At 55.5% G+C, this 57,671-nt stretch carries 49 protein-coding genes (1 of these 49 running past the window's edge); 21 read left to right on the top strand and 28 right to left on the bottom strand.

The genetic code is table 11. The annotated features are described in order from the left end of the window. Positions 1–179, top strand: the 3' portion of a protein-coding gene (locus GRI89_RS14490) for a TauD/TfdA dioxygenase family protein (protein ID WP_159797189.1). 742 nt of this gene lie to the left of the window's left edge; the window shows 179 of its 921 coding nt (coding positions 743–921); its start codon lies beyond the left edge, outside the window; it ends in the stop codon at positions 177–179. A gap of 3 nt (positions 180–182) precedes the next feature. On the opposite strand, the gene GRI89_RS14485 is transcribed toward GRI89_RS14490, so the two are convergent. Next, positions 183–860, bottom strand: coding sequence for a uracil-DNA glycosylase (locus GRI89_RS14485; protein ID WP_159797186.1), 678 nt, complete (start codon positions 858–860; stop codon positions 183–185). Between the two features lie 80 nt (positions 861–940). Here GRI89_RS14485 and GRI89_RS14480 point away from each other — a divergent pair, with 80 nt between their 5' ends. The 4 genes from GRI89_RS14480 to GRI89_RS14465 all read left to right on the top strand — a co-directional run bounded on the left by GRI89_RS14480 (position 941) and on the right by GRI89_RS14465 (position 4,488). Beyond that, entirely contained in the window at positions 941–1,558 is a 618-nt protein-coding gene (locus GRI89_RS14480) for a ribonuclease D (RefSeq protein WP_159797183.1), read from the top strand. A gap of 24 nt (positions 1,559–1,582) precedes the next feature. Continuing rightward, a complete protein-coding gene (locus tag GRI89_RS14475; RefSeq protein ID WP_159797180.1) occupies positions 1,583–2,230 on the top strand; it encodes an LPS export ABC transporter periplasmic protein LptC in 648 nt (215 codons plus the stop codon). Positions 2,231–2,271: 41 nt separating this feature from the next. Further along, positions 2,272–2,814, top strand: coding sequence for an LptA/OstA family protein (locus GRI89_RS14470; protein ID WP_159797177.1), 543 nt, complete (start codon positions 2,272–2,274; stop codon positions 2,812–2,814). 180 nt (positions 2,815–2,994) lie between these two features. Further along, on the top strand, positions 2,995–4,488 hold the full coding sequence (locus GRI89_RS14465) for a glycoside hydrolase (protein WP_159797174.1): 1,494 nt from the start codon (positions 2,995–2,997) through the stop codon (positions 4,486–4,488). A gap of 7 nt (positions 4,489–4,495) precedes the next feature. On the opposite strand, the gene GRI89_RS14460 is transcribed toward GRI89_RS14465, so the two are convergent. Genes GRI89_RS14460 through GRI89_RS14405 form a run of 12 tightly spaced genes read right to left on the bottom strand, consistent with a single transcriptional unit; the run spans position 4,496 to position 18,485 of the window. Beyond that, positions 4,496–5,956, bottom strand: coding sequence for an oligosaccharide flippase family protein (locus GRI89_RS14460; RefSeq protein ID WP_159797169.1), 1,461 nt, complete (start codon positions 5,954–5,956; stop codon positions 4,496–4,498). Positions 5,957–5,968: 12 nt separating this feature from the next. After that, positions 5,969–7,573 (bottom strand): GMC oxidoreductase, encoded by a 1,605-nt coding sequence (locus GRI89_RS14455; RefSeq protein ID WP_159797166.1) that lies wholly within the window; start codon positions 7,571–7,573, stop codon positions 5,969–5,971. A gap of 30 nt (positions 7,574–7,603) precedes the next feature. Next, positions 7,604–8,320, bottom strand: a complete 717-nt coding sequence (locus GRI89_RS14450; RefSeq protein ID WP_159797163.1) for a methyltransferase domain-containing protein — start codon at positions 8,318–8,320, stop codon at positions 7,604–7,606. A 17-nt stretch (positions 8,321–8,337) separates the two neighbouring features. Continuing rightward, positions 8,338–9,624 (bottom strand): glycosyltransferase family 4 protein, encoded by a 1,287-nt coding sequence (locus GRI89_RS14445; RefSeq protein WP_159797160.1) that lies wholly within the window; start codon positions 9,622–9,624, stop codon positions 8,338–8,340. Then, complete coding sequence (locus tag GRI89_RS14440; RefSeq protein ID WP_235913412.1) at positions 9,617–11,014, bottom strand: Rieske 2Fe-2S domain-containing protein; 1,398 nt, start codon at positions 11,012–11,014, stop codon at positions 9,617–9,619. The genes GRI89_RS14445 and GRI89_RS14440 overlap by 8 nt, the downstream gene beginning before the upstream one ends. Continuing rightward, the gene (locus GRI89_RS14435; RefSeq protein WP_159797154.1) at positions 10,998–12,500 is read right to left on the bottom strand and encodes a glycosyltransferase family 39 protein; all 1,503 of its coding nucleotides are present in this window, start codon (positions 12,498–12,500) and stop codon (positions 10,998–11,000) included. Before GRI89_RS14435 ends, GRI89_RS14440 begins: the two co-directional genes overlap by 17 nt. After that, on the bottom strand, positions 12,478–13,482 hold the full coding sequence (locus GRI89_RS14430) for a polysaccharide pyruvyl transferase family protein (RefSeq protein WP_159797151.1): 1,005 nt from the start codon (positions 13,480–13,482) through the stop codon (positions 12,478–12,480). Before GRI89_RS14430 ends, GRI89_RS14435 begins: the two co-directional genes overlap by 23 nt. Then, entirely contained in the window at positions 13,479–14,219 is a 741-nt protein-coding gene (locus GRI89_RS14425) for a methyltransferase domain-containing protein (RefSeq protein WP_159797147.1), read from the bottom strand. The genes GRI89_RS14430 and GRI89_RS14425 overlap by 4 nt, the downstream gene beginning before the upstream one ends. Continuing rightward, positions 14,216–14,974: a polysaccharide deacetylase family protein gene (locus tag GRI89_RS14420; RefSeq protein ID WP_159797144.1), complete on the bottom strand. Its 759-nt coding sequence runs from the start codon at positions 14,972–14,974 to the stop codon at positions 14,216–14,218. Before GRI89_RS14420 ends, GRI89_RS14425 begins: the two co-directional genes overlap by 4 nt. Position 14,975: 1 nt before the next feature. Beyond that, the gene (locus GRI89_RS14415; RefSeq protein WP_159797141.1) at positions 14,976–16,406 is read right to left on the bottom strand and encodes a protoporphyrinogen/coproporphyrinogen oxidase; all 1,431 of its coding nucleotides are present in this window, start codon (positions 16,404–16,406) and stop codon (positions 14,976–14,978) included. Continuing rightward, on the bottom strand, positions 16,403–17,368 hold the full coding sequence (locus GRI89_RS14410; RefSeq protein WP_268891782.1) for a lysylphosphatidylglycerol synthase transmembrane domain-containing protein: 966 nt from the start codon (positions 17,366–17,368) through the stop codon (positions 16,403–16,405). The genes GRI89_RS14415 and GRI89_RS14410 overlap by 4 nt, the downstream gene beginning before the upstream one ends. 19 nt (positions 17,369–17,387) lie before the next feature. Beyond that, positions 17,388–18,485: a glycosyltransferase family 2 protein gene (locus GRI89_RS14405; protein ID WP_159797135.1), complete on the bottom strand. Its 1,098-nt coding sequence runs from the start codon at positions 18,483–18,485 to the stop codon at positions 17,388–17,390. 352 nt (positions 18,486–18,837) lie between these two features. Here GRI89_RS14405 and GRI89_RS14400 point away from each other — a divergent pair, with 352 nt between their 5' ends. The 3 genes from GRI89_RS14400 (at position 18,838) to GRI89_RS14390 (ending at position 24,195) form a co-directional block, all read left to right on the top strand. Continuing rightward, the gene (locus GRI89_RS14400; protein ID WP_159797132.1) at positions 18,838–21,276 is read left to right on the top strand and encodes an NAD-dependent epimerase/dehydratase family protein; all 2,439 of its coding nucleotides are present in this window, start codon (positions 18,838–18,840) and stop codon (positions 21,274–21,276) included. Between the two features lie 28 nt (positions 21,277–21,304). Beyond that, entirely contained in the window at positions 21,305–22,303 is a 999-nt protein-coding gene (locus GRI89_RS14395; protein ID WP_159797129.1) for a glycosyltransferase, read from the top strand. Between the two features lie 371 nt (positions 22,304–22,674). Then, positions 22,675–24,195 (top strand): hypothetical protein, encoded by a 1,521-nt coding sequence (locus tag GRI89_RS14390; protein ID WP_159797127.1) that lies wholly within the window; start codon positions 22,675–22,677, stop codon positions 24,193–24,195. 615 nt (positions 24,196–24,810) lie between these two features. Here the strand turns inward: GRI89_RS14390 and GRI89_RS14385 are convergent. Then, positions 24,811–25,383: an FxDxF family PEP-CTERM protein gene (locus GRI89_RS14385; protein WP_159797124.1), complete on the bottom strand. Its 573-nt coding sequence runs from the start codon at positions 25,381–25,383 to the stop codon at positions 24,811–24,813. Positions 25,384–25,975: 592 nt separating this feature from the next. Here GRI89_RS14385 and GRI89_RS18300 point away from each other — a divergent pair. From GRI89_RS18300 to GRI89_RS14375, 3 genes are all read left to right on the top strand, one after another. After that, complete coding sequence (locus GRI89_RS18300; RefSeq protein ID WP_328598277.1) at positions 25,976–26,242, top strand: XrtV sorting system accessory protein; 267 nt, start codon at positions 25,976–25,978, stop codon at positions 26,240–26,242. Between the two features lie 322 nt (positions 26,243–26,564). Beyond that, on the top strand, positions 26,565–27,869 hold the full coding sequence (locus GRI89_RS18070; protein ID WP_235913410.1) for a sugar transferase: 1,305 nt from the start codon (positions 26,565–26,567) through the stop codon (positions 27,867–27,869). Between the two features lie 403 nt (positions 27,870–28,272). After that, on the top strand, positions 28,273–29,298 hold the full coding sequence (locus GRI89_RS14375; protein ID WP_159797121.1) for a sulfotransferase domain-containing protein: 1,026 nt from the start codon (positions 28,273–28,275) through the stop codon (positions 29,296–29,298). A 181-nt stretch (positions 29,299–29,479) separates the two neighbouring features. Here GRI89_RS14375 and GRI89_RS14370 read toward each other — a convergent pair whose 3' ends face one another. Continuing rightward, positions 29,480–31,369, bottom strand: coding sequence for a hypothetical protein (locus GRI89_RS14370; protein WP_159797118.1), 1,890 nt, complete (start codon positions 31,367–31,369; stop codon positions 29,480–29,482). A gap of 105 nt (positions 31,370–31,474) precedes the next feature. Here GRI89_RS14370 and GRI89_RS14365 point away from each other — a divergent pair, with 105 nt between their 5' ends. From GRI89_RS14365 to GRI89_RS14355, 3 genes are read left to right on the top strand one after another with little or no spacing between them, the layout of a single operon-like run. After that, complete coding sequence (locus GRI89_RS14365; RefSeq protein WP_159797115.1) at positions 31,475–32,191, top strand: HAD family hydrolase; 717 nt, start codon at positions 31,475–31,477, stop codon at positions 32,189–32,191. Further along, positions 32,184–33,110: a phosphotransferase gene (locus GRI89_RS14360; RefSeq protein ID WP_159797112.1), complete on the top strand. Its 927-nt coding sequence runs from the start codon at positions 32,184–32,186 to the stop codon at positions 33,108–33,110. Before GRI89_RS14365 ends, GRI89_RS14360 begins: the two co-directional genes overlap by 8 nt. Then, positions 33,107–34,162, top strand: coding sequence for a glycosyltransferase family protein (locus GRI89_RS14355; RefSeq protein WP_159797109.1), 1,056 nt, complete (start codon positions 33,107–33,109; stop codon positions 34,160–34,162). The genes GRI89_RS14360 and GRI89_RS14355 overlap by 4 nt, the downstream gene beginning before the upstream one ends. Before the next feature lie 119 nt (positions 34,163–34,281). On the opposite strand, the gene GRI89_RS14350 is transcribed toward GRI89_RS14355, so the two are convergent. Beyond that, on the bottom strand, positions 34,282–35,133 hold the full coding sequence (locus tag GRI89_RS14350) for a glycosyltransferase (RefSeq protein ID WP_159797106.1): 852 nt from the start codon (positions 35,131–35,133) through the stop codon (positions 34,282–34,284). A gap of 515 nt (positions 35,134–35,648) precedes the next feature. Further along, entirely contained in the window at positions 35,649–37,013 is a 1,365-nt protein-coding gene (locus tag GRI89_RS14345; RefSeq protein WP_159797103.1) for an O-antigen ligase family protein, read from the bottom strand. Between the two features lie 1,040 nt (positions 37,014–38,053). Between GRI89_RS14345 and GRI89_RS14340 the strand changes: the two genes are divergently transcribed. The 3 genes from GRI89_RS14340 to GRI89_RS14330 all read left to right on the top strand — a co-directional run bounded on the left by GRI89_RS14340 (position 38,054) and on the right by GRI89_RS14330 (position 42,151). Next, the gene (locus GRI89_RS14340) at positions 38,054–39,526 is read left to right on the top strand and encodes an oligosaccharide flippase family protein (RefSeq protein WP_159797100.1); all 1,473 of its coding nucleotides are present in this window, start codon (positions 38,054–38,056) and stop codon (positions 39,524–39,526) included. Then, the gene (locus tag GRI89_RS14335) at positions 39,519–40,487 is read left to right on the top strand and encodes a glycosyltransferase family 2 protein (protein WP_159797097.1); all 969 of its coding nucleotides are present in this window, start codon (positions 39,519–39,521) and stop codon (positions 40,485–40,487) included. The genes GRI89_RS14340 and GRI89_RS14335 overlap by 8 nt, the downstream gene beginning before the upstream one ends. A gap of 506 nt (positions 40,488–40,993) precedes the next feature. Next, positions 40,994–42,151, top strand: a complete 1,158-nt coding sequence (locus GRI89_RS14330) for a DUF1996 domain-containing protein (protein ID WP_328598276.1) — start codon at positions 40,994–40,996, stop codon at positions 42,149–42,151. Between the two features lie 128 nt (positions 42,152–42,279). Here the strand turns inward: GRI89_RS14330 and GRI89_RS14325 are convergent, their stop codons facing one another. The 4 genes from GRI89_RS14325 to GRI89_RS14310 are packed head-to-tail and all read right to left on the bottom strand — an operon-like array spanning position 42,280 to position 46,375. Continuing rightward, a complete protein-coding gene (locus GRI89_RS14325) occupies positions 42,280–43,059 on the bottom strand; it encodes a CpsD/CapB family tyrosine-protein kinase (protein ID WP_159797091.1) in 780 nt (259 codons plus the stop codon). A gap of 12 nt (positions 43,060–43,071) precedes the next feature. Next, a complete protein-coding gene (locus GRI89_RS14320) occupies positions 43,072–44,517 on the bottom strand; it encodes a GumC family protein (RefSeq protein ID WP_159797088.1) in 1,446 nt (481 codons plus the stop codon). Then, on the bottom strand, positions 44,514–45,752 hold the full coding sequence (locus GRI89_RS14315; protein ID WP_159797085.1) for a hypothetical protein: 1,239 nt from the start codon (positions 45,750–45,752) through the stop codon (positions 44,514–44,516). Before GRI89_RS14315 ends, GRI89_RS14320 begins: the two co-directional genes overlap by 4 nt. Continuing rightward, on the bottom strand, positions 45,749–46,375 hold the full coding sequence (locus GRI89_RS14310; protein ID WP_328598275.1) for a polysaccharide biosynthesis/export family protein: 627 nt from the start codon (positions 46,373–46,375) through the stop codon (positions 45,749–45,751). Before GRI89_RS14310 ends, GRI89_RS14315 begins: the two co-directional genes overlap by 4 nt. 54 nt (positions 46,376–46,429) lie before the next feature. On the opposite strand from GRI89_RS14310, the gene GRI89_RS14305 reads away from it, so the two are divergent. Both GRI89_RS14305 and GRI89_RS18400 read left to right on the top strand, forming a co-directional pair. Next, on the top strand, positions 46,430–48,016 hold the full coding sequence (locus tag GRI89_RS14305) for a tetratricopeptide repeat protein (protein WP_159797082.1): 1,587 nt from the start codon (positions 46,430–46,432) through the stop codon (positions 48,014–48,016). Then, positions 48,013–48,816, top strand: coding sequence for a WecB/TagA/CpsF family glycosyltransferase (locus GRI89_RS18400; RefSeq protein ID WP_407924981.1), 804 nt, complete (start codon positions 48,013–48,015; stop codon positions 48,814–48,816). The genes GRI89_RS14305 and GRI89_RS18400 overlap by 4 nt, the downstream gene beginning before the upstream one ends. Before the next feature lie 161 nt (positions 48,817–48,977). Here GRI89_RS18400 and GRI89_RS14295 read toward each other — a convergent pair whose 3' ends face one another. Further along, positions 48,978–49,940 (bottom strand): glycosyltransferase family 2 protein, encoded by a 963-nt coding sequence (locus GRI89_RS14295; RefSeq protein ID WP_235913427.1) that lies wholly within the window; start codon positions 49,938–49,940, stop codon positions 48,978–48,980. A gap of 133 nt (positions 49,941–50,073) precedes the next feature. Between GRI89_RS14295 and GRI89_RS14290 the strand changes: the two genes are divergently transcribed. Next, on the top strand, positions 50,074–51,030 hold the full coding sequence (locus GRI89_RS14290; protein ID WP_159797073.1) for a UDP-glucuronic acid decarboxylase family protein: 957 nt from the start codon (positions 50,074–50,076) through the stop codon (positions 51,028–51,030). Here the strand turns inward: GRI89_RS14290 and GRI89_RS18190 are convergent. Genes GRI89_RS18190 through xrtV form a run of 4 tightly spaced genes read right to left on the bottom strand, consistent with a single transcriptional unit; the run spans position 51,027 to position 54,724 of the window. Beyond that, positions 51,027–52,256 carry a glycosyltransferase family 4 protein gene (locus tag GRI89_RS18190; protein WP_328598274.1) on the bottom strand — a complete coding sequence of 410 codons (1,230 nt, stop codon included), beginning with the start codon at positions 52,254–52,256 and terminating at the stop codon, positions 51,027–51,029. The genes GRI89_RS14290 and GRI89_RS18190 overlap by 4 nt on opposite strands. An 8-nt stretch (positions 52,257–52,264) precedes the next feature. Then, entirely contained in the window at positions 52,265–53,119 is an 855-nt protein-coding gene (locus GRI89_RS14280) for a SurA N-terminal domain-containing protein (protein WP_159797070.1), read from the bottom strand. Positions 53,120–53,130: 11 nt separating this feature from the next. Next, on the bottom strand, positions 53,131–53,829 hold the full coding sequence (gene epsI / locus GRI89_RS14275) for an exosortase-associated protein EpsI, V-type (protein ID WP_235913407.1): 699 nt from the start codon (positions 53,827–53,829) through the stop codon (positions 53,131–53,133). Continuing rightward, positions 53,822–54,724, bottom strand: coding sequence for an exosortase V (gene xrtV, locus GRI89_RS14270; protein WP_159797064.1), 903 nt, complete (start codon positions 54,722–54,724; stop codon positions 53,822–53,824). The genes epsI and xrtV overlap by 8 nt, the downstream gene beginning before the upstream one ends. A gap of 367 nt (positions 54,725–55,091) precedes the next feature. Here xrtV and GRI89_RS18295 point away from each other — a divergent pair, with 367 nt between their 5' ends. After that, positions 55,092–55,952, top strand: coding sequence for a cell wall hydrolase (locus tag GRI89_RS18295; protein WP_328598273.1), 861 nt, complete (start codon positions 55,092–55,094; stop codon positions 55,950–55,952). A gap of 89 nt (positions 55,953–56,041) precedes the next feature. On the opposite strand, the gene virB11 is transcribed toward GRI89_RS18295, so the two are convergent. Then, positions 56,042–57,025 (bottom strand): P-type DNA transfer ATPase VirB11, encoded by a 984-nt coding sequence (gene virB11, locus GRI89_RS14260; protein ID WP_159797061.1) that lies wholly within the window; start codon positions 57,023–57,025, stop codon positions 56,042–56,044. A gap of 8 nt (positions 57,026–57,033) precedes the next feature. Further along, positions 57,034–57,671: TrbI/VirB10 family protein (locus GRI89_RS14255; RefSeq protein WP_201290904.1), on the bottom strand; the 638-nt coding region annotated here is incomplete at its 5' end.

The raw sequence follows: 57,671 nt of genomic DNA, 5'->3' as shown, positions 1-57,671 counted from the left end.
TATACCGGCACCAATGGCGGCGGTGGGACCTGGTGATCTGGGACAACCGCTCCACCATGCACGCCGCCACGCCGCTGCTCTCCGACGAGTATCGCCGCGACATGCGCCGCACGACGATCAACGAGAGCGGGCCGGAAACCAGCGCCTACGAATGGATGGGTCTCGGCGAAGCGGCCTGACGCCTACCAGTCGATCGCGCCGCGACCGTTGGCTTCGAGGAAGGCGTTGGCCTGGCTGAAAGGCTTCGACCCGAAGAAGCCCGAATGCGCCGAGAGCGGGCTCGGGTGCGCGCTGGTCAGCACCAGATGCCGTCCGCCCGCAGCGAGGTCGGGCAGTTTCTGCGCCTTCTTGCGCGCGTGGTTGCCCCACAGGATGAACACGCTCGGCACCTCGCGCGCGGCAACGGCGGCTACCGCCGCATCGGTAATCGCGTCCCAGCCGCGCCCGGCATGGCTGCCGGCCTGCCCGGCCTCGACGGTCAGCGAGTTGTTGAGCAGCAGCACGCCCTGCCGCGCCCAGTGTTCGAGATTGCCGTCGGGCCTCGGCGCGATGCCGAGGTCGCTGTTCAGTTCCTTGTAGATGTTGACCAGCGACGGCGGGATCCGCACGCCGTCGGGGACCGAAAACGACAACCCATGCGCCTGACCCGGCCCGTGGTACGGATCCTGCCCAAGGATGACGACCTTGACCTTTTCGAGCGGAGTCAGCTCGAGCGCCCGCAGGCGCATCCCGCGGGGCGGGTAGATAGTCTTGCCGGCCGCCTCCTGCTCCCGCAGCCAGCCGCCGAGCCGCCGGCTCTCGGGCAGGGCCAGCACCGGGTCGAGTGCGCCGCGCCAGGAATCTGGGACTGTATCCGCCATGCACCGGCCATAGCCTGCCCGGCGCGCCCGCTCCACGCGGTGCTTTCCCTCTTTCCCCAATCCGCCTAAGGCTTTCGCTTATGGCCGTATATTTCCACGAAGAAGACCTGCCCGAAGGCGTGCTCGCCGCAGGTCCCGTCGCCGTCGATACCGAAACCATGGGCCTCGTCACAACGCGTGACCGGCTTTGCGTGCTGCAGATCAGCGACGGCAAGGGCGACGAGCATCTCGTACGCTTCGGCGTGGGCAGCGCCTACGATGCGCCGAACCTCAAGGCGGTGCTGGCCGATCCGGCCCGGCTCAAGCTTTACCACTTCGCGCGCTTCGACCTTGCCGCCATCGAGTACTATCTCGGCGTGGTCGCGGCGCCGGTGTTCTGCACCAAGATCGCCAGCAAGCTGGTCCGCACCTACACCGACCGGCACGGCCTCAAGAACCTGATCGAGGAACTGCTCGGCGAGAGCATCTCCAAGCAGCAGCAGTCGAGCGACTGGGGCGCAGCGGAGTTGAGCGAGGCGCAGCGCGAATATGCCGCGTCCGATGTCCGCCACCTGCACCGCCTGCGCGAAGCCCTTGTCCCCCGGCTTGAGCGCGAGGGACGGATGGCACTGGCCCAGGCCTGCTTCGACTTCCTGCCCGCCCGCGCGCGGCTCGATGTCGCCGGCTGGGCCGACAAAGACATCTTCAGCCACGAATAGGCACCCGTTGCCGGCTAACGAGCGATGACAGTCGAAGCAGACCTGATGAGAGATCGCCGCCGCGCCATTGCGGCGCCCGGCGGTTCGCTCGACCGTATCGTGCGCTGGCTCGCGGTCGGCCTGCCGGCGGCCGTCGGGGTGGTCACAGCCCTGATGATCATCACGCCGCTCGGGCCGCGGGGCGAGGTCAGCTTCTTGCTCGACCGCAACAAGGTCGCGCTCGCCGACGACCGGCTGCGCGTCGATAACGCGATCTATCGCGGCGAGGACAAGGATGGACGCCCATTTTCACTCTCGGCAGGCGAAGCCGTCCAGAAGGGCATGAGCGAGCCGATCGTCCGGATGCACGACCTGACCGCGCGCATACTGCTGCCGCAAGGACCGGCCGTCCTTTCCGCCAGTGCGGGACGTTACGACTTCGACGCGGAGACCGTCGCCATCGACAGCGAACTCAGCTTCAGGGCCGCCGACGGCTACACCATGACCGCGCGGGGCGTGGCCATCGACCTCAACAGCAAGACGCTGGTCGGCAGCGACGGAGTCGAGGGAACGGTGCCCGCCGGCACGTTTTCCGCCAATGCCCTGCAAGCCAACCTGGCAGACAGGACCGTGGCCCTGGTCGGCAACGCGCGCTTGCGGATGATTCCCAATCGCCTGAAGATGCCGCAATGACGGCTTCACGCGCCCCGCAACTGGCCCTAGGAGCAGTTCCCATGGACCGTCGCCCGATCTCCCGTCTTGTCCTGCGCGGTCTCGCCGGTGGGCTGCTCGCGGGCACCGTCGCCGCGCTGGCGTTCGGCAACATTGCCGGAGCGCAGGCGATCGCCGGGTTCAATTCCGACCAGCCGGTCAACTATGCGGCCGATCGAATCGAACTTCAGGACAAGCAGAACCGTGTCGTCCTGTCGGGAAGCGTCGTGATCGACCAGGGCGACCTGCGGATGACTGCCGCGCGGACGACCGTGGCCTACACAAATGAAGGCGCGCTCAAGATCCAGCGGATCGATGCGACTGGCGGCGTAACCGTCACCCGTGGCAACGAACGGGCGAGTGGTTCGGCCGGCGTCTACGACTTCAACCGCCGTGTCATCGTGCTGTCCGGCGGGGTAGCGCTGCGTCGGGGTGGCGATACGCTCAACGGCGGCAGGCTGACGATCGACCTCAACAGCGGACTGTCGAGCGTCGACGGCAGGGCCACCAATTCACAGGGCAATAGGAGGGTTAGCGGATCTTTCTCGGTGCCGTCTGAAAACTAGCGAGTTCGATGACGAACCTGAACTTGCCAACGGGTGCGGGTCAATTCGAGTTGCGAAAACCAGCAAGTTACGATGTGATGGAACCAAATCGATTTCTCCAACCGGGCTAGCCCCCCCAATGAGCCTGCAACATTTCTGAATGCGAAGGATGATTGGACCGCCTCTCATTGGTGTTTGTCAATGAAACTGAAGCGCCTTTATAACATCACGATGGTCTGTAGGCTTTTGGCTAAGTTTGTAGCTTTGCTGCTTTTGACTGGATGCCAAAGTACAAATCCAGCGTCAATTTATGTAGACACCAAGGTAGAGCATCAAAACATTGTCGCGTGGGGGGCAGTGTCTCGTCTTTGGGAATTTGATAAAAGCGCGAATAAATTTAACGGAAGTTGGCTGAAGAACCGCGACGCCATACTGGAAAAGTTGATCGTCGAGGGCGGCATTACCCAGCTTCGCCTCGAAATTCGTAGCGGGGCCGAAAACCCAATCGATTACTGGCCTGCATTCCACGCCGGAAAGCTATCATATGAAGAATTCAAAGATCACTTTTACGAAAAGATCAATGACAACGACGATCCGCTCCATGTCAATCAAACGGGATTTCAGTTTTCTGAGCTGGACTACCGAATAGAAAATTTAGTTCTTCCTGCGATGATGATCGCCAAGCGGCACGGCATCAGATTGGCACTGAACCTAAACTACGTCGATTTTCGTTGGACAAGGAAGCAAGGCACGCTCTCCCATGCCAACAATCCCGATGAATACGCGGAGCTCATTGCCACCGCCTTCGCACATATGAAGGAGAAGTACGGTCTAGTACCAGATGAGCTTGAGGTTATTCTTGAGCCTGACAACACTGCTGACTGGAGAGGCCCTCAGATTGGGCGTGCGATGGTGGCAACGGCGAAGCGCTTTCGCTCCGACCGCGTCGTGTTGCCGTCGATGATCGCGCCCTCGACCGCCCGTGCGTCATTAGCTCTACGGTATTTGGACGGAATAGCTACAGTGCCAGGTGCTCTTCCTTTGGTGCAGACAATATCATATCACCGCTACGACCAGCAGCTGAGCGAGAACACGATCCGTAAAATCGGTGAGCGTGGCCGCTCGCTAGGCAAGCAGACCGCAATGCTTGAGCATGTCGAGGGAACGGCTGACGAGTTGATTGAGGATCTAACCGAAGGAAATGTCTCAAGTTGGTTGCTCTGGGCCATCGCGTGGAACGGAGCGAAGGATGGTTACCCTGTGATTGTCGATGAAAAGGTCGTTGGATCGCCGCAAGTCCGGCTCTCGACGGTCGGAAGGCAGCTTGCATTAGTTTTTCGAAGCGTGCGCCCAGGAGACCAGAGGATTGGCGCTAATGCCAGCAACCCAAATTTGCGGAGCGCTGCCTTTCGTAGAGCAAATGGCACGTTGGCGTTGGTGGTCAGCGCATCGCACAACGTAGGTCAAGGTCTCTTTGGACGGATTTTGAAGAAATTGGGCCCCAAAAGACACTTTCGTTTGACAATTACTGGAATGGGAAATCGGCAATATCTCGTCCGCTCAGTTGATGCCGAAGGACGGGAAGGCAGTTGCATTGCGGGGGCGAATGACCTGATAGGGATTTCCACCGGCACGGTGATGATTGTTATCCCGTTGCCGGTGGGAACTATGGCCCCAGCGTGCAATGAAGGCTGAACGGACATTAGTTTTCATGCAATCTATTGCGCGCGCCTGCGAGTTGCTTGACGTCAGCGAGGAGCTGCCGATCGATGACGGGCGCCAGACACAGCGCCAGCCCAAGCAGCCCGGCTCGGATTGCAAATCTATCGCCGATAGCCTGCGAGATTCCGATAACGACGCCCGCCATCAAGACCGGCCGGATCAGGATCAGCGGCGAGGGCGGCGCGCAGTCATGTCTGGCCGCCAGTACATGTGAGACGGCCCAGACCGCGATGAATCCGGTGACGGAGGCAATGGCGTAGCCGGTAAGGCCGAAAAGAGGTGGCAGCAGTACCAGCGCGATGAAGGTCACCACCACGCCGCTTACCTGCGATGCGAGCACGCTCGATTGCTGACCGGCTGCCGCGAGGCTCCAGCGCGCATGGCCGGAAACCAGCGCCAGCGGCAGCATCCAGGCCATGACCCCGAGCAGCGGCGCGGCGGGCAGCAGCTTTTCGCCCAGCGCGGCATGGACCAGCGGCTTGTCGAGCACGGTCAGCGCAGTGGCACCGCCCAGTCCGCCCCAGCCCACGACCCGGGCCGAACGCTTCAACAGGGCCGCCAGCGCGTCCCCTCCCTTCGCGCGTGCCTGCGCGACCGAGGGATACATGTTGAAATGGTAGAGATTGCTGAACTGGATCAGCGAGACCACGATCCGCGAGGCGCCTGCGAACCACGCAAGCGACACCGCCCCCATCTGCGAGCCGATAACGAATAGCGGGAGATACTGGTTGAGCGCCCAGACGAGATTGGTCGAGCCGATCACCAGGCCTTCGCGCACGAGCCCACCAAAGCCCGCCATCGACCCGCTGACCCGCAACGGCGTGACATGGCGGTGCTGCATATAGACCGAATAGAGCGTGACCGCGGCCACGCTGATAACTTCCGCATAGGCCACCCGCAGGATGTCCGGCCGGCCGAGCAGCAGCACCCAAACGGCGATCGCGAACACCGCCATCCGCACCACATCACCCCAGGCGGCGAGGCTCATCCGCTCGCTAGCCTGGAACAGCCATTGCTGGCGGAATGGTGCAGCGATCACGCTTGCGGCGAACAGCCAGATCAGCGCGGCCGGCGCCTGCGTATCAAGCGCCTGTGTGGCCATCAGCGCCATCACGGGCAGCCCGACCGCGACGATCAGCAATCGCGCAATCGGGATCTGGTAAGCCAGCAGCGGCAGCTCGTCAGGTTGGTGCGCCGCCCGGCGCGTGCCGAGGACACCGAGCCCGCCATCGGCCAGCGTGGCGAAGAAGATCGACAGACCGACCACATATTCGACCGCCCCATAATCGCTCGGCTCCAGCCGACGCGCGATCCAGGCGAAGGCCAGGAAGCCCAGCACGCGGCTGACCAGCTGGCCGGCCGTTAGTAGGCCGAAATCCTGGAAAAAACGCATATCCTGATCGACCTTGCGGCGCAGACGTCTGATCAGTGGTAGCGCCACTGTGCAGCGTCCTCAGTTGCCGGTGCGCTTGAGCATGTCGGCCAAGCGAATACTCAGCGCGAGGAGCGTCGCGGTCGGGTTGACGAAGCTCGAGGTCGGAAACAACGAACTGCCCGCAATGTAGAGATTGTCCACCTCGTGACAGCGGCAATCGCCCCGCACGACGCCGTCCGCCGGATCGGCGGACATGCGAGTTGTACCCATATGATGATGGCCGCCGACCATGTCGCTGCCGAAGGTCAGATCGTCGGATTCCAGCCAGGGCTCGAACGCGATCTCGCCTAGGCCCAGCCGGCGCAGTTCCGCGTCCACCGCATGGGCGAGCGTACGCATCGTGTGCTTGTCCCGCTCGGTGAGCGCCCAGTGCAGATGTGCGCGGGGCTGGCCATGCGCGTCTAGCTCGGTTCCCAGCGTGACCCGGCTTTCGGGATTGGGATCCTGTTCCGTCCGCAATTCGAGATAGACGGAATCGACATCGAAGCGCTTCGGCTTGCCCAGCGCATGGCGGATGACATTGCCCACGATCGAGAACGGATTGCGCAGGATGATGCCGAGCCGCTCGGTCAGATATTTGTTCTTCTGATACCAGCTCAGATTATGCGGCAAGCGGCGATGGGCAAGGTTGCGAAGCAATTCGCGTAGCGCCTGGGTCGGGTCCTTTGACAGGACCACCGCCGCACGGGCGATCGCATTGAGGCTTTGCGTCGCGCGCTGCTGTTCGGGCGACAAAGCGACACCCACCTCGACCAGGCGACCGGCGATCAGGCCCGGCGAGAAGATATCGATCAGCTTCTGGTTGTTGGACGAGGTAATCGTACCCGCCGAAACGGTGGGATGCTCCATGAAGAAGCGGCCGACAGTATCGCTGCCATTGGCCAGGCCGCGCCCGTCGCGGCCCTTGGACAGCAGTAGCATCCGGGCATTTTCGATCCCGCCGGAAGCAAGGATGTAAGTCTTGGCCCGCAGCGTGCAGCGCCCGCCGCTCAGCGCGGCGACTTTCAGATGATCGACATGGGCGCCCTCGCCACCCGTGTCGATCTCCAGTACCTGCGCGCCGAGCAGCACTTCGACATTCGGTGCCTGGCGCAACTCGTCCCCGAAACGGGCGTTGAACAGCAGGTTCCGGCCGAACTGGAACGCATGATATTCGAGCTGCGCCTCGTCGAAGGCAACCGGCTTGGTCGCGACAAATTCCCACACCCCCTTGTCGAAGGCGAAAGGCGTCTTGACCGCGACCATCTGGAATACGCGGTCATAGAAGGGTGTGATCTCGTCGAGCGGGATCGGCCAGCCCTTGGTTTTATCGATCCATGGCCGCTCCGAAAAATCATGCGGCTTGAACGGCGCGGTGCGCGCACCCCAGCGGAAGGTCGACCCGCCCAGCATACGGTAACGCGATTCATGGAGCGCGAAATAGGGCGCGCCGGATGCGCTGCCCTTGGTAAAATCCTGATATTGCTCGTCGAAATCGGCATCTCCGGCTTCAAGCACGATCACCCGTTCGCTGCGGCCCGCAAATTCGCGCGCAATGGCGATGCCGGCCGCGCCAGCACCGATCACCACGATGTCGCAGGCAAGCTTCGTGCCGTCCGGCCGGTCGGATAGATTGCTGATCATGATCCCGTCGTGACTGGCTGGCGTTGTGGCTTACTTGATCGCCAGGAAGCCCTCGAAGCAAACATATTTCGCGATCGTCGTCACGTCCTTGAACCCGGCGCGTTCGAACAGGTCGAGATTGCCCTGGGTCGAGAACGGCTCCAGCACGCCCTTGAGGCTGCGGGTCTTGGTGACGATTTCCTCGCAATTGAAGCCGTTGGCCAGCTTGAACTCGTTATAAAGGCTGACGGCGATGTCCTGGAACCGTGCATCGGGTGCGCGGACCTTCTCGAACATGATCAGCGCCCCGCCCCAGTGCAGCGCGTCATACAGCTTGTTGAACAACTCCTGCCGGTCGCGGGGCGGGATGAACTGCATCGTGTAATAGGAAAGGATGAGGTCCGACTTCTCGAAATGATAAGTCCGGGCATCGTCATCCAGGATCTCGATATTCGGAACGTCGGCCGTGTGCTTGCGCGCCTTGGCCGTCATTGCCTCCTCGACATCCATTCCGATGAAATTGGTGCCCGTGCGATGCTGGTTGCGCAGGGCCACCTTCTTGAGCAATTCCCCGGTCGAAACGCCGATCTCGTACACCGTGCTGTTATTGGCGACGAAATAGTCGCTCAGCTGGCAGATGAGGTCGTGGCCCTCGGCATAGAGCGGCACGGAATGGCGGATGTGATCCACGAAATGATCGGGCACATTGCCGCCGAAATTCCAGGCCGCATTGGCCGTTTCTATGTTCTGTCCAACTTTGGTTACCATGACTTCCCCCTTTTCCCCTACGCTGCGAGGGGCAGCGCGGCCAGCCGATCGACCAGATCCTGGCGGCGCTTCTTGATTGCGGTTTGCCTGATGAGTTCGAAATAATCGTGAATTGCGGTGGCTTCGCTCCACCGGGTGGCGACCGCCTGGCGGCCATTGGCGCCCAGCTTCGCCCGCATTTGCTGGTCGGACGCGATGGTCCGGAGCGCATCGCCGAGCGAAACGGCATCTTCGAACAGCAGCCCGGCTTCGCTTTCCTGCACGATCTGCGGATAGGGGCCAAGATCGCGCGCCACGATTGGCGTGCCTTCCCGGAAGGCCTCCAACGCGACCATCGGAAAAACCTCGTAGCAAATGGAGGGTGTAATCAGCGCCAGGCTGTTGCGGTAAAGCTCCGGCAGTGCGCCCGGATCGACCTTGCCGAGGAAGCGAACGTGAGGCTTACCCTCCGCGAGCGCCCGAAGCTCGGGCTCGAAAGGGCCGGAGCCGGCGATCAGGAGGTCCGCGGGAGCATCCTCGCCGAACCGTGGGATCACATCCTGCATGCCCTTGATCACTTCCAGGCGACCGACCATCAGGAAATAGGGCCGCGGATGGGCGGGCGCGGGCACGCTCGCCGCCGCTTCCTCGTCCGGCATGAAGGATGCCATCAGCGTCATCTCCGGCTTGAAGCCGAAACTCTTGTGATTGGCCGCAACCGACTCGCTGAGGGCGATGAACGTGTCGACATGGCTTGCCGCACGATCCAGCAGCCCGGTGGCGCGCCACAATTGCGGCGGACGGCGATGCGCGATCGAGCAGCGGACGCATTCGCGGCCGTCGCACAGCTCGCGTCCGTGGCGCCACAGCACGTGATTGGGGCATACGAGCCAATGCTCATGCGCGGTGTAGAACTTGATCGCGTCACCCAGCTCCAGCGCGCCCGGCCCGCCGATTAGCGACACGTTGTGATAATGGATCACGTCGAAATCGTTGGAAAGCGCCGCTTCCAGCCGGCGCCGCCGGCCGGCAGGCGTGCCCAGTTGCTGGTTCAGCAGCGTTGCCATGAACGGCTTGTCGCTGGAGAGGTTGCGGATCTTGATGCCCGGCTCGTCGGGCGCGGTTTCAGGCGAGGTCTTCTGTCCGCTCAGCACTCGCCAGCCATCATCCGAATAGATCACCTCGACCTCGCAGCCATGGCGCGCAAGCGCCCGCGCGAAGCTCTGGACGTACCGCCCGTCCCCACCGAAATTATGCGGCGGGTAGAAGGTCGTGACCAGCGCCACCCGCAGCGGCCGATCGGCAAGGCGAGCCCGTTCAGCCATCCGCCAGCGCTGCTTCCTCCACCGGTGCTGCGCCGCGCTTGCCCGGGAGAACGATTTGCCCGTCGCGTTCGATCACTTCCAGCTTGCGCAGATGCAACGCGGCGCAGGTCGACTTACCGTCGCTGAGCGAGAAGGCGATGCCGTGGCCGGGGCAGAAGGCTTCCTGTCCGTCGACATGGCCGTCCGCCAGATCGATCCCGCGATGGGGGCAGAGGCGGTTGAAGGCCCGGATGCAATTCTCGTCCTTGACCAGCAGCAGCTTGCGCTTGCCCAGATCGACCGCGACCTGCCCGGCCTGGTCGAGTTCGGCCGCGCTGCACAGCACGGTGTCGCCGCTTTCGGCATTCTCGACCGTCACGCGCGGCAGCGTACCGGGCGGCACCGCTTCCTGCGCGATCGAGGGATCGCCCTGATACTCATTGGCCGGGAACACCGACACATGGGTGTAGCGGCGCTTGGCGAGATCGGTCGACGCATACCAGTGTTCGGCATTGAACGGCGCATCGTCGTTGAAACGCGGCACTTTCGGATTGATTCGGACAGTCAGCGCGACGCGGGTCTCATCCGAGATGTTGACCTGCGTGCCGTGCAGCATTTCCGGATTGAACAGCAGCAGCTGGCCCGGCTTTAGATCGACCTTGGTCGGTTTTGGGATCTTGGTGCCTTCGGCCAAATACATGCTGCGCGGATCGTAATCGACGCGGTGGCCGAAGAGCTCTGGATACAGGATCACCGTATTATCGGTGTTCACCCCATCGATCGATAGCCAGACATTGAAGCCGTCGAAGCTGTGGCCGTACCACGTATCGATATGCGCGCCATGGGCGCGCGCCAGGGTCGGCAATTCGCCGTGATAGGATTTGGGATCATATGCGATCTTGTGCTCGGCGATCTTGCCGCGCTTGCGGATGCGGCGCGAAACCTGGTTGGCCAGAATCTTGGGATTGCGCAGCGCCGCAATGCCGAGCCGGATGCGCTCTTCCCAGTCATAGGGCGGCTCTTCCGGAACCTCGCTTTCGCGCGCGACCAGGAACGGATAGTGGATTCGCAGCACGATCAGCATGTCGACATAGAACGGATCTTCGAGACCGATCGTCTCGCGGCCGACCTGCTGCGCCCAGAAATAGAGATCGTCGCGCATCTGCGTGCGGACCATCGCTTCCAGCTTGGCGACCTTGTGCGGCGGGAAATGCTTGTGGAGCGAACGCAGGCCTTCAGCGGCCACCGCGGCTCGCGCGGCCTTGCTTTCCAGCTTTTCGACTGCATCGAGGAAAGTACTGGTCAACTTTTCAAGCAGCGCGTCGCGCCCGGCATACTCATCGAGTATGTCGACCTTGCCGTTATAGACGATGGCACGCCAATCGATCTTCTGTTCAGCCACAACCGTCATCCGTCCTGTTGCCGCAAACTGCTTGTGCAGCGTCGGCCTGTCTGGCCCCCTTGCCCCGTAAACGGAACATCCGGACTTCACCTCCGCCCAGCGTTCCATCGAATTCAATTACTGCCTTGGCGCGTTGCTCAATGACAGCGAGGAGTTGTTCCTGTCCCGTTTCGACATGGTTGTCGAACGCAGTGATAACAAAGATATTCGGGGTCTCTGCGAGCAGCCGTTGCAGATCTGCGTCACTTTCGATCACCGCCACCTCGGGCGCAAAATAGCTCTTTAGCGGCTCGGCGGCGAGACTGATTGCGGCGAGCCGATCGCCCGGCCGCCGCTCTGCCTCGAACCGGGCGACCGCGCCGGCGAAATCCTGCTTGGGGTGAAGATAGTTCTTCGGCAGCAACACCAGCGAGACCACCACCATCGCGAGTGCGGCGGCTGCGAATAGCGGTGCCCCCGCCCGCTCCCCGAACCAGCGCTTCAGCCAATTGGTGAAGACGCTGCAGCCCAGGGCGGCGAACACGAAGATGATGTTGATATCCACGAAGAAATAGCGCGGCCAGATACGGAAGGACAAGACCATCAGCATGACGAGCGCGATCGGGATCGACAGGACATAGATCGCCGTCAGCACCGGGGCGCCGCGCCACAAGCGAATGGCGCCGAGCACGATCACCAACAGCGCGCCCGCGATCAGCAACGGCGCGATCGGGCCGAGCGGCCCGAAGCTCGCGCCGATTTCGCCCAGCATGCGCAACGGATTGGTCCATTCGGCCATGGTCGAACTGGTCTTGCCGTCCGACACCTGGTTCATCGCCGGGATCACCTGCGGGATCACCGGCGCATAGAGCAGCACGGTAAGCACCGCGCCCATCACCCCGCCATAGGCCAGCTGCATCCCCGCCTGCCGGCGGAGCAGCAGGTAGATCCCCACCACGCCGTGCGACGCGATGAAGAACCCCGCAGAAAGATGCGTGTACATCGCGAGCGCGAGTGCGACGGCGTAGCAGATACACAAGCCCCAGCTAGGGCGGGCCACGGCGCGCACGAAGATCAGCGTCGCCAGGCTGGTGAAGAACAACAGCTCCGTATAGCCGCGCGCATTTTGCGAGAACCAGATGTGGTGATAGGAAATCGCGGCGAGGCCCATGGCGACGAGCGTGGGCCCGCGCCCGGCGGCCTGGCGCACCATCGGCCAGATCAGCGCGATGCTGCCCACGCCGAACAGCACCGCGGGCAGCCGCATCGCAAATGCGCTTTCGCCCAGCAGGCCGACTGCCAGTTTCGCTTCCACACTGTAGGCCATGTGATTGTTAAGCGAAGAAAAGTCGCTCAGCAGATTCGGCCAGGGGAGCCGCACGAAATTTGTGAGGGTTAGCACCTCGTCATACCAAAGCGGCGCATCGAGCCGATAGAGGCGGAGTGCCAGTGCCAAGAGCAGTATCGCGGCGATCGCGAACGTGTCCCAGCGGTCAGTCTCCTGCGGCCGGTCCATGGATCGTCCTTGCAAGTGCCGCTTTCCAAGCAGCGATATCTCCCAGCGGCGGCCTTACCGCGATTTCCAGCGGCCCGGCAATCATTGCCTCAAGCCTTTCAAAATTGGTCCGCGCAACGATGGGGAGCGCAAAATCGCGACCCATTTCCTGCGCGCGGTTGTCAATTGCCACGATTATTGCACGTCGCCCCTTCTGCATCGCACGAATCCCGCCGTGCAGTCGGTTCCCAACATAATCGAGATCGCGCGCGCTAGTCAGCAGTTCGTCATAGGCCGCCAGACTTGGCTCGATGATCTCGATGCCTTGGGCCAGTTCGCGTAGATATGCGCCGTCCTCAGCGGTCTGGATCCACGCATAGACAGTGCCGTAGCGGGCTTTCAGAATTTCCAGCATCCGCCGATCAGCCGCCGGATCTTTGATGTAGGTGTTGACCGTAGTCACCACCTCGGCAGCCTTGCAGGTCGGTAGCGGTGGGCGTGCCGGATTGGCGAGATCCCACAAAGTCGGGCAGCCGGTGTTGACGACATTGACGATCCCGATTCCTGCCAGCATCGCCTTTGCATGGCTGTCGCGCACCGAATGGAGCGCCGTCGGGTGCAGCACCCGCCGCAGCAGCCAGCGCGAGTATGGATCGGGCTTGTTCTGGAACTGGTACCAACCGATGCCCATGAGCACTGTGTTCATGCTCAGGAATGCGTCGCGCAGGCCAAGCTTCCAGACAGAGCGAAACCACATGCGAGAGCTGATTAGGTTCGAACCGCCGGCAATCGCAACGTCGGCATTGCGGATCAGCGCGCGCCCCTTCGGCCCGAGCCGGTCATGGCTCGCTACCGAGGTGACGAAGGTGCCAGCCAGCACATCCCGCAAGCCTGCCCGTACCGCTTCCATGATGATCTGGTCACCCAGATTGGTCGAAGCCACTGCCGTATCGAGCAGCGTTACGCGGCGAGCCGCAGCCAAAGCTGGGTCGCAAGCGTTCATCGCGGTATCACCCTCGCTGCGATGATCACCTCGAAATCCTCATCAACATAATCAAGCTCGAAAGGCTCCAGTTCGTCGCTCGCTAGGCCTTGCAGAAACGCACAGGCAGAAAGGACATTGCCGTAGTTGACCACATCCGCATCAGCGCCGGGAAAGAATTCCTTCACCTGTGCTTCCAGCCCCTGCGCCGTATGCCGCCAATATTCGCCCCAGTCATCGCGGCCGAGGCGGCGACCAACCTTGGCGATGCCGGCCGTAGTGATGAGCACGCTTCCGCCCGGCTTCGTGATCCGGTTCAGGGTGCGTAACGTCGCGCCCATATCGTAGATCATTTGCAGAGTCTGGGTGAAGATGATGCAGTCGAAGCTGTCGTCGGGGATATGCGGCGCGTCGCCAAGATCGGCGATGATCGTCGCCGCCGGATTTCCGGCGACGACATGCAGGACGTCGGACTGCGTCACCCGGTCTCCGCCGAATTTCTGCGTATAACAGGGATCGCCGAGTTCGAGCACGCGTCCGGCAATCCGCGCGCTGTTCGCGGCAAGGAATGCCTCGATGTAATAGCGGTCGATCGCCTGGCCGCGATCCAAGCCAAAGCTCTTGCTAATCGGCGACACGCAACGCAGGTCGCCGAAGCTCACGCTGCCACGGCGCGGCCAGTGCAGGTCGTATTTGCGACGGAAGGCGCCGATGCGCGCGCGCGTTGCGGGCGAGAGCAGATACCTCAGGCTACTCATGCAGCAAGCTTCCGCGCTGCGCCGCGCACGGCGCGCAGGGCCCGCCGCACCGTGAAATAACCGCGATCCCCTGCGAGGAAGCCGCGCCAGGTGGCTTCGCTGCGGAAATAGTGCATGTCGAGCCGCGGAATATCGTGCCTCGCTTCCTCCCGACGGCTGACATCAAACCGCGTGCCAAAGGCGATCGGATAATGTCGGGCGATCAGAGCCACCGTCTCCGCATCCACCGCCCCATAGGGCGCAGCGAAGGCCTCGGCGGGACGGCCTGTCGCAGCACTCAGTTCGGCGGCGCTATCAGCGATCTCACACTCACGCTCTTGCTGCGGGAGCTTCGGCAGATAGGCGTGGGTGCGACTGTGCGAACCGAACTCGAAGCCTTCGGCTTGGAGCGCGCGGATCGCGTCCCAGTCCAACAGCTTGCGCGCGGGACTGTTCGCTCCGGCCCAGGCCTCGGGCGATCCCACCAGCGCGGTCGGCACGAACACGGTCGCGGCGAAGCCATGTCGCCGCATGATCGGCGCGGCCGCCTCGGCGAAATCACAAAAGGCATCATCGAAGGTGATCAGTAAGCGCCGTTCGCCGTTCCCCTGTCCAGCATGCCACGCCGCATATTCGGCCATCGTGCAGCTCGTAAAGCCCGCATCGGCAAGTGCCTGCATCTGCATCGCGAATGTGCCAGGCGGAATGCTCGTCGGCCCCGCCGCCTCCGAGATCGAATGAAAGGTCAGCACCGGAAGGCGCTCGGCGTCAACCATCTCAATCCTCCACCACGTGATGCTCGAAGACGGCGCGGTATTCGGCCCATTTTGCATGGTCGAAGCTGCCGTCCGGGCGCAGGCAGTCGACCGCGCCTTCGGCCATGGCCATTGCGTGGTGGGTGTTATCGTGCGCGAACAGGCCCTGCCGTCCGAAGGTCAGCAGGCCTTCGATGCCGCCGATCCAGTCGTCGATCAGCTTGAAGTGCCTTTCGAAGTCGCGGTCATAGACCGGATAGGCCTGCCCCAGCCGCCGTGTGACCGTGCGCTTGACCTTCGTGGTCATCGGCAGGCCCGCCGCGCTCAGCCACTCGACTAGCCTGGCGCCCAACGCATCATCATCCAGCGCCCACAAATCCTCGGCCGGATCGCAGGGCAGTTCCGCGCAAAGCACGGTCAGCCCTTTGGGTTCGCTCGTCGCCGAATAGTTTTTCGGCTCGGACAGGCGTGAGATCGGTACCGAAAGCTCGGGGAAATAATGCGCGTCATATTCGGTGAACTGGTCTTGCTCAAGCACCAGATAAATCAGGATCATGCCGCGATAGCGGATCGCGTCGCAGGCCTGCAGCACTTTGGCAGGCGCAGCGGGCTGCATCATCCGCGCGAGATGCGTGATCGGCAGCGTTGACCAGATCACATCGGCCTCTTCGCGCAATTCAATGCCGTCCCTCGCATGGCGCACCGCGATTACCCGACCACCTTCGTGTTCGATTGCGTTCACCGAGGTTTCGAGCTCGTATTTCGCGCCGCGCGACTCGGCCTTCGCCTTCAGCGCCTCGCAAATCTGGCCAAATCCCTTACGCGGATAATAGAACCCGCCCGCGGTCGGCTTCTTCAGACCCGGGATCTGACCGAGAACCTTGCCAATTATCTTGCCGATCGAACTGCCCGAAATTCGCCTTTTGGCGAGCGTGACCGCCAGATCCTTTGGATCGAGCGCCCACAACTTCTTCATGTAGGGATAATAGAACCCTTCGCACAGAGTCGGGCCGAGCCCCTTGTGCAGCACTGAGGCAAAGGTTTCGGGCTTCGCCTCCTTGCGCAGCGGCTTGGCGCCCATGTCGAACAGCAGCCGCGCGGCAAAAGTCTTGGGCATGCGTAGCAACAGGTCGAGGGGCTTGAGCGGGAAATGGATCCACGCGCCCTTCAGCAAGATGCGGCCATGGCGTGGGCGCCAGAGCAAATCATCGCCCACCGCATCTTTGATCATCGCCAGGATCTGCGGGTCGCTCGCCGGGTGCAGCCGATGGCTGCCGAAATCGCAATGCACGCCTTCGAGCAGGAAGCTGCTCGAATTTCCTCCTACGCGGTCGGCGCGTTCAAGAACTTTCACGCTCGCCTTGCCGCTTTCGCACAGCATCGCGGCAGCACCGACACCTGCAGGGCCTGCGCCGAGAATCAGCGCCCTGGGCTTTCCGGTTGCAACCATCATGCAGGCTCCTGGGGCGCCGGCTCGGCTGCGGCGGCGGGGCGCTCGGCTAGCGTCTGGACCAACAGGCCGAGAACGCCGCTCGCATAGAGGATCGTCTGCCAAAGGAGCCCCGTGGCGACGACTCCCCGCGGCGATCCGCCATGCGGCTGCAGCATCATCGCCATCGTCCCCTCGCGCACTCCGAGCCCGCCGAGGCTGATCGGCAGGATCGCAACGATCTTCGCTCCGGCCCAGGCATAGGCCCAGCCGGCAAACGCGATCTGCAAGTCGAGATAGCCCGCGATCTGCGCATTGATCGCCACGAAAAGCGTCTGGACCGCGAGCGATATCGCCAGACAGGCGACGAGCCGCCACGGCTCTGCTGCCAGCTGAGCGCAGGCATTGGCGAGCTTGGCGGCGAGGCGGATCGGCCTGGACCGGTATTCGGCGAAATGGCGCGGCCAGAATCGCTCGAACCGCGCGGTAGCGAGCAATAACGCCCCCACGGGGAGTGCGATCGCAGCGAGTCGCCACGCGACAGCAATGAAGCTAACCGCTCCTCCCCACAGCGCCCAAGCCCCGGCAAGCGTGATCAACAGCAGCGCGAGGGTGTCGATCAGCCTGTCGGCTAAGGAACCCGCCGCGAGCCGGCCCTTTTCGGGCACCAAATTGTAGACAAGCCCAGCACGCACGACATCTCCGCCCGCGACGCCTGGCAGCGCCAGATTTGCCGCCAACCCCGCCAGATGCGCGCGAAAGATCCTCCCGAAGGGCAGGCGTGCGTCGATTAGCAGGGCCCATTTGGCGGCGGACAGCGCATGGCCCGCAAGGAACAGCACCAACGCCGCCAGCCAGACTGGCAGCGGGAGCCGCCGGAACCCCTCCCACACATCGCCCATGGATACGAAATTGAAGATGAGGAACAACGCCAAAGCGCTGCCAAGCACCCGCACCCCGCGGGATAGAAAGGCCCGGTTGCGCATTCCACTGAATACCGTCATATTACCTGCCGCGCCGGTCCGGGCCCAATTGCATCCGGGCGATCATATCGGCGATCATACCAAGCGACCATACCATGATGCCGCCGAGCACGCCTAGCACCGCCGTCTCCGACAGATTGTCGAGAAAGATGTCGTAAATGCCCTTTCCGATCCCGATCGCGAACAGCAGCATCGCTACCGGCATGAACACCCTCAGCGGCTGGAAGTAGACAGTCAGGCGGAATACCAGCGTCATGAAGCGGAAGAAATCGGTCGCGCGAATCTTCGAGGTGCCGATCCGCTTGGCGTAAACGATGGGCAGATAGGCCACCCGGTGTCCCGAGGCGAGCATGCACATTGTAATCGTGGTCGTGAACGAAAAGCCATTCGGGAGCAAATATAGAAATCTTTCAAGTGCCGGGCGCTGAAATACTCGCAGCCCAGAATTTAGGTCCGAAATTCGGTGGCCTGCTAATAGGCTGGCAACATTGTTAAGCATAAACTTAGCCGGCCGGCGAAGAAGCGGCACGCCCTGCATGGCTACACCCCGATCACCCACAACCATATCATTATAGCGAGAAAGCTCGACCATTGCTGGAAGCCTTTCAGCCGGATAGGTTCCGTCTGCATCGATAATGGCAAGTAGTGCGCCCTCGCTAACTGCGATACCCGCCTTCAAAGCGCGGCCATAGCCGCCGTTCTGCGGCATGCGAACAACGTTCGCCCCTGCCGATTGCGCGCAAGTGCAAGTCTCGTCCGTCGAACCATCATCAATTACGACAATCTCATGGGCGATACCCGCGTTGGCGAGGCAATCGCGAAGTTGGACTATAGTTGCACCTACAGCTCTTTCCTCATTGAATGCTGGAATAACAACCGAAAGCAGCGGATGCTGCCCACCACCCTCCTCACGCCCCCCATGGCCTTTTGTGGTATTTTCGCTGATAATATTCACGAATTCACCCCTCATTTCGGCTTGGATGCTAATTGCATTTAGTAACCTCAACCAATTCAATGGCAATCTCTTTTGAATAGCAATCAGAACTCTTTTGTTCTGAGAGTATTTCCAGCAACGATTTTTTTGGGCGCGATTGCGTGGCATTCCCAGACATGTGATCATCGACGCTGCGTGCCCACGATGTCCTATTGGCAAAAAATCGCAAGAAGGACTTTAATAACCCATATTTGAAGTGACCAAATGCGGTCAATTGATACTGCATAGATGGCTATCATCCAGATAGCACTGGGTCTTCAACTGGTCAGACGCTGTCCCGTATTGGCACGCGAGCAGCGGTCGGGCCCTCGATCGCTTGTACCGATTGACCGCCCCATTTAAATAATCAGGTTAAGGAAGGCACATGATTCGCAATTGAAGAACGACTTCCTGGTCGCGGAATAGAGGACCTAAGTCACCAACGATGATTAGGTGTAATGGTTACTCGCGGTACCAACCATTTTCTCAGGGGGCATAAATGCGGATCTTGGTAGCAGGCGGGGCTGGGTTTCTGGGATCGCACCTTGTCGATGCCTTGCTGAAGAATGGTGACCAAGTCTGGTGCTTGGACAATCTCCAGACTGGCTCACGTTCTAATCTCGGCCACGCGCGCGGCTTCCCCGGATACCAATTTATTGAAGGTGATGTTCGCGAAGCGCTTCCAGAATTGGCAGAATTGGAGTTCGACCAAATCTATAATCTGGCATGCCCGGCGACGCCCAAGTGCTACCAAATGGACCCAATAGGGACGCTGCGCACCAACATCATTGGTACTCTCAATCTTCTCGAATACTGTGTATCGCAGAACGCTCGCCTACTCCAGGCTTCGACGAGCAGGGTATATGGTGACCCTTTAGTCCATCCACAGCCCGAAAGTTATGTTGGTTCGGTAAGCTGCATCGGTCCACGCTCTTGCTATGACGAAGGCAAGCGCGCAGCAGAAACCGCATGCTACGACTATCGGTTGGTCCACGGCGTGGATGTGCGGATTGCTCGAATCTTCAACACCTATGGCCCCCGAATGGCCATAGATGATGGGCGTGTGATACCAAGATTCATTACCCAGGCGCTCGTTGGCGATCCGCTAACCATTCACGGCACCGGATCACAAACTCGCTCATTTTGCTTCGTTTCAGACACCGTTGAAGCTCTGATGCGGCTGATGAACTGTGAAACGGCGGGTATTGGACCGGTGAACGTGGGCAATCCAACAGAACTGACTGTTGAGGAGTTGGCCGAGCTGGTCGTTGGGATTACGGACTCACCCTCGCGTTTCATTCACGAGGACGCTCGAAATGACGATTCTAGGCTGCGGCGACCTGACATCTCCTGCGCCCGCAAATTGCTTGGTTGGGATCCAAAGGTTGCGCCTGCTGTGGGGCTCGCCGACACCGTTTCATGGTTTCGTGGGCGCATGCGCAATGTACGCGGCATCTCCAAGACGCTGGCAGATCCGCACCAAGAAACCGTCGCGATAATTGGCGGTGGTCCAGCGGGCCTTACTGCTGCTTATAGTCTACTAAAATACAGCAACAATCACCATCCGATCGTTTTTGAAGCGTCGAGCAAAGTCGGCGGGATCGCTCGAACGGAAGAATATAAAGGTTACCGTTTCGACATCGGCGGTCATCGCTTCTTTACCAAGGTCAAGCCTGTAGAAGCTCTGTGGCGTGAAGTTCTAACCGAGGGATTCCTCAAACGCCCACGGCAAAGTCGGATCTTTTATAACGGTAAATTCTACGCATACCCGCTCAAGGTGTTTAATGCGCTCAGTAATATTGGAGTATATGAATCTTTTCGCATCCTATTGAGTTACCTAAAATGGAAATACCGCCCTTACTCAGTAGAAGATAACTTTCAACAGTGGGTGACAAATCGTTTCGGCAGCCGCTTGTTCATGCACTTCTTTAAATCATACACAGAGAAAGTGTGGGGCATGCCATGCACTGACATCCGAGCGGACTGGGCGGCTCAGCGGATCAAGAATCTTTCGCTTCGCAAGGCAGTCTTGAATGCATTCACGGGCGCCAACGACACGACGAGTTTGATCGAAGAGTTTGACTATCCGCGCCTAGGTCCTGGAATGATGTGGGAAGCCTTCCGCGACGCGGTGATCAGCAAGGGTGGCGAAGTGCGAATGAACGCCGAAGTGCATCGGATCATTCGAGACGGGCATCGCGTGAAGGCCATTGAGATCATACAGGCAGACGACCCACAGCATGCTACTTATCGGATTGAAGCGGACCAATTTATCTCGTCAATGCCTATCACCGATTTGATACTCAACATGGTTCCGCCCGCGCCTTCCGCCATCCAGGAAGCCGCGAGAAAGCTGCGCTATCGCGACTTCCTGATCGTGACTCTAATTATTGATGGTAAGGACTTATTCTCGGACAATTGGATTTACATCCACAGTCCTGATGTACAGGTTGGTCGCATTCAGAATTTCCGTTCATGGTCCGAAGCGATGGTCCCGGATCCAACTAAAGCCAGCATTGGCATGGAGTATTTCTGCCAAGAGGGCGATAGCCTTTGGGTGAAGAGCCGCGAGGAATTGATCGAACAGGCTACTCGTGAACTCGAATATCTGGGCCTCGTCAAACCTGGACAGGTTGTGGATGGCACAATCATCCGCCAACCCAAGGCCTATCCCGTCTATGATGAAGAGTACCAAGAAGCGCTCGGCATGATCCGCGGCTGGCTAGCCGAGATCCCGAATCTGCAAGTGGTCGGCCGCAACGGAATGCACAGATATAACAATCAGGATCATTCGATGATGACAGCGATGCTTGCTGCCGACAATATTCTCGGCGGGAGCAACGACCTTTGGGCCGTGAATGTCGACAAGGAATACCATGAGGAAGCCGTTTCTTCTGAGAAGGAACGGAACCCCAAAGTATTGGCCGATGCGGCATAAACAGATCATGTCTGGAGGCGCATAGAGTATGACCAGTGTCACGATTGTAATTCCAGCCTACAATGCCGAAGCGACTTTGCCTGCTTGTTTGGACGGAATTTCTTCACTCACCTATCCGGTCGAAGAAGTGATCCTATTCAGCGATGGTGCGACTGACAGTACCGAGGAGATCGCTGAGAAATATGGCGCAACGATCATTCGCAACCGAGGGCGTCCGCTTGGGCCAGCCAACGGCCGCAATGAAGCAGTAAAGGTTGCGCGGACCGAATTCATACTATTCGTCGATGCCGATGTAATTGTTTCCCCGACTTGCCTAGAGCTGCTGATTGCAGACCTCGAAGCCAACGGCGCCGCCGCAGCTTTTGGCTCCTATGACGATTCGCCATCATCGCAACGGGTAACCAGCCTCTACGCCAATCTTCGCCATCACTATGTGCACCAGCATAGTTTGCGTGACGCTACTACGTTCTGGTCGGGGCTCGGCCTAATTCGCCGAGATATCTTCTTGGCCTGTGGTGGATTTGACGCCGAGAAGTTCGTGTACCCCAGCGTTGAGGATATCGAACTCGGAGTTAGAATCATCAACGCAGGACACAGAATTCGCCTTGTTCCTGAAGCATTGGCTAAACATTACAAGGACTGGAGCCTTTGGCGTGTTTGGCATACCGATGTGGCGCGCCGAGCTCTTCCTTGGGCGAGAATCATTGTATCCGAGAAGACTACATGCTCGAATCTAAATGTTAGTCTCACGGAAAGAGTCAGGGCCGGAATCGCTGTCCTTCTGATCATCCAGCTTTTAATTAGTCTATTTCAACCATTATTTGCGATCCCTACAATCGCATTGACGACTTTGTATCTCGTTCTGAATTCCGGTTTCTTTGGCCTTCTGGTACGACGAATTTCGTTCGGACGCGCGATCGGAGCCATTGCCATGCATTTGTGCTACCATGTTTATTCGTGTTCGACATTTGTATTGGTATTGGCATTCGACAAGTTGGAGCTGTTCCGCAGGCCGACGCGCGCATGAACTTCCGATAGCCAATCGCGACATCATACCCAATCTTCAAACTCAATTTGGTGCTCCTACCCGATGTGGCAATGCGAATGAGGGAACTGGTTGGGGCTGGCCTTCTTAGGCGCCTTAATTTTCTTCTCTATGCCGTTACTCCGGACAGATCTTGTGCACCAATATTCGACTTCTTAGGCGAGATGTTATCATGGAATTTGTGTCGCATTGATTGAAAGTCCAAACTTGGTGATACGCTTATCAGGGACAACTGGTGGTCTCGAGATGGCATTGCATCGCAATTGATTGCCTGCGGCGTCCTTTTTCAATTACACTGTATGTGTTTCGAATGACCAAGGGATTAGTTTCCTATGCGGAACCCTAGCGCAATAATGGACCAAGCACGTTCGACGAATCATGCCAATACTGTAAAGGCACCAATGCAGTGGCGCCTCAGACAAGCAACAATTGACTTGGTCACATTTCTAATGTTGCTATGGCCTTTGATCTTAAATGGATCACCGTTTTATTCTGCTGATAGTGGCAGTTACCTGCGTGGCGGTGAATTTGGATTCAACACCGGTCTCGACGTCTTTTGGCATTGGTGGGACACGACTTTTGTCGGATCGCCCCTTACGCAAGCCAATGATACACCAGGTGTAGGCGCAGTTCCAAACGGCGCGCAGGAAATTGTGCAGAATGCCGTCGCCAAATCGGGCGGCATACGCTCGGTCATCTACAGTTTGGTGGCATATTTCTTGCGCTATCCGGGAAGCAGTCTGCTCGCGCTAACCATTTGCCAAGCAGGCGCCGTTACATTCGTGATTTCTTGTTTCCGCCGACTGATCTTTCCCAATGGTCATGTATGGATCGGTGTGGCTGGTGGAGTGGGTTTGTCCTTCCTGACTACCGCTCCGTGGTATGCAGCCTATGCCATGCCGGATATATGCGCAGGTCTTACAATCGGTGGTGCGATTATTCTCACTATATTCTTTGTCCGCTTGAGCATTGTTAGCAGAGGTTTGGCAGTTTTGCTTGTGACGTTCGGCGCTATTACGCACGATAGTCATCTCCCAGTGGCGTTCATAACTATTGCCGCCGGCGCTCTGTTGCATTTTGTGTTTCAGCCTCTTTCGATCGGCGAAGCCCTAAGACGCGCAATCTGGTTCGGCAGCCCACTAATACTCGCAGTTTCGATACTGTTTGCGACTTCAATGGCAGCCTTTTCGCAGGCGAGCCTTTCACCTAAACATTATCCCATTCCGCTTGCGCGTTCTGTCGCAGATGGCCCTGGTTATTGGTATTTGCACGAGCATTGTGCGACCGAGGGATACGCGATTTGCGAGGTTCTTGGCTCTAATCCGCCTCGAAACGTCGGCAGGTTTCTATGGGGTGCGGATGGCGTTCGCCATAAGGCTACTCCTGAACAAATGGAGCGCATACGAGCTGAAGAACCAATTATCATTCAGCGGGCTACAATGGCCTACCCAATGATGCAGTTTAGCGCTTCATTGCGGAACACAGCTAGGCAGTTTCTTAAATTCGGAGTAGGCGAATTGCAATTCGGCCAATCTATTAATGTGAATGGCAATCCCTCTCTTCTTCGGCGACAACCCGATATTCCAGTTATTCGGACAATTTCCGAATGGCTGATTTACCTCGGATTCTGCGTAAGTATTTTGTCAATACTGGTGTTTTGGCGGAAATTTGAGCGTCTGGAACATGCGGCAATTGGCGTGGCAATTGTAGGTATGCTGGCTAACGCTGCAGTATGCGGAGTACTTTCGGCCGTTACGGACCGATACCAAGGTCGTGTGGCCTGGATCTTGCCCTGCCTCGTCCTGTTCATTGTTCTCAGGATTTTGAGCTCGGGCGGAGTAAGTGACGCCACTTGGCGCCGTAGAACTGATTGAACTCAACAAAAGTCGGCGTGGCACGTCGGAAATTTGGGAGCATGCCGCTGTCTTCATTAAACTCGGGATTGTCTGCACGGTGATACTATTGGTTGTAATACGTACCAATAATTGGCCCCCCGACTTGCACGCTCGGGTAGGATAAACACCGACCCAATGACTGAACCGCCGCATGGTCGCTAACTGATAGGGGCAATAAAGAATTTGGCACCAAGCCAGACGACGATTTGGCTGGATTTCAGACATGTACCGAACATTATATGGTTCTCGTCCATTGGACTGGACCTGATCGGCGATTCAAAGAGGTAAAATCTTCGGAATTCGGCAAACTTTTTCGTCGTATCAATACGGCAAATGTCATCGGAACAATCCGCATGATTGGTCATTGATGATGCGATACCTCGAACGTGATCTCAAGACCAAATTACCTTCTTCATAGATAGATCATTTGGTCCCAACGTATGTTGGTACGCACGTTGAGAATTTAGGCCTGCAGTTTAGGCGCGTGGCCCGCGGCCAATCCATCGAAGCGCAATGCCTCCGGAGCAGCAGTCGCAAAAAGGCGGGACACCCGATCCTCAGGTGCCCCGCTTTCCTGACATTTCATAGAAACATTTAAGAGTAAGAAAGTCGAATGCGACGATCGGACTGCCCAACTCTACGTCGCCGCATCGCAAAGCCAATCGCACCGAACCCCAGGAGCATCAGCGCCCAAGTAGCTGGCTCAGGTACTGCCTGAGAAAATGTCAGCGTCCCGGCAAACGTACCGGACCCCCCAGTATAACCAGTAATGTTCAAGGTATTCAGCAATTGCATCGTAATAGGTGCGAGCGAGCCGAATTCTGTGACCCCACCGTCGGGGCTGAACAAGTTGAATGCGACACCGTTCAACGAGGCCGAGTAGAAGTCGATGTTATTTGTCGGATCAGCCGAAGGCCCAGTTGTTAGAGTAGCGCCAACAAGTCGCCACCCCGGATTGGCCGAGAATGAACCAGTCGCAGTAAACGATCCCGCACATCCTGCCGGGCCGACATCACAGCTAACCAAATTCGCCGGGCCAAAACCCGATTGATAGGTGCCAGAGGTAGCCCCCGGAGAGACACTAAACGAAATGACCGTGCCAGCATGTGCGGCAGAACCGAATGAGAGCGCCGCCGCAGTGGCTGTGATCCATGCCAACTTTTTCATAACAACTCCTCGAAATTTCTTGTGCTACGCCACGAACGGGGTCGAACATCGAACGAAAACCGGGCAAGCCATCGCAAATATGTTTAAGGCAAACTCGAGCGGACTGTAAAGGGTCGCCCTTCGTCAATTTTGGACCCGTCCCAATTCGAGACTCGAAATTCAATTGCGCCCCTCCCGATACAGTGCAATCCACCCTTCGTGCCTCCTCAAAACTTTGAGAAGTCCTCCGGCATATTGCTAAGGCGCCCGCGTCAAAGCTGCAGATTTCCGCGTTGAACTGTCCGCGTTGAGCGAATCGGTCTATTGCAGGCTAACTTATTTGTGATCCTCTAGTAAGCGGAAATTGACTGCGCCTTGTGACTCTAATTTGCTGGTCACAGGTGATGGATCGCGTGCACACTCGAGCAAGATCGAAGCGCGAGAACGGAATTTTTTTGCCTTATCGAATAGACAGTGGGATGACACAGTGCGGTAGGCCAAACTCCCGTGATGAATAGCGCCTTCTCAAACATTTGCGACAAATCGAGAGATTAGAACTTCACGTGTCGATTGTTGAGGGCCTCAAATTTGGAGAGTTCGTTTACCGAGTGAAATGCAAATGGGCGAGGAGGCGACTTTGGAAACATTCTGGGACTGGTTCACAATCTTCTGTTTCGCGGGCCTGGTGACACTTCTGCTCCAACGCTCTTCGGAAGAAGCGCCACGCGACAAACTTTGGCAGTATGCCCCGCCTGCGATCGGACTAGCTGTGGCAAATTACTTTGGTAATGAGGGAAATGATTGGCTGGCGGTGCTGCTTACGACTGCCGCGGCTGCGTATGTGGCACTCGTCCTCAAGCCGCGGATTTGGAAGCGATAGCGTGTATGGGTTAGAGCGCCGGAGTGTTTACCAAACTAGACATTGCGCTGGCCGAATGTTCTCCTGTCGACCCTCGGTCATTGGTGCAAATTTGGCTTTTCGTCGCACGTCCTGATGTATCAAGCTTCGGTGCCAATGTCCCGCAATGGCACCGATCGGGTATTTTCGGCGCAGATAGCTGATTTTCGTTTATCATTGGAAGCGTCGAAGCAACATCATTGCCGAGGATACATTGGTCCCCCGAATCGACCTTCCAACTCCAAGCAGAGTTACCGCGGAGCGCGGCAAGCAGCGCGGGTGGTACGCCCGTGACAAGCGAGCTATGCTTTATTCACTTTCTTTGGTTCTTGACTGCCTTGCATTGGTTGCTGGTTACCTAGTTGCGAGATTTGTCGTGCCTGGCGGTTCGGTCGATCCCGATAGCGCCCTCTTGCAGTTAGTCGCCCTACCTATCTTTCTGATGCTTTCGATTGCGCGCGAGGCGCAGTCAGTGGAAGCACTAGAGAGTCGGACAATTGCGGTACGGCGAGCAATAGGCGCACTAGGAGGCGCTGCTTTCGCTCTCTTGGCGATTTCGTTCCTACTTGAAATCGGAGACGTATCGCGCCTTGGTTTCGCAGCATCGTTCGCGGTTGCCAGCATATTAATTGTTCTCAATAAGGTGCTTCTTGATGTTTTGTTTTGCCGTTGGATGAATGGATCAGCCAAGTCGAGCCTTCTCCTGCTCGACGGACTACCCGTGGAACCAGAACGGCAAATGGATGTGGTCAATTTGAATGCAATAGATCTACATCTCGATCTCCTCAACCCGGAAATAATGGACGCACTGTCCCGCATTATTGCGCCATACGATCGAGTTGTTGTGGCCTGCCGCTTTGAAGATCGGGCTTCTTGGTCGATCTTTCTGAAGGGGCATGAGGTCGGTGGCGAAATATTGCTGGATCGTGATCTTCTGCAAAATGCAGTCGCAATCGGTCAACATGGTGCCCACGACACTTTGGTGCTCTCTCGGGGGCCGCTAAGTCTTGCCAGCAGGATACAGAAGCGTTCGCTCGATTTGATCGTTGGCGTGACAGCGTTGCTCATACTAGCTCCTCTAATGATTTTGGTCGCAATAGTTATCAAAATCGAGAGCCCGGGATCCGCACTCTTCCGTCAGGTCCGTGTCGGGCAGGGAAATCGGCAATTCACGTTGCTAAAGTTTCGGTCGATGCGAACGGACTGCGCGGACAATAATGGAACAATTTCAGTCGGGCGTGACGATCATCGGGTTACCCGAATTGGCAAGTTCATTCGGCGAACAAGCATAGACGAGTTGCCGCAACTTTTTAACGTTCTTCGAGGTGAGATGAGCATCGTTGGGCCTCGCCCACACGCATTGGGCTCTTTGGCGGGCACAAATCTCTTTTGGGAAGCGAGCGAAAACTACTGGATTAGACATGCCCTGAAGCCTGGCATTACGGGACTTGCTCAGATCAGAGGCTACCGAGGATCAACCGAGTCAGTGGAAGATCTGAAGAGGCGAGTGCGCGCCGATCTCGAGTATCTTGCGCATTGGTCGATGGCGAACGATTTGTTGATAATGTTGCGCACTATTCGAGTGGTAATTCACAAAAACGCCTACTAAGGATAACATGCGCGAGTATCAATGTGGCGACATTTTGACAGGTAGAGCTATGAATGGCCCTTCGCTACTGTTCGAGGATTTCCGAAAGCTGTCATAGTGAGAGATGTTATTTTGGCCTCCTAACGCTTATTCTTTGTTCTTAGAGTTTGCACGAATGGCCTATCAAAGCCTTGCTGTGCTGAAGGGGATCGTGCCATGGCTAAAGACTGAAGTCGGCTCCATCTGTTAATCCGAAGGAGCAGTTTGCTGCCGGCCAAATGGTTTCGCCATAGGTGGGCGGGCCGCGTCTTGGACTTGACATCTGCATTTGGTAATTGCGGTGGCGGGTCGCGCCGAGCAAATGGCTTATATTTTGTTTCGTATAGGGTAGCATCACAATAGCAAATGAGATTGTATTGTTCTAATGGCGCGCTATCCAGACTTCCTCATATTCGGTGCCGCGAAATCAGGAACGACGACGCTATTCGATTTCCTGCGAAGGCATCCCCAAGTTTTTTTGCCCGAAATCAAAGAGCCAGAGTTCTATTCGATCGACGAGAAGTTTTTGACTGCACGTGCTTGGTATGAGGGATTGTTCGCGCAGGCCCGAATTGATCAGGTGGTAGGCGAAGGCTCGCAGACCTACAGCATGTGGCCACATTTCGCCAAGGCTCCCGAGCGGATCGCAACCGAGTTACCAAACGTCAAGCTCGTTTATATCATGCGCGACCCGATCGAACGAGCTTACTCGTTTTACCTGCAGCTCGTAAAAATGGGTCAAATCACCCGACAGAACTTTCGTATAAGCCGAACGTTTGAAGAATGTTTGTTTCCCGACATGTATCCTGACCGGTGTAGCCATGAGACGTTCATGGGGTCGCTGGCTGGGATCTTTCCCGACGATCCTGGACTGTTCCTCGATCCGAGCGATTATGCGTTGCAGATCGAACGATATTCAAAGTTCTATTCGCGTGACCGCTTTCATCTGATGGTATTTGAGGAGATTATTGCCGATTGTGCCCACCAAATTGAGAGCCTCTTTCGATTCCTCGGACTTACTGAATTAGGCGGGATGCATTCGATAAGCTCGGCTAAGACCAATGTATCGAGTGATTATTTCGCAACAGCTCAAGCTATGGACGCGATGATGAGGGCAAAGCGCAATACAACTTTGACGCGGATCGCATCTATTACGCCTAATCCCATAAAGGCTCTGACAAAACGTGCTTTGCTGCTTTACTCCGCACGTGAGAAATCAATCTCCCTGAGTAGACCTGCACCAATGCAACCTCAGACACGGGTATGGTTGCAAGAATATTTCGCGCCGCGGCTCAAGAGGCTTGCCGAACTCACAGATCTTGACGTTTCAATTTGGACATCGCGCTGGAATTCGCCAGAGAATGGCCAACCAAACCGCTCCGATGCCTCGGCGAACACTCAGATTATTTGAAGCAATTTTCCTGTCGCCTCGATGTCTACGTCGATGACTTGACCTTTGGCTTCATTCAGGGGTTTCAATCATGCAATGACCGGAACAAATCGGAGCAACCTTCCTAGACATCATCAAGTTCGCATCAAAGTGACAAGCGAATCGGATGTCCTTGCCAAGATCCGTGCCGAATGGTTCCAAGTCATGATCTTAAATCCGCAGCGATACCCGTTAGCAAGTTGCAATCCACCGCATCCATCCTCCCGTCGCAGTCAATTTGAAGGCACTCTTCGATGGTCTTCGCGGATAGCGGTGAGGGATGCTCCAGAGATCCGAACTTTGCCGGACATTTCCTTATGTCGATTCCATGCAACCAACAGTTTTGAGCTAAGCTAACGTGCCCGGTCAGGACATTTGGAAATTTAAAGAGATCAAACTTCGAAATACGCGGAGCGCGATCAGCAGTTTCAGAATAGACTCTCATTGGCTCGACGCCCCCCACCGCGAATTGATCGCCAGCAAGGAGGGCGCCATAATGTATTCCATATGCCTTTTCGGCATAGATCACAGGACCATGGCGAAGAGAAGAAAGATCGTGCCAATCAAATGCCAGATATCGTATCGGGAGATCTGGCCGAATTCTTACGAATAAGTCGAACTCTTCAACACTGTTAAGAGCCATATTGAAACTGGATCTTATTTTATAGTACATCTTTTCCGAATTGGATAGCCCCGCAAACTTCGCCTCCGCTTCATCCTCGATGTTAACAAAGGGTGTTCGATAATATTCTTGTAATTCGGATTTGCTAGTTCTTCCATTCTCGTCAATATGCTTATAAAGAGTCGGGTATCGCGACATTAGCTCTTCTAATCCTAGTGAAATTCCGACATCTCTGTATTTGCGTTGGAAATTCCATCCCTCAAACGGAAGGACAGCTCGATAGGGTTCAAGCCCCGCTCGGCCTATGTTGAACCAAGTGTCAACGAATATCCTGAATTCGCAACCCCTTAACAGTGATTTCGACCAAGCTTCATACGCTTTGACGTATCCGCGCAGCTGCCCTGATACACAGATTGCCACTTTAGGCCTTCGTCGCAGGTGCAGATTTGCCGAGATGCCATTCAAGGCATAGTGCCTTGCCGCTTTGGCAGCTTGTAGCGGGCGAATATCTATTAGTTTTAATCTAAGAAGGTCTGCCTTTGCCCAGGGGCGCGCAATTTGGTTACGAACTGCCTCTAAGGCGTCGACCACATTTTCAAACGCAGTGGAATCTTTAAAATAGTCATGAGACTGTATTGATTTTAGAATTTCGGGGCCGAAGCGCAGCGCCAAAGAACGGAGCGCTGATATTTCGTCATTTGTTAGGTGACGGTTTGAGATTCTATTGCGAAGAACGGCCATCAGCCAATGCGCGGGGTAGCTCGAAAAACTTTGCGGCACCAGCCAAATTAAGAACAAGAGATGGTTGAAGCTGATACCACCTCCCACTATGTCTTTTTGTCTTTTAACAACAAAATGAAAAAGGTCGCTACAATTACGTCTAAATCTATTCTTCGTAAATATCAAGCTGTAGGGAATCATAAGATCCCCTGCGTCGAATTCAGGAAAATACTTAGAATGCAAGCGCGAGATGTCGGATTGTCTCACTTTCGTGAATGAATCTCGGAGCAGAAGCAGCAATAGGACGAAATTCTTGCTAATCCTCTCTTGTCTGAGCCATCTTCTTATGGTTGGCTCAAGTTCTGAGGCAACTCGGTCAATGTGTCCGTCGATGCCCGAACTTTGCTGGCTTGCAATGTGATGATGAAAGATGGGAGGATGAATTGTGCAGCCGGGTTGTTCTATTAGTTTTTGCAAAATATTTTCCCGCTCGGCTCGCGACCAAAAGCGGATCGATGCGCCACTTTCAATGGCGGCAATAAATGTCTTCGCGGCCGCAGTTATTTCGTCCCTAGATACCTCATCTGGACTGAGGAGTTCGGCACAATCTAGCAGCTTGAGTCGCCATTCCTCAGACGTGGCACTCTGTGTCCCCGATCCTGGTTGGGACAAGGAACTTTTTGGGTCATATTTGCCGACTGCCTGATTCATTAGGCTCCTCTCGTTGAATTTCGATCTATCTTGGCACAAAGACCAATCCGAATGTCAATTGTCCTGCTCATACCTTGAAACCGCGTCCAAGAGCGCGCACATTTTATGGTGAATGTTTATGGTTCGATCCAGCAGATGATCAAGTCGAGTCCTTCTACGCCGTTGAAGGTTGATCCAGCTACTGATCATCCGCCGATCAATCGGAGCGCGGTGGCGAGATGGTCCAGCACTTTATGCAATCGTTTTTCGGCCCTACTTTTTGACCTCGATGGTACGCTTGTCGATTCTATGCCTGTCCACTACCAAGCCTATCGAACCGTATTCCGCAGACATGGAATAGAACTCAAGTACCATGATTTCTTGCTACAGGTGGGAGCGCCCGCTCGACAAGCCATACCGCAGTTCTTGAACTCAGCGGGACACAATGGTTATCTGCACGGGAAAATTGAATCGCTTCACTTGGAGAAGAAGAAGATTTTCCGCATTCTCGTGAAGAGAGCGCCCCTCTCGCCACTTCCGGCGGCAGCATTTTTGAGCCAACGAAAGGGCAAGAAGATTGCCTTGGTTTCGTCCGGGAATAGAGCTGGCGTCCTTACGATCATTGAGAAGATGGGTTGGGGGGGCATCTTCGATGCCGTCATATCAGGCGACGACGTACAAAACGGAAAGCCCCATCCTGAACCGTACCTCCGTGCGGCCAAGCTATTGGATGTCAAACCGTGCGACTGTTTGGTGTTCGAGGACACAAGAGATGGAGTTGAGGCAGCACGAGCAGCCGGAATGCGCGTCGTAGATGTTGGAGAATGGGCGGCTGATGAGTAATGCCCCCTACGCCCCTTGCCATCCTGCATTTGCCAAACATTCTCAAGTGATCCCCTTGTCTGGCTTCTCGGGCGCCGTTGTCGCGCTCTTGAGAGCGAAAGGAGGGGGGCGGTTCGTACGTAAGGCGGCGCGAGAACCATCAGTAAATGAAATTCTTAGGCGTCAATGCGGACGGCAGAAGATGCTTTCGAGCATCCTAACCGAAGCAGTCAAGGTGCCGGCCGTTTTGGGAGAGGGTGAGGCCGCGGGACTTTACTATTTCGACATGGCGTTTGTACCCTCACAAGATGCGGCTTCCTTCCTGTCCAAGGCGCCTTTCGATGAGATCGTGCAATTCTCGCATAATATTGAAGACTTGATTTCTGTATTTGCGAAGTCGAAGGGTTTCGAGACCACCCTTGCCCAACCGCAAACAACATATCTGACTTGGAAGTTCGAGGAAATTTCGCAGAGAACCAGCGGGCGATATGACGCCTGTCTGCTTGATCTCATGGAAGCCTCGCGACAAACTTCTATCTTACCGCCGATGGCAACAGAGACCGCCTCGCATGGAGATCTTACGTTCGAGAACATATTGGTAGCCAGCAATCGGGATCTCTGGCTCATCGACCCGATTGCATCCCCGGTCTCTCATTATTGGTTCGATTGGTCAAAGCTGTTTCAGGAAACAGAGGGACGCTGGCACAATCATCGTGGGCGACCGATCTCGCTTTGCGTATCTTGGTGGTTGAGAAACAGATGGATTGCGTCTGCAATGAGCGAGTCAGAAGAATATCTCAGCCGACATTACTTGCTTTTAGGACTGACATTTGCGCGCATCCTCCCCTACGCTAAGTCTGAACTGGACCGGCTATATCTGGTTGAACGGATTACGGCGTATGGAAAAGCAGCGTTGCGTGGCGTGGAGAAGATCAGATGAAGGTAATTGTGCCGTGCGCTGGCAAGTCATCTCGTTTCCCCGACATGCCTCCCAAGTGGATGCTGCCAGATCATGATGGACTGCCGATGGTGCGGAAAGCAATCGAAGGCCTAAACGTCCCGGCGGAGGATCTGATCTTCACAATCTTGAGGGAGCATGAAGCGGAATTCGGCGCGATCGCAGGACTGCACCGGGCGTTCGGCCCGAACATCAAGTGCATCGTATTGGAAATGCCCACCCGAAGCCAATCTGAAACTGTGGCAGAAACACTAAAGCAAGCTGAAATACAAGAACCGTTCCTGGTAAAGGATAGCGATAACTACTTCTCTCTGGATTGGATAGAAGACGATTTAAATTATGTTTCCGTCGCCTCCCTGAATGATTTTGATCACATCAACGCGCGAAATAAAAGTTATGTCCAAGTAGACCAAGAGGGACTCATCCGGAATATTAGAGAAAAGAACGTAATTTCTGATCTATTTAGTGTCGGCGGATACTATTTTGTCGACCCGGATGAATTTCTCTCTTGCTTTGAGGAACTTTCTTCCGTCGGCAACGAAGCCATTTCAGAAATCTATCTCTCAGAAATTATCGGATCGATGATTTTGCGAGGCCACGCCTTCAAGACAAAGAAGGCGTTAAATTACAGGGATTGGGGAACGATTAACGAATGGCGTGAAGAACTTGAACGTCGGAGACTTTACTTGGTCGCCGTCGACGGCTTTGTTTTCGAAAGAGGGTCGAGTTTCTTCTCTCCATTATTCCATGAGGTAAAATCTAATCCACAAGCTATTGAGGTCATAAAAAAGATGAACTCGCTTGGTCAGTCTATTATTTATCTCTCTGTACGACCAGGTGAACTTGAGGACATGACCAAGCAGCAAATAAGGGAACTTGGCTTACCTGACGCGCCGATCGTTTTTAATTGTGGCGTCGCCCCTTGGGCGCTCCTCACATCTCCTCATGCAACTTTGCCGTTCATCACATCTCGCTCGGCAGAGCTCGATCCAAATGATTTCAACTTGCTCGACAAGCTAGAGCTCCGGTCATAGACAAATATACGCCTCTTTACAGCGCAGCAATTTCCGATCTGGGTCCTAATTGTCGCGCATGCTGTTTTATTTGCTGGAGTGTTCGCTCGCCTGCTTTTTTTCGTGCGATCGCGTTATTTCTAATTTGACAGCATCAAAGTAAGAGGTCTGACGGCATTTGATATTTCGAATTCTTCTTGGATTCTCTCGTATCCGCGCGCCGAAATTTCGTGACAAAGCCCTCGACTACCAGCGAGCAAGCGCATGCGTTCTGACATTTGGACCCAATCGCCCGGACGGAACATGAAGCCTGTAACTCCATTTTCGACCAACTCGGGTATTCCGGCCAATGATGGGGCAATTACAGGTTTGCGCATTGCCATTGCCTCCATCAGGACGACTGGGAGGCCTTCCATCAGACTTGGCAGCACAAAAATGTCAGCGGCGGCGATCTCAAGCAACGTGTCCGTTTCTGAAAGCGCACCACGCATGTGCACGCGGTCCGCCAGGTTGAACTTGAGCAGAGCTTGTGCCAGTGCCTGACGCAACGGACCGTCACCTACGACGGTCAATGAAGCATCGACCCCATCGACTACTAATTGACCGAATGCTTCAATCAAGCCCAGCTGTCCCTTTTCCGACGAGAGCCTCCCAACTGTTACGAATTTGATTCCGCCCTCAAACGTTGGAGCTAGACTTTCCGGCATTTTCGCCATTTCTACACCACATCTAACTATGCGGAACTTGGGCCAGATCTCGGGGGAGCTGACTCGCATAGCTTGAGCCCGCATAAACCAACTGGCACAGGCAACGAAATCTGCTCGCTCAAGCTTCGCAGGTAACAGCATACCGGCTGGTGCATCAGTTTCCGAGATACCATGCAACGTCAGGCTCCATGGAATCCTTAAGCAACCAGCTGCAAGCATGCCCACGGTGGCTCCGCTGTTAGCAAAGTGCGAATGCAAGCGCTCTGCTTCAACTTTTCGAAGCATTTGGCAAAACGCAAGCGCCTCGAAAAAGTGGAATTGGGCCCAAATAAATCCGACAATGCCTGGGCTCCGATGGCGACATGCGAGGCGCCATGTGGAGAAGCTACGCACGGGGTGAGCGAAAAGGGTCTGTGCCGCGCGAAGGAGGCAGGACAGATACCCATGCTCTAATATGGAAGGAACATAATCAGCCGAAGGGACAAAGCCAGATCTCACACTGAAAGGGAAAATGGTACACCCTGCTTTTCGAAGGGCTTCGATTTCACGCCTTATAAATGTATGCGAAGGCGCAGGATATTCGCTGATGAGATATGCTACACGAGTCATCCTAAGAGACATCTTTCCGCGAAAGTGCTTCGAACATTGATTGTTTACAGCCCACTCCTTTGGTCGGATATCGCATGCGGCAGTGAGAGATGATGGACTCGGGCCAGAGGGATTAACTGCGGCAAAGGCGATGTCCCCTTCATCACGAAAGCAAGCAGGCGTTGCATTAGTCTATTCCGGAAATGTTAATGTTATCGATTTGACAAAACTCCAGGCATTTCCGTGTCTTCGCGCAATCCCGCCAAACCTAGAGACGGTGCAGTATTATTTCGTACAGAGGCAGAAACCTCTTTGGTGCGCTGACGGATGGCGCCCGCAACAATGCCTAGGCCAATGGCCATCATATATTGCTCCTGGTACATGACGTGAACCCACTCATAAAGACCATGAACCATTGTAATAGCTATCGCTATCGTTGCACCTAGCACGATGTCTCCACGCGGATCTTTTCGTCGCGAGAAGGCATAATTCAAACCTCTGAATACTGGCCAAGCTAGTAGCGCGACAAAAGTCGCAAATCCCAACCATCCGGTTTCCGCGCCAACCAGCAGATAGACATTGTGAACATTTGTCGATCGACTTGATGCATTCCAGATGACGCCTGCGTTTGCATTGTAACCCGCAGTGTTTGCTACAACCACATACTCATTAGCACCAACACCGAATGGATGATCTGACCACATTGACTTCGCAGCTTTCTCAAATGCCGCACGTTCATCATACCCGCCTGCGGTCTCCAAATTTTCAAAGCGACGCTCGAGGCCACTCAGGACCAAGGGGCCTGTTAGTGCAATCATTAGGGCAAACACGCCGGCCACCTTCAACTTGGGGCCGGTGACTCGCCGAAGCATCGACAAGAACAGCATGGAGATGACGCCCAATCCCACAAACCCGATCGCCCCTCGCGATGCGCCGAGGGCGACAGCGAGCAGCGAAGCACTTAGCCCCAAGTAAAGAAATTTGGACTTCTGGCCGGTGAGTAGGAAAGCAAATATCGGCAAAGTCACGAAATGCAGCATCAATCCGAGCAGATTCTGGTGCCCCATCGTGCCTGTGGCCTGGAACGCGCCCCCCAAACGCTGATCAATCGCGATTCCCGCCTGCATTATAGCACCTGCCGCTAATCCAAACATAAGATATCTAAGCGCATAAGGGCTGTCGAGAATAGAAGCCACAGCGACAAATAACACAAATACACGAGCCAATTGAAACAAATAGAATAAGGGGCTGAGAATCAATTCCGCTTGAAACGCAGATAACGCAACAGCTGCTAAATAAGTCGCCCAAATTGCCTTGAATGGCAATCTTCTAAATGGGTGACGAGAAGATATTACTATTGAAATGGCGAGGCTATCTAGAATGGTAAATACCATTCCTTTCGCATAACCCGGCCACATGCTCCAATCGATGAGGGCCGCGTCCAAATTGGCCGCACCTATTGCGAAAGGAAGCAATCCAATCAAGAATGCCGCCCATTTGTACGCCCCTCGATTGCGCAGCAGAACTACGAAAATCGGCAACGCAAGAAGAACAAACGCTATGGCTATATAACGCATGGCAGTATTAGCATCATCGATTCGACCCCATACTATATTTGATTTGCGGGCGAACTCCCAGTGGGAAAATAGTACTTCTTTCAGTTAATGGCGCTAGATTAAATGCCGTTCATGTTTCAACTGGGGCCTAAAATCAAAATGCCCTTTGATTGCGCGCCAGGCCCCTCATAGTTTCACTCAAGTTTCATGGATACCGCAAGTCTCTTTTCGGAGCCGCCCGAGAGCTTGCTTGCGATACCAATTGGCCTGAGCCCGGCGTACGCCCGCTATATGTGTATTGCATATACGCCCGCCTTCGCTGACTTGGCTGCAACCCCCTCATGGCGTTCGCGAATTGAATTCTCAGAAGACACTGTATGACCGATCGACGGCAGTTCTGATTAGGGTCGCTAGAATTCCGGATCTCTTGCTCCCATGTCGAATGTCCGCACCCCGTGAGAGATTTCCTCCGATCGAATTGGCTTCTTGCCGAGTGAAGGAGCCAAGCGGGCACCTTGTTGATGCCAAGAATACGTCGCCGTAAGAGGTCTTGTGCGCCGAACCACCCTTGATTTCAGTGAGCTTGGACCTTGTGCTAACTGTAGTCTTCCATCCAAAATTCGTTCGAACTACCGGCCTCATCGCACAAAATTAGGCCTGAACGGCATTCTTCAACTGGACCGCTCAACTGGGCTTCCTTGCGTCATCGTTGGACCCTATCGCGAGTTTTGCTTGCACGACAGACCATGATTTCCTGCAATTGGTATGGTTGCGGTTCTTCGCACTTCAAACTTGTCGAACAGGCTCCAAGACGGAGAGTGGATTGGCGGGCTTGGGCTCCATTCTCGCAGGGAAGTTGAGATATTTGATGGAGCGGGCATAAGCAGTTGAGGGAGGTCATCCGGCCTCGCGGGCTGCCAATTAGGAGACTCGATAGGATTGCAGTGCTAACGCACGTCTAAGTTCGAACAAGATCTAAGCCACATGCCTCTGCCGCCTCGTATCGATTTGCATTCTCGGATCGGCCCTCCTTTACGCACTGAGATACAATCTGAAAGAGAATGAAATGGTCGGGCCTGAGCCGATTTTTCCCCAATGACATTCTCAAGGAATCGGCTGTAGGCGGCAATATGTCCTCAAAGGCTATTACAATACCTATTCTCTTTCATCGCCTTATCATATCGCGCATCGGCCTGCTAAATGCTGCAGCCTGGGTTGCGACTCATTACGTCTTGGAACAGGTTCTGAGGCTCGGGACCAGTGTGGCTCTCGCTTGGCTACTTGCTCCGCATCTGCTTGGGACGATGTTGTTGATCAACACGCTCCGCACCGGCGGCGAACTCTTGTCAGACGTGGGTATTGGACAGGGTATTGTGAGGAATGGAAAGGGTGCTGAGCCACGCTACCTCAACACAGCCTGGACAATTCAAATTGGGCGGGGGTTCTTGCTGTATTCCGCAACATTGGCCGCCACGATCCCACTGGCCAATGTGTATGGAAATCCAGAACTTAAGTCGCTTCTTCCCATTGCAGGGCTAGTCTTCGTTATATCCGGCTTTGCGTCGCCTGCGAGGTTTCTTCTTCAGAAACGCATGCAGTTGCGCAAACTCTCATTGTTTGGAATGGGAACGGCCTTGGCCTCAAGTGCCGTCAACGTGGGTTTGGCATTCTATTCCCCGACCATCTGGGCCCTTGTCGCTGGTCTTTTGATAAGCACGGCAATTTCCACGTTAGGTAGCTACTTCTTAATCAACTGGCGAATGCAAGTCTTGTCGTTTGATCGGGAAGCTGCTCGAGAGATTGTGGGATTCGGGAAATGGATTTTCCTTTCATCTCTTGTCTATTTTGCCGCGATGAATTTTGATCGGTTGTACTTGGCCGGTGCAGTACCCTTGGCTGTCCTTGGGGTCTACGGAGTTGCTCGCACGATCACAGATTCTATCACTCGCCTATTCCAACGCCTGAGCAGCATGATCATATTTCCCAAAATATCAGGCCTTCAATTGGACGCTGCGGCCACTCGGAATTTGCTCCTGCCAATCAGGCGTCTAACCGTGTGCATCATAGCGATGGCATTGGCCTGCGCAGTAGTGCTGGCTGACCGATTTGTCGCTTTAACATACGATGATCGTTACCAAGCGGCGCAGATATATTTGCCGATCCTGTTGGTTGGAACGTGGTTCTCTGTATTGGCGGCCATAGGGGACGCTGTCATGATGGGTATTGGCAAACCATCAAGTGGCGCTATCGCAAATGCTGCAAAATTCCTTTTCATTCTGGCGGTTGTACCACAACAGCTTCCGCTGATAGGCATGATAGGGGCGGTTGCGCTATTTGCTTTGGCCGAAGTGGTGAGATATGGTGTGCTAACCTGGCGCAAGCGGGCGCACGGGCTATCATTTCTGGGGCAGGATGCCTTCGCGACATTATTGTTCTTTTCGTCGATCGTGGCGTTACGCCAGATCGCGAGTGCACTGCACATCACGCCGGGTTTTTCACCCTGGGTAGATTCTGTAAGGCTTGCACTTGGGTGAATACGGCAAACTTGGGATTGTTGTAATCGGGCGCAACGAGGGCGAGCGGTTTCGGCGCTGCCTATCGTCGATGCTTGAGTGCCATCGCGTCGTGTATGTCGACAGCGGATCGACCGACGACAGCGTCGCTCATGCTCGCGCGATAGGCGCAGACGTGGTGCAGCTCGATGCCTCCCTTCCTTTCACCGCGGCGCGTGCGCGAAATGAGGGTTTTGCGCGCCTGCTCGATCATTGGCCGAGCACAGCATTTGTCCAGTTCGTTGACGGCGACTGCGAATTCGAGGACGGTTGGCTAAGGCAATCACTCAGCTTTCTTGAGACACACACTAATGTCGCAGCTGTTTGCGGGCGTCGTCGAGAGCGCTTTCCAAATGCTACATTGTACAATCGTTTATGTGACGAAGAGTGGAATACACCGGTAGGATTGAGCCTAGCCTGTGGAGGCGATGTAATGATGCGAGCGAGCGCATTTCAGGAAGTCGCGGCCTATGATCCCACTCTAATCGCAGGTGAAGAACCCGAACTATGCGCCCGCTTGCGCAGCCACGGCTGGGTAATTTGGCGCCTAGGCATTCCCATGACTGTTCACGATGCCGCCATGTTTCGATTTAACCAATGGTGGCTGCGCGCGTTGAGAAGCGGGTATGGATATGCCCAGGTATTTCACAGAACCGCTCTATCTCCAGTCACGACCTTATACGCCCGTGAACTTTGTCGAGCCATCTTCTGGTGCGTGGGAGTACCACTATTGGCAATCATATTGGCTCTGCTGTTTGGCCCCACCGGACTATTGGCCGCACCGCTGATCTGGATCGCTCAATTTTTTCGTCTTTCTCTGGCGCACGGACCGGCCAAAGGAGCGCTTCTACTGATTGGGAAATTGGCAGAACTTATCGGCGCGACGCGTTATGCTTGGACTGCCATGATCAACAAGCCCCGTGGAGCGATCTTCTACAAGTGACCAAGTTCACTGCCCGGATTGGGTATGGACCTCCGAGAATGCTCGCGGCGTTTTAAGTAGAACGGGCATAATGGCTAAAACCTTCAAATCTACTTCCATCTTCGTTGGACGCACTTCATTTGTGTGTTCGAGTCTACCCCCAATGTTGTTGGGTTCTACGCACGGTTACATTTCCTTGTCCGCCTGTGATCTAGATGGACGCATACAATGGTGGGCCGTTCAACAGCACTTTGCACACGTGGCATTCAGCGCTCAAATCGCATCGACTGAGAAAGCTGCCTTCCGGCCCCGACACAACGCAATCGTGACTCGATAAGTTTGCATTCCGCCCGCATCGCATTGCCAGCGCCTCAGTGCTCCGGAAAAGACAATCTTCCTCAACTTGCCGCGCACTGCCACCGGCTTGCCTTTTTTGGACACTCCGTCTCGGACAGGGATGCAACCTGTTAGTCTGGCGTTAACCATGCGGAGGCAAAGCGCCCAACTTTCAGATTTGGAGAAGCTGGATGCGGAACGGTCGCCGCGGTTCAATTGTAATCGCGATTTTGTTGGCATGTGTAGGGTGCAGGGACGAGGGGGCGTCCAAACAGCCAGCCCCTGGTTCCGACGCTCCGCCCCCGATCTTTACGCCGGCGCCTTCGCCGTCGCCTTCGCCTAGCCCTACGGGAACGCAAAGCGCGGCCGCTATGGAGCCCAGCCCCGTACAATCGAACTTGTCGATCACTTCTCTCATCCGATCGGTATCCATACCTGCTTCGGCATCGCCGGATGTTGTAGGAGCTTTTCGATTTTTGTGCGGACCTGGTCAGGTCGCTTACGATGACCCGATCGTACATCCGGGCCAACCTGGGACCTCTCACTTGCACCTGTTCTTTGGCAACCTTTCTGCCAATGCCAATTCCACCTATGAAAGTCTCCGTACATCCGGTGAGAGCACATGTACAAACGAACTAAACAGATCGGCATATTGGATGCCCGCTCTGTTGGATGGCAGAGGTAATGTCATTCGTCCAAACTATGCCGCCATTTATTACAAGCGTCGGCCGAGCTCAGATCCTTGGTTTAAGACCAACGGAAACATACCGAGAGACCTCCCCAGGGGCCTTCGATATGTGTTTGGCAATCCCGATGCGGAGGCTCTAGTACATTTCAAATGTGTAAATGGCTGGAAAGTGATTGGCACACCAGGAACTATGACCCATGCATTGCAGCAATGCGCTGCAGGGCAGAAGTTGCTTGTAAGTATCAGTTCGCCCAAATGTTGGGACGGAAAGAACCTCGATAGTCCAGATCATCGTTCGCACATGGCATACATGCAGCGCAACGGGGGCCAGACCTTCTGTCCCGACACCCACCCATTTGTCTTGCCAATGTTTACGTTGACTGCGGAATTTAGCATCGAGCTAGGCGACGTGCCGGGTTTATGGCGTTTTTCCAGCGACATGCCTGGTGCTGAGCCAGGTAGTAGCTTTCATTCCGACTGGTTCGGCGCTTGGGAAGATAGCATTTTGGATCGTTGGCACAGAGGCTGCATCGACAAGATGCTCAATTGTTCCGATGGAGATTTTGGCGACGGTGGCGCAATGAAGAAGAATGCGCATTTCCCGAGCGGCTTGGCTGTTCCTCGACTGGTCCCTGTTCCCGCAAATCAAATTGGTCCCTGATCAGGCCAACAAGCTACCAAAACTAAGATGAAGGAGCACTCCCTCGATAGACTCGGGGTGCCCCTTCATCCTACTTTGGTGGAGCCACAGGTAATTGGATCACAAAATCCTAAATCGGAGCGGCGGCGTTAAGTCCTATAGTATTTGTCGTATGCGCCGGTTCCGTAGCCGTAATGGTCCGTGAGCCCCCCCTTATAGCGATTCAGAATTGTGCCCAAACATGGAGAAGGCCGAAGCATCTCCATTGCGTCGGTGATCTGCCGGCGGTTTGTGGTGCCGCTGTCGACAACGAGCAGATAACCGTCGAGCGCCTCAATCGAAAGCATTGCATCATCGCTTGCGAACACCGGAGGAAGATCGAAGAGCACTATCGCCCCATCGGCATTTTCACGCAGACTCCCGATCATGTTCGCAAACTGCGAAGTAGCTAGGTATTCTGCGGAATTGCCAAGAACGCTACCGGTCGGAAAAATGGCGAGGGGCACGCCTTCGATCCGAACGCCAATCTCGCTAAGCTCATCTATTTCTCCCGCGAGATATTCTCCAAGTCCGTTGCGGTCCTCAAGCCCTAGTTCAGTCGAAACGGAGGAGCGGCGAAGGTCAAGGTCGACCAAATACACTGGCGTTTCAGCCAGACGGGCAAGTGAGGCAGCGAGATTTAGCGACAGGAACGACTTTCCCGCTCCCGGCGTTGCCGAGGTAATCCCGACCAATCTTGCGTCCCTGCCAGCTATTCCCTTAGTAAAGCGGGTCCGCAGAATATTGAAGGGTCGCGATCGAATGTCGCGGCTTTCAAAGCCCACTATGTTGTGGGATAAGAGCGCTTCCGACGCCAGATCTACCACAGGCATACTTTCGAGTGCCAGTAAAGTTCGCGAAAAAGGCTCAGGCGGGTCGGCTTCTGCCATGGTCACCTCTACTTAACCCCGTGCAAAGAAATGCGGAACAAGGCGCGACAATCTGTCGCGGTACACGTTTGTTCGCGGCCTAATGACCGGAACGATGGCCAAGGGCACCTGTCCGGTGATCGCCGTCACTTCGTCGGGATCCCGTATTGGTCGCAATACCAATTCCATTCCCAAGGCAAGGCAAAACCCGAATGCCAACCCGCCTCCTATCCCCAATGCAAATATCAACAGTCGGTCCGGCCAAACTGGCGAATCCGCAATGATCGGAGGTTCAACAACAGAAAGTCGTTCCGCCATTTGCTCGTCTTCGGCTCGGACGCCTGCACGGGCGTCAGTCAATCGCGCTTGCACCTCCTGGTATTGTTGGTTCAGCCCGGAAAGACTCTGCTGCAAAGTTGCAACCTGTTGCTGCACCAATGGACCTTGCGACTGAGCTGCAATCTGGGAATTCATCTGCGCCTGCTCTTGCGCTTTGGCGGACCGCAGAGTCGCGATTTGAGAATTGTTGAAAGCGATTTGTTGATCGATCGACTGCAATGGTAAATTCTGCGCAGTATTCTTGGCGAGTTCTCTGGCTTCGGCAAGGCGCTGCCTAGCCAATACAACGTCGGGATGATTTTCTGCGTAAACTGCCCGGGCCGCAGCGAGAGCTGCCTCGGCATTTACTACCACGGGAGCGCGCGTATCGGACGATTGCGCCATGTCCTTTTGGGCTATTAGATTGGCATTGTCGCGCTGCAACGACGCTATTTGAACGTCGTAGCTTCCGAGATTACCGCCGACATAACCACCTCCGCTCGAGAGAACTCGACCATATCGCGCGTTAACTTCTGCCAATTGACTTTCTACGTCTGCAATATTCTCTTTAAGACCTCGCGCCTGTTCAGATAGGAATTGTTCCGTATTTGTCGCCTGCTCAACGTTGCCCTTTGCATCAAGTTCCAAGATCCGGTCCATTAGGTCCTGCGTAACGGCTTGTGCGGCAACCGGTTCAGAATACTGGAATGCCAACTGAAAGGCGACTGTTCGCTGGTCGGCTTGGTTGGCGGGCAAGTTGACCACGGACGGAGTGATTGAAATGCTGTCACGCATTTCGTCAATGACATCGGAGAGTGACGTCGAGCGTCGATCATCACTGTAAAGTCCATGCCGCTCAATTATGGAAATGAGGTCTGGTCGGCTCGTTACTTGCTGTTTGATTCTAGCGATACGTCGATCAATGACTTCCGAATCCATTGTACCAATTACATCTTTTGGTAGCTGAGCTGACTGTACCAGCATAAGTGCCTGTGATTCATAAACCGGCTTAATCAAGAACACTGCCGCAGTTGAAAAAAGAAGTCCCACGATTAGCGGCAGGACTATCCACCAGCGACGCTCCCACAGTACCGATGGAAGATGGGAAAGAAAGTTTCCCATCGCGCCCTCTGGCTCGGCGGCATTGTCAGGGAATGTCATGATAAGGCCCCGATTCGCAATCTAATGCCCACACCAATTTTGAAATCAGATCGGCGCCCGCCCCCGTTACTTGTGCTCACTCGGGAAAACCCTGGAGAAACAAATGCGACGAGCCGGTCATTCAAATTATGTGAATATGACGACGTAAGGGCCACAAATTTTCTTCGATCCTGCAAGAATGAGTCAGCAACGAGGCTTTCAGACCGGCCATAACTCCCAGCAATTGATAATCTGTTCATTTCCCCCACGTCGATACCATAACTGAGCCTCAACAAACTGACAGTACTTGCTCCTCCATAGGTTGTCGGACGAGTCTGCTGCGATGCGGACGCACATAGATCTCGACGTGATCGTCGATCGCACAAGTTGAAAGTCAGGGCCAAACCGACATCCTTATCATGCCCTCCAAGATCGTTCTTGATATCGGTGAAAGCAGCGCCGACTTGCGCGGTCGCAGCCGTAAACTCACCGAACTGGTGCTGTATCCCAATCATTGGTATGATGGATCTTGCGTCGCCAAATGGCCGATCTCGATAGTCTACGAGGCCAAGACTAGCAGAAGCGCTCACCGATGTTCGCAATGAAACTTGCCTTCTGTACGAAATTTGCGAGGCAGCGATCTCATGTGTGCCGACGCCCTCCGCCGTTGTTCGACCGACGTCAAAGCCGACTTGGAGCTGTTCCACAGGCGAAAGAGCGTGACTAATCACTGCGCTTCCGTCCATCGCATCCACACGACCTTTACGCCCGGCCGTCGTCACGTCAGGCACCTCGACAGGCGGAAAGCTTTCGGGCGGCAACACAGAGACATTGCCGCCTTCGGCGAAGGCGACATCTTGCACGGCCGTCTTACTCGACCTGATCCTGAAACTAGACGAGAGACTCGTTCGCCCGCTCAGACGCGTGGTTCCACTTGCGTTGAAGCTAGCGGACGCATCAGTTCCATACCGAGAAGTATACTGCTTAAGAGAAATATGCCCCTGAAGGGTAAAGGTCGAAACGTCGTCCTGCATGAATATCGCAGGATCGACTGAAAGTGTTGCTGCAAAATCCGTACCTTGATCGTTGGGAAGCAAGTACGGGTTGGAACTTGCCGAGCCCCCCACAGAGATGTCCAACTGCTCTCTGGAATCTGCGCTGGCTCCGCCAGCCGGAGCCAGCGCAGCCGCCGATGCCGCGAGCAACATCTGGATTTTGCGCTCACTACTGCGCCTCAATTTCTCCGACTGTCTCATGGTACGATAATCACATCCCCGGTTTCGATCCGAGGAAGACGCTCGTAGCTGACTTGATCTCTCTTCACATTACCTTTCAGGAGGGAGCCGATCTGCACCCTTATTGCCCGCAGCTGACCACCCATATTCCTGATGATAACGATGTCGTCCAACTTCGCAAACTCATCGGGTCCGCCTGCCATGCTGAGCGCCTCGAGTACATTTACATAGCGTCCGGGGCTAAACGTGCCGGGGCCATTCACCTGTCCAATGACCGAAAATTCGATACCTGACGGCGAGGTAACTGAAACTGTTACCTGCGGCGCTTCTCCGCGGTACTGATCTTTCAGACCGTCGCGAATAACTTGTTCTAGTTCTTGGGGAAGGAGACTCTGAGCACGTATCTGTCCGATCAAGGGAAACGCAATTGTGCCGTCCGGCAAAACCTTGACCGTCCGTTGCAATCGCTCTTCGCCCCAGACATAGATTTCCAGTTGGTCACCCGAGTTGATGCGATAGGTGGAAGCGGGTACCGACGCCCCACCTCTATCGGGTCCTTGTTGAGCTTGAGCAATGGAGGCTTGGGATGCCAGTGCAATCGCGCAAGCAAAGCCGAACGATTTTGTTAACATGAAACTGCTCACTTCCATCTTTCAATCGAACATTCTTAAAACCTTATGCAGGGATACCTAGTAGGCGTGAAAGCAGGATTCGTCCAAACGATTAGCCGGTTTTTTCGCGAAACGCTCCGCAATGGGACGTTGTGCTTTGCAATGCTTGGTGCAATCGCCGGCTGTTCCGATAGCGCCAATGAGGCTGCGACCGCTGGCGCCACGGCACAGCAGCAACTTGAAAGAGGCGACCTGGCCGAAGCCAAACGCTCGATTAGCAAGGCGATAGCTGCTCGCGATGATATCGTTGACCTTCATCTCCTGAAAGGACGGATTGAGTTGGCGTCAGGCGCACCGAGCGAGGCGTTTGATGCCTACTTTGACGCCCTTGCATTAGACAGATCAAATGGAGAAGCCCTCCAGGCGGTGTCTCAACTCGGACTCGAAACTGGACATTTTCGGGAGTCGCTTGAAGCCACGGAGCAAATCCTCGCCCTTGCGCCACAACAGCCCGAGGCCCTTCTAATCCGCGGCCAACACGCCTTTATTCAAAGACGGTTCGACGAAGCGATAAGTTACGCAGATCAGATACCAAAGGATCAAGTTAATTTTGAGAACGCGTCCATCTTGAAGGCACGAGCTCTGCTCATGGAGGATATGCCCGAAGACGCCCTCGATGTAGTCAATGCCGTTAGCCAACCAGGTGGCGATAGCGCTGAAATTGCCCTGACGAAGCTCGAAATCTTTCGAACATTGCGCCGGCCTGAGCAAATGAAACTCCAATTCGAGCGTTTGCGCAAACTGCGCCCGAAAGACCTAGAATTGCGCATCGACGAAGCCAATTTGCTTTTCAAGCAGGGCGATCGCACTAAGGCCATTGATCGCGTCAGCAGCGTCCTACTCGACAATCAAGCAAAGCCTGACAACGTAGAGCAGATCTTGCGTTTGTGGTGGGAATACGGTGCGCAAGACGCACCAAACAAATTGTTCGAAGCTATTGCCTCTAGCACTTCGGTTCACTCAAGAGCGAGCGTGGCCAGCTTTCTGATCGATCAAGGGCGAAACACCGCAGCAAGGCGCATCATCGAGACCCTCGATGAAGAAGATAGGCGTGGACTGTTGGCCCGCCTGCTCGCCGCGGAAGGAGAGTTTGCGCAAGCCAAGCGGACTGCCGAATCTGTGCTCATTCGGGACTCAACGCAATGCGACGCATTACTCGCAAGGAGCGAGGCCAATTTGGGTCTCCGGCTTCTAATCTCCAGTTTGAGGGATGCGCAGCAAGCGGCTTCGGAATGCCCAAATCAGGCAAGCAATTGGCTAGTCGCTGCTCGAGCATATACCGCAATGGGCCAGCTTGACGGTGCCGACCGCATATTTTCTCAAGCACTTGATGAAAATCCGCAGAACTTACGGATCGCTCAGACCTACTCGGACTGGCTACTTCAGGAAGGACGCCGGCGAGAGGCCGTAGCAATCGCGCGTCGCTTCACGACTAACTCGCCGGCGTCCCTTGCTGCATGGCGCCTATACGAAGTGGTTTGCAACTCGGCTTCGGCCGATTGTGTCGGACAGGCAGCAGAAGGTTTTCGAGATGCCCTAACGCGTTTTGGAATCGACCCTGCCCCGGGGAGCCCAAGAATGAATAGATTCCTAAGTCAGAACCCAGCGCCATGATAGTTAAACGTCCAAACAGGCGAGCAAGACTATTCGACATTGAATTTGATCAGATCGATTCTACGGAAGTCGTGACATTCTTGATCAATGCATGTAGTCTCCCAAGCTTTACATATGTGGTTACGCCCAATGTCGATCATCTAGTGAGACTACATTCACGTGATCCTGATCCGGTACTTTGGCAAGCCTATCGAACTGCTTCCTTGTGCCTGTGCGACAGTCGGATTCTTCAGATGTTAGCGCGTTCGCTCGGCATCTCGTTATGCTTGGTCCCTGGGAGCGATCTAACTCTTGAGTACTTGGATGATGATCGATCCAAGCCGATTTCACTTGCGGTGATCGGCGGTGACCTCGATTTGATCAAGAAGCTAAACGCAAGATACCCAACTCACCATTGGCATCATCACCTGCCGCCCATGGGCGTTCGGTGGAATAGACGAGCGCAGAAGGCAATTATCAGATTTGTCGAGGAACGCGCCGCCGAGGTCTATTTCTTTGCGATTGGTTCACCACAAAGCGAGTTATTGTGCGCAGAGATCTTTAGACGAGGAAAGGCAAGTGGGGTTGCCATATGCGTCGGCGCTTCGCTCGAATTTCTAGTTGGCGCCAAGAAGCGTGCTCCGCGCTGGGTGCAGAAAATGGCGTTCGAATGGCTATATCGACTCCTTAGCGAACCGACGCGGCTTTGGCGCCGGTATCTTATTGAAGGCCCATCCATTTTACGGATATGGTGGCAATACCGGACTAATACTAGTCGCGCTCCCGTGGAGTTCGATTCCAACTCGCCCGGTACGGGGTGATTAGGCTTAGGTAAATTGGGATCTTTGAAACGACATAGATTGGGACCCGCAGCAAAGAAGCAAATGCTAACGTTTGGCGTCCATCCTTCCACCACGCCAAAAGCGTAAGTGCAATAGCTACAACCATTGCTGGAAGAATTATCCAAAATGGCAGCCAGTATTCAAGCGACAGGCCAATCGTTATCGTCAGTATCGATGCGCCCCCCCCCGATCAGGAGCAACATAGCCAAAGGCGGCACACACAGATGCATGCCGAGAAATATCCGGTGCCTAGACAAACCCGAAATTCCTTGCGCCAGAAGCGGGAGGGCGTGACAGGCAGCAATGCGGACGAACCCAAGCTCCCAACGGCGTCTCTGTGCAGGCGTGTCCTGAGCGGCCGCTGATGCGCTAGTCACGAGGGCACTTTCGACGAAGTGCACCAAAATATCTTGATTAGAAAGATCCAGGGTGAGACGCAAATCTTCGACTATACTGGCTGATGCCAAGGGGGCATTGCCAAATATGGCCCACGGAAACGCCATGCCGGTGCCAAATAGGGGAATTCCGCCTCCCAATCGGTAAAGCCCTCGAGCTCGAATTGAATTCTTCATAAGCATGGCGAAATTTGAAATTTGAACGATCGGGTCAGAGTTAGGTGGTGCAATTAGTAAATTAGTCGCTTGTACGGGAGCCTGGGATTTTGAGGCAGATGCTATTAGCCGTTCTATACTCCGAGCATCTGTACGGCAGTCAGCGTCCAATATGACAACGACATCCGGCGGGTTAGTGGCGAGGTAATCACGGCCAAACGCCAGAGCAAAACCCTTTCCTCGCCTGCTTGGATCAGTGCGCTCAACTACATGTGCGCCCGCCTCTCGGGCGACTTCCGCCGTTGCATCGCCACAGTTATCTGCGACGACAAGGAGCTCCAAATTGGCTTCGCCAAACGAAAACAGATGTCTGACAGCCTCCCCTATGGTCACCGCTTCGTCATGGGCAGGAATAAGGATGACAGCCCTGCAGTCTGAGGTAATCCTAGAAGCCTCGCGCAAACGGCGCAAACCAGCCAGAACTTCAAGCGAATAGATCGACAACGCCAACGCAGGAGATATGGCTGCAAACAGCGTTAAGAGCTTGAGCATCACTTTTCACAATCCAGTTCGACAGCTTGGGCGCGGGGTCGGCGCCAAAGTCGTCCCGTAGTCGTACCGTTTGTCACGATTGCCTTGCCCCGTCATAAACTTGAGGTAACTGAGTGGTGTTGAAGGAGCAGTCATGGCACGCAAATACTTTTCACAAAAACGAGTACTCGTTACCGGAGGCGCCGGTTTTCTCGGTTCACACTTGATCGACCGCCTGATTGAGCAAGGCGACGAGGTCTTGTGTGTCGACAACCTTTTCACCGGAACCAAGTCGAACATCGCGCACATGATTGGCCATCCACGCTTTGAATTCATGCGGCACGACATCTGCTTCCCGCTCTTTGTCGAAGTTGATCTCATTTACAATCTGGCCTGCCCCGCCTCGCCGATTCACTATCAGCACGATCCTGTCCAAACCACCAAAGTTTCGGTCATCGGCTCAATCAACATGCTCGGACTTGCAAAGCGCCTAGACGCGCGCATTCTGCAGGCCTCCACCAGCGAGATATACGGAGATCCTGTCGAACATCCGCAAACGGAAAGCTACTGGGGCAATGTCAATTCCATTGGCCAGCGGTCGTGCTACGATGAAGGCAAGCGATGCGCGGAGACGCTGTTTTTTGACTATCACAGACAACATGGGTTGCCGATAAAGGTCGCGCGCATATTCAATACCTATGGACCGAGAATGCATCCTGCAGACGGGCGGGTAGTCTCAAACTTCATTATGCAGGCTTTGCGCGGCGATGACATTACGATTTATGGCGATGGAGGTCAGACTCGTAGTTTTTGCTACGTTGACGACCTGGTCCAAGGCCTAATGAAATTGATGGAAAGTGCCGAAGGCTTCACCGGTCCGGTAAATATCGGCAATCCTGTGGAGTTCACGATACAAGAACTGGCTGAGATCGTAGTGGAACTGACAGGTTCTCGGTCAAAGCTGGTTCGACGCCCGCTGCCCTCCGACGACCCTACTCAGAGGCGCCCCGATATCGATCTGGCAAGACGCGAACTGGGCTGGGAACCGGCTGTCTCGTTGCGTGAGGGACTAGTCCCGACAATCAAGTATTTCGCAGACCTCGCCTGCTAGCGCTCAGAGAGTATCGCTTCGATGAAGACTCGATACTGCGTCGCTATCAAAGGCCACGCAAATCGCTCCATTTGCAATTGCGCACTTTTCTTCCCCGAAGAAATGGCTGAATGCAAACACTGCCACAGTTGTTGCCTATCCTCCGTGTCACATAGATACTGGTCCGTCCCCAAGATCCACCGCAATCGATCGCTATCATGTGCTATTATCGGCAAGCCACAAGCTGCGGCTTCGAGAAATACATTGCCAAACGATTCGGCCTTGGAAAGGTGAAGAAATACATCAACAGATCGATAGAGATATGGCATTTCGGACGCAGGAACAGCGAACTGCCGATAGCGCCCCGGCAGGAGGTTTGAGGCCAAGTCGCGCGCCTCATCCTTCAACGGTCCGTCTCCAGCAACTACGAGGAAGGCATCTTCGAATTCGGCCACTGCCCTGATTCCATCGAGCACACGCTTACTTTCAATAAGTGCACTTACCATCAGTACGACCGGTCCCTTCGTGGGCAAGCCAAAGCGTTCACGACTGCTAGGGCCGGGAGCAAATCGTAGAGTGTCGACACCGTTGGGAATGAGTGCGCACCGCCATTGCTGTCGGTTCCGCGCAAAGTATTCCGGATTCGTGCAGACTAGGCCATCGCAATTGAAGAATTTGTATTCGGAAGCATTGTTGAACGATGGCCAGTCACCGTTTTGAGTGACGAACACGTGCGCTGCTCGTGCGGGGCTCTTTAACCGAAGTGCCCAATGCGTAAATGGAAACGCGCATGTAATCGTCGCATCGAAATCTGAAAGGCGCTCTTTTAAGATAAGGTTTGTCGCGAACGTCGCATCTTCCCAGGCAGTCTCTTCCCTTAGCGGTGGGAACTTGGGAAAACCCTCGAATCGCTCCCTTGACAGCGAAGACACTCGACGGAAATGGTAGGGTACGTCTGGTCTTGGATCGCCCGAACCGATGACGGTCACAAGTTCGCCAGAAAGTGCCAGCTCTCTGGCAACAGCGAGTAGAGCGATCTCGGCACCTCGGTCAACACGATGGAAGCCGGGAAGAGCGAACAAGAGTCTCAGAGGCGGCCGGTCTCCTGCAACACCAATTGATGCCTCAGAACGCCGTATTCGCGACAGTTCTTCTGGGCAATTTTGCAACATTGGCAAAGAGTTGAATGGTGTTGCGTTAAACGTTAACCGGCTTGCGTCGAGCGCCACATTCGATTGTTCCTGCACAGTATTCTCTAAGGACGCTTCGCCGAATCTTTCGGCAAACCTGCGGTCCTATCCGGTGGCGCAAAGCCATCTTGGTATTCTATTTTTGCCTTTTTTTGCGCCACTTTCAGCCGTTGCTGCAAGATATCCATTTGCGCCTGGCCCCTCAACGACTGCAGCGCGAGCGCCTGAGCTTGTTCACCAGAAATCGGTTGCTTGAGCTGCCCGGTGATCACGGCTGCAGTTACCATCCCTCCCTCCGGAAAAATGAACGGTTCGGTCGGCGGCAGCGACAGGATCTCGTTCATTCTTGCCTGCCCCAACTGCGCGCTGTCCATACGGCCAGTATCTCTACTGAATTTGATCCCAAGTTCGCGTAGCTTCTCAGCGACTGCATCCATGGAATGATCGTTTTGGAATCTCTTTAATATTTCCAAGTCTGCGGGGATGGGAAATTGGATTCTGTCGAGCGTGTAGACTGTGCGATCAGAAAATAGAGCCGGGTTCTTTTCCATATAGCTTGATATTTTCGCCTGATCCGGAACATCAGTCGCACGCGCTGCGTTCGCGCCGAGGAGTTGGACGAGCAGGGCGTCCTTTAGTTGGCGCTCCCGGCTGAGGAATTCCGGAGTCTTATCGAGCCCATCACTTCGCGCTTCTTGAGCCAGAAGGCGTCGTTCAACGATCCTTTGTAGGGCAGTTTTCTGGAGCAAAGCCTTGTCCGCACCGTCGGGGGGAGACATCGCTTCGAGTTCTGTATTGATTTCTTGAAGCGTGATTTCCTCTCCGTTTACAACAGCGGCCACCTGGCCGGTTGCTTGCTTTTCGCAGCCCGAGAGGAATACAAAGCAAGTCAGAATCGCTAACTTTGACGACATTCTCATATGGAGCACCTTCATACCAACAGGAGCCGCTGCAGTTCTCGCGGGGATGCAGTGATGAATTCGGCTAAAAATCGCCTCAAGATATTGAATGCAAGAGATTGATCCGCTCCCAAGAACGACGCTCGTATCAACATCCCGTCTGGAATTCGACCCTCCAAATTTGCCCCTACGACAGCCCAGCGCTGCTCAATCCAGGTTCGAGGATAGGCGCGGCCGAGCCGCGTGAAATACAATACCTGCTCCGTTCGATTTGGCCCATTGGCGGTAAACAAGTTGGCAGGGATTTGCCTTCCGAGTGCGCTCAGGTGGACAGCCTTAGTCTCGCTTAGCTTGAATCCACCAACCGGATAACAAACCTCCGGCCTATGCACCTGCACCACCCCATCTTGTAGATTATTGTAGGCTAGAAGTAGCATCACCGCAGCGTTCGTTGACTGGTAGACCCGCGTAACAAGGTTGTCGTAGAGGCGGTCGCGCAGCGAATCTGGAGGAGGCAATATAACCCCGCTGGTGCCGACTACATTCCACTGAGCAAAACTTCGCGGCACCCATTCTGTAAATTGCTCGGTCGTTACAGCCGGCAGGGAACTCGTCGGCTGCCGCGCGATCGCCACGACTGAGGCGGCAGCGAGGGCACCTCCGACGAGAACATGCCTGCGGGAAATCAGAGCCGGCGCTCGACGCCCGATGATTGGCAAACTCTCAGTCATCTTTGCGGCCCATTGCTCTTTGCCAAAAAGGCCTAATCGCCTCATCCAATCCGAAAATTGTGGCCAATGCGACCGCAAACATGAATACGCCGGCAAAATTGTGAAGGAAGCCCTGCGCTGCAGCTTCACCGGCGTGATAGGTTAGAAGAATAAGAATTACTACACGCATGAAGTTTGCAATCAGGGCCACGGGCATGATCAATAGGACTAATAGTCCTGCATAACGCCAGTCCGCTTGATGGCGAACATAGATGTAAAAGAGTGAGATGGCTGTAAGTGAGATGATGGAGTTCAGCCCTGAGCACGCAGCAGCCACCAAGAGCTCGTACTGGCCTATGTAGATCCGGACGCCTTGCCCTCCAATCGGATACCCCAACCTATCCAAGAAATTGATGGATAAACCTGACAACTCCATCTTGAGCGGCGTGGTTATTGCAGCCACGATCGACTCAGGAGGCGGAAAAAGAAACGCCAAGTATAGTAGGGGAAACCATAATCGGCGCAATCCGGCGCCCCCGATCATGCTGTAAAGCACGATTAGCAACGCGCCATACATCAAATATCCCTCAATCTCCACGATCTGCGCTATGCGAGAAAGAATGAAAAGTGGCAGGATCGAGGCAAGCGCAATCGATAGCCTAACGATCGGAGGCCTTTGAGCCACTGCGATTGCTGCTGGCCACTCTTTCCAAAGCAACCAGACCCCCGTAAATAGCACGATTGGTCCGTGCGCACCCTCTTCACCGGACCAACTCTCCTTGATTACGAAAATCATGGTTGGTACTGTAAATAGGATCACCCCGATCAGTAGGGAAGTTGCATAGAAGTAACGGTGCAGGCCCTGTTTGCCTGCCAGTCCGCTGTCTTCTTCCAATGCTGCCACTACGCTGGCCATTTGCTGTCTTGTTCACCTCGAGAGGCGAGTTTGCCTCTATCCCCAGTAGTGTGTAGCGTGCATAAATTGTCCCTACAATCACCGACAGCAACTGTCTGTGGGCCGTCCCTTTTTGGGCCTTCTCCTAACTGGAGGTCTTTGCTCTTGTTCAAGAACCGCCAGTAGTGTGATATGAGCCCGTCGCTGAACGGTGGCACAAGTGGGATATATGCGAAGTGCAATCGATATGCGAAGTGCAATCGAAATGTGGCAGGGTATATTGTTCTGGAGCTCGACGGGTCTGCTCACCCTAATGGCGTCAGGTCCCGTTTTTCTCCCCAACTCGGAGCAAGGATTGCGTCCGCACTCGGTCTCCCGTTCGACTCGAATGGATTTGCAAGAATTGACAAGATTGACAGCGTCGACGGGATTGGAGCAGACGAAGGCCCCTCCCGCGGAAGCTATGATTGCCGCGAACAAATCTCTCCCTTTTTCCTATAGTCCGATTCAAGCTGCATATTCATTCAAGGAGCAATTGGAATGGAGCCGAGCTACTACTTACAATTCGGCGGTCGATTGCCTGACCGCTGCAGTCTATTACGAGGCCGCTGGCGAGAGTGAAGTGGGCCAGCGAGCTGTTGCTCAAGTGGTCCTTAACAGAGTGCGCCATCCCGCCTTCCCTTCGTCGATTTGCGGTGTGGTTTTTCAGGGCTCGGAACTCCGTACCGGCTGTCAATTCACCTTCACTTGCGACGGAAGTCTGTTGAGAAGAGCAAGTATTCAAGGTTGGTCTATCGCCAAACGTATTGCTATCCAAGCGCTACAGGGAAGAGTCGAACCTACGATTGGAATGTCAACCCATTATCACACCAACTATGTGCTACCTTATTGGGCCCCAAAGCTGGATAAAGTTGCTGCGATTGGCACACATATCTTTTACCGCTGGAGCGGCTATTGGGGTGAGCGACGAGCGTTTAGCCAGTCGTATACGGGAGAAGCTAGTAGTTCGCCAAATCTTGAAGCTGCGAAATTTCTCAAACAGTTCGACGTGCTCTCACTAAGCCCCGTTGCAGCTACTTTCATAGATAATCCGGTAAAACCACGCTCAAATTTGGGAACACCATTACCGGAGGTTCGCGCTCCTTCAAGTCTCCGCGCTGATGAAGACACCGGGACACTAAAGGTGGATGATCGAAAGGTCGAGTTAGTTATAAATCTCAAGAAAACTCAAGGGATAGCAACAGATTAATAGCCCGCAGCAAGGCGGAAAATGTTTCTGAACGTTATTCAAAATCTGGCATCTTTCTCAATAATCGAAAGTCTTGCCCTTTTGTGCTATTACTTGTGCTCTAGAACGGCCGCAATTCGACGCACGCCGTTTACCCGTTCGAGCTGGACGATCACGTCGATCACTGAAGCGGCGTACTCGATCGTGTCTTCGCGGGTCAGGCCGATGCCGGTCTGCATGACCATCAGCGCCAGCTGTTCGAGCGCGCCGCGCAGGCTGTTGGCATGGATCGTTGAGAAGCTGCCAGGGTGGCCGGTGTTGATCGCGCGCAGGAAGCTGACGCTTTCCGCGCCGCGCAGTTCGCCCAGCACGATGCGGTCGGGGCGCAGGCGCAGGGCGGCCTGAAGCAGTTCGTTGGCAGTGACCTTGGCTTCGCCCAGCTCGCCCTTGACCGCGACAAGACCGACGCCGTTGGCGCCGGGTAGCCGCAGTTCGGGAGTATCCTCGACCAGCACCACGCGCTCGCCCGCGGGAATTTCACCTAGCATGGCGTTGAGGAAGGTCGTCTTGCCGGTGCTCGTACCACCGGAAATCAGGATCGTCTTGCGCGCGGCGATGGCGGCGCGGAGGTAGGCGACCGGCTCGGCCGCAGGGTCCGGCATCGTCGGTTCGCGATTGGCGGTGAGGGGGCCGGTGTCATAGGCGTCGAGCGGCAGGTCGAGCCGGCAGTGACGGCGGATCGCCATCGCCCAATGCCGGCGCGTGGCGGGCGGACCGCAGAACTGGATGCGCGCGCCGTCGGGCAGCGTCGCGCCGAGCAGCGGATGCTCGCGGTTGATGCCCTGGTGGCTGGTGCGGGCGACCTGTTCGGCGAGCCGCTGGACCAGCATGTCGTCGATCTCGGGCGCTTCGACGCGCTCCATCCCGGACGCACTGCTGTCCTCGATCCAGACCTCGCCGGGCCGGTTGACGAGAATCTCGGTCACGCCTTCCCGGTCGAGCCATTGCCGGAACGGCCCGAGATAGGCCTCGAGGTAGGCGCTGCCCGCCACCGCGCCCTCGTCGGGCGCCAGCTTGTGAATATCGGCCGCCATTTTCTGACTCAGATGCGCGGAACGCGGCTGAAGTCGAGGTCGCGCGCGGTGAACACCCGGATCGGTTCGCCCTGGCGCACCCGCACCGTCGGGCCGATATCATTGCCTTGCTGAACTGCTGCCGCAGCCGCACTCTGACTGCCGCCGACAATCAAGCCTGCTCCGCCCGTAGCGATCGTACTGAGTCCTCCAATCACCGACAGGAGCATCGCAGAGCCGAAGCGCTTGAAGAAGTGGCTGTTGACCTTGCCTTCAAGACCGGTCGAACCGTCGAACCCGGTGGCGGGCGAGGAAAGATTGACCGAAACGCCATCGGGCCGGATCAGGCGCGTCCAGATGACGTAGGCGCGCTTCTGCCCGCCCTGCAGGCCCGACTGGTACTGTCCAATCAGGCGGCTCGAACGCGGCACCAGCACGCGGCTGCCGTCGAAGCTGCGGACGTCCTGGCTAACGACGGCGCGGACATAACCCGGCACATCGGTGTTGATCGCGGTCTCGAGGATCGCCGGGATCATGGTGCCTTGGGTGACGGTGGTCTTGGGATCGACGTCGCTGCGCGCTTGAGCTGGAGCGCCACCGACGCCGCCGATCCTGCTGGCGAAATCGCTGGCGCTGTTTCCGGTGCCCGCGACGCCTTCGACGCCCG

Origin of the sequence: Croceibacterium salegens, from assembly GCF_009827435.1 — a bacterium.
Lineage (GTDB): Bacteria > Pseudomonadota > Alphaproteobacteria > Sphingomonadales > Sphingomonadaceae > Croceibacterium_B > Croceibacterium_B salegens.
Note: the sequence above shows the minus strand (reverse complement) of the source record. Positions and strands in the feature narration are given on the sequence as shown.

Coding starts and splice junctions, on each gene's coding strand:
- GRI89_RS14480 (WP_159797183.1), top strand. CDS start 941: ATGGCCGTATATTTCCACGAAGAAGACCTGCCCGAAGGCGTGCTCGCC.
- GRI89_RS14325 (WP_159797091.1), bottom strand. CDS start 43,059: ATGGCAGAAGCCGACCCGCCTGAGCCTTTTTCGCGAACTTTACTGGCA.
- GRI89_RS14430 (WP_159797151.1), bottom strand. CDS start 13,482: ATGAACGCTTGCGACCCAGCTTTGGCTGCGGCTCGCCGCGTAACGCTG.
- GRI89_RS14405 (WP_159797135.1), bottom strand. CDS start 18,485: ATGATCACATGTCTGGGAATGCCACGCAATCGCGCCCAAAAAAATCGT.
- GRI89_RS14355 (WP_159797109.1), top strand. CDS start 33,107: ATGAAGGTAATTGTGCCGTGCGCTGGCAAGTCATCTCGTTTCCCCGAC.
- GRI89_RS14375 (WP_159797121.1), top strand. CDS start 28,273: ATGGCGCGCTATCCAGACTTCCTCATATTCGGTGCCGCGAAATCAGGA.
- GRI89_RS14320 (WP_159797088.1), bottom strand. CDS start 44,517: ATGACATTCCCTGACAATGCCGCCGAGCCAGAGGGCGCGATGGGAAAC.
- GRI89_RS14385 (WP_159797124.1), bottom strand. CDS start 25,383: ATGAAAAAGTTGGCATGGATCACAGCCACTGCGGCGGCGCTCTCATTC.
- GRI89_RS14410 (WP_268891782.1), bottom strand. CDS start 17,368: ATGCGCAACCGGGCCTTTCTATCCCGCGGGGTGCGGGTGCTTGGCAGC.
- GRI89_RS14470 (WP_159797177.1), top strand. CDS start 2,272: ATGGACCGTCGCCCGATCTCCCGTCTTGTCCTGCGCGGTCTCGCCGGT.
- GRI89_RS14290 (WP_159797073.1), top strand. CDS start 50,074: ATGGCACGCAAATACTTTTCACAAAAACGAGTACTCGTTACCGGAGGC.
- GRI89_RS14340 (WP_159797100.1), top strand. CDS start 38,054: ATGAAATGGTCGGGCCTGAGCCGATTTTTCCCCAATGACATTCTCAAG.
- GRI89_RS14435 (WP_159797154.1), bottom strand. CDS start 12,500: ATGGACCGGCCGCAGGAGACTGACCGCTGGGACACGTTCGCGATCGCC.
- GRI89_RS14395 (WP_159797129.1), top strand. CDS start 21,305: ATGACCAGTGTCACGATTGTAATTCCAGCCTACAATGCCGAAGCGACT.
- GRI89_RS18070 (WP_235913410.1), top strand. CDS start 26,565: ATGCTTTATTCACTTTCTTTGGTTCTTGACTGCCTTGCATTGGTTGCT.
- GRI89_RS18400 (WP_407924981.1), top strand. CDS start 48,013: ATGATAGTTAAACGTCCAAACAGGCGAGCAAGACTATTCGACATTGAA.
- GRI89_RS14445 (WP_159797160.1), bottom strand. CDS start 9,624: ATGGCTGAACGGGCTCGCCTTGCCGATCGGCCGCTGCGGGTGGCGCTG.
- epsI (WP_235913407.1), bottom strand. CDS start 53,829: ATGACTGAGAGTTTGCCAATCATCGGGCGTCGAGCGCCGGCTCTGATT.
- GRI89_RS14455 (WP_159797166.1), bottom strand. CDS start 7,573: ATGATCAGCAATCTATCCGACCGGCCGGACGGCACGAAGCTTGCCTGC.
- GRI89_RS14370 (WP_159797118.1), bottom strand. CDS start 31,369: ATGAATCAGGCAGTCGGCAAATATGACCCAAAAAGTTCCTTGTCCCAA.
- GRI89_RS14295 (WP_235913427.1), bottom strand. CDS start 49,940: ATGCTCAAGCTCTTAACGCTGTTTGCAGCCATATCTCCTGCGTTGGCG.
- GRI89_RS14365 (WP_159797115.1), top strand. CDS start 31,475: ATGGTGAATGTTTATGGTTCGATCCAGCAGATGATCAAGTCGAGTCCT.
- GRI89_RS14345 (WP_159797103.1), bottom strand. CDS start 37,013: ATGCGTTATATAGCCATAGCGTTTGTTCTTCTTGCGTTGCCGATTTTC.
- xrtV (WP_159797064.1), bottom strand. CDS start 54,724: ATGGCCAGCGTAGTGGCAGCATTGGAAGAAGACAGCGGACTGGCAGGC.
- GRI89_RS14280 (WP_159797070.1), bottom strand. CDS start 53,119: ATGAGAATGTCGTCAAAGTTAGCGATTCTGACTTGCTTTGTATTCCTC.
- GRI89_RS14485 (WP_159797186.1), bottom strand. CDS start 860: ATGGCGGATACAGTCCCAGATTCCTGGCGCGGCGCACTCGACCCGGTG.
- GRI89_RS14450 (WP_159797163.1), bottom strand. CDS start 8,320: ATGGTAACCAAAGTTGGACAGAACATAGAAACGGCCAATGCGGCCTGG.
- GRI89_RS14475 (WP_159797180.1), top strand. CDS start 1,583: ATGACAGTCGAAGCAGACCTGATGAGAGATCGCCGCCGCGCCATTGCG.
- GRI89_RS14425 (WP_159797147.1), bottom strand. CDS start 14,219: ATGAGTAGCCTGAGGTATCTGCTCTCGCCCGCAACGCGCGCGCGCATC.
- GRI89_RS14330 (WP_328598276.1), top strand. CDS start 40,994: ATGCGGAACGGTCGCCGCGGTTCAATTGTAATCGCGATTTTGTTGGCA.
- GRI89_RS14390 (WP_159797127.1), top strand. CDS start 22,675: ATGGACCAAGCACGTTCGACGAATCATGCCAATACTGTAAAGGCACCA.
- GRI89_RS14400 (WP_159797132.1), top strand. CDS start 18,838: ATGCGGATCTTGGTAGCAGGCGGGGCTGGGTTTCTGGGATCGCACCTT.
- GRI89_RS14440 (WP_235913412.1), bottom strand. CDS start 11,014: ATGACGGTTGTGGCTGAACAGAAGATCGATTGGCGTGCCATCGTCTAT.
- GRI89_RS14415 (WP_159797141.1), bottom strand. CDS start 16,406: ATGATGGTTGCAACCGGAAAGCCCAGGGCGCTGATTCTCGGCGCAGGC.
- GRI89_RS18300 (WP_328598277.1), top strand. CDS start 25,976: ATGCAAATGGGCGAGGAGGCGACTTTGGAAACATTCTGGGACTGGTTC.
- virB11 (WP_159797061.1), bottom strand. CDS start 57,025: ATGGCGGCCGATATTCACAAGCTGGCGCCCGACGAGGGCGCGGTGGCG.
- GRI89_RS14465 (WP_159797174.1), top strand. CDS start 2,995: ATGAAACTGAAGCGCCTTTATAACATCACGATGGTCTGTAGGCTTTTG.
- GRI89_RS14350 (WP_159797106.1), bottom strand. CDS start 35,133: ATGCTTCGAAAAGTTGAAGCAGAGCGCTTGCATTCGCACTTTGCTAAC.
- GRI89_RS14315 (WP_159797085.1), bottom strand. CDS start 45,752: ATGAGACAGTCGGAGAAATTGAGGCGCAGTAGTGAGCGCAAAATCCAG.
- GRI89_RS14420 (WP_159797144.1), bottom strand. CDS start 14,974: ATGGTTGACGCCGAGCGCCTTCCGGTGCTGACCTTTCATTCGATCTCG.
- GRI89_RS18295 (WP_328598273.1), top strand. CDS start 55,092: ATGGATTTGCAAGAATTGACAAGATTGACAGCGTCGACGGGATTGGAG.
- GRI89_RS14360 (WP_159797112.1), top strand. CDS start 32,184: ATGAGTAATGCCCCCTACGCCCCTTGCCATCCTGCATTTGCCAAACAT.